Raw genomic sequence first — 57671 nt, 5'->3', positions numbered from 1 at the left:
AAACGCCCGCCGCCAAGAAGAAGGCCAAGGGAGGCAAGAAGCAAAAAGGCAGGCTGGGCGGCAGAATCAAGGCCAAGGCCCTGATGATTTTCACCCGCCAGCTCGCCACCCTGATTGACGCAGGGCTTCCCCTGCTCCAGAGCTTGAACGTGCTGGCCAAGCAGGAGGCGAACCCCAACCTGCGCGTGACCATTGAAGCCCTGGGCGATTCCGTGCAGGGCGGCTCCACCTTCTCCGAAGCCCTGGCCCAGCATCCCAAAATCTTTGACCGCCTGTTCGTGAACATGGTGAAGGCCGGTGAACTCGGCGGTGTGCTGGAAGTCGTGCTGAACCGCCTGGCGGAATACCAGGAAAAGGCGCAGAAACTGAAGAGCAAGGTGATCTCCGCCATGGTGTACCCCTCCATCGTGCTGTTCATTGCGGTGGGCATCGTGATCTTCCTGATGCTGGTCATCGTCCCCAAATTCAAGGCGATGTTCGCGGAACAGAACCAGGAGCTTCCCGCCATTTCCGAATTCGTGTTCGGCATCAGTGACTGGTTCATGGCCGCGCCCTTATTCGTGCCCAACGCCGTCATTCTGGCCGCCGTCGTCGCCATCCTGTACGCTATCTTCACGGCCATGAGCAAGACGCCCAACGGCCGCCGCAAGATTGACTCCGCCCTGCTGACCATGCCGGTCATCGGCAACGTGCAGAGCAAGAGCGCCATCGCCCGCTTCGCCCGTACCTTCGGCACGCTGGTGACCTCCGGCGTTCCCATCCTCCAGGCGCTTACCATCACCAAGGATACCGCCGGCAACATGATCGTGGGAGACGCCATCGGCCTCATCCATGATTCCGTGAAGGAAGGTGAATCCGTGGTAACGCCCATGTCTTCCTCCAAGCTCTTCCCGCCCATGGTGATCTCCATGGTGGACGTGGGTGAAGAAACCGGCCAGCTTCCGGACATGCTCCTCAAGATCGCGGACGTGTACGATGATGAAGTGGACAATGCCGTGGGAGCCATGACCTCCATGCTGGAACCCATCATGATCGTATTCCTGGCCGTGGTCGTGGGCGGCATCGTGTTCGCCATGTTCCTGCCCCTACTGCAGGTCATTGAAAAAATGGGTTAACCTCCCTACGCAGAACCAGATGAAGATTCGATCCGCATACAGCCGCCTCCGGGCGGCAAAGGGCTTCACCCTCATGGAAATCCTGGTGGTGATGGTCATCATCGTGGTGCTGGCCACGCTGACCATCTCCATCTACACCTGGCTTGAAACCAGAAAGAACGAGCAGGCCACGGAATCCATCGTCCGCAAGATTGAAATGGGGCTGGAAAGCTACCACAGCGACCATGACCGCTACCCCTACGGTACGGAAGCCCCCTTCAACAATCACGGCGTGGCCGTGGCAAACGGTGAGGAATACAGCTCCAACGTCGTTTACATGGCCCTGTTCGGGGACCACAAGAATGAAGGCGTGCCCGGCAGGGATACCACCATTTACAATGACGAACTGAACCCCGCCACCCAGCCCAAGAGCAACCCGACCGTCCGGGAAGTCCACGTGAAAAGCAAGGACGGGAGGCCGGTCACCCTCTACATTCTGGCGGACCCGTGGGGCTCCCCCTACCGCTACCGCCTGGGCAGCGAGCAGGCCATCCCCACCAAATCCGCCAATGCCAAGAACCTGAAAATGGGCAACGGCCTGAATCCGGATTATGATTTCTGGTCCTTCGGCAAGGACGGGGACAGCGATCTCAAAGACCCGCATGCCCCTGAAAACGAGGACGACATCGGCAACCTGCCGAAGTTCTGATCCTTCCTTTTTCTCCGCGAACGGCCCTTTTTTCCGGCAGCCTTCCTCCCTCTCCGGCGGAGGAAGGCCGCTCTGCGTACAGGGCACTATTTGCTGGCATCCGGACAGGTTCTGGCGTATGATCCGGGCATTGCCATGAAACGCATTTCCCTGATTGTTCCCTGCCTGAATGAAGAACAGGCCATTCCGGCGTTCAAGCAAGAAGTAGACCGGGTTTTCAAGGAACACCTGGCGGCCTATGCCCTGGAACTCATCTTCGTGGATGACGGTTCCACGGACCATACCTTGGAAATGGTCAAGAAACTGGCAGAGCATTCCCCGGAGGTGAAATTCATCTCCTTTTCCCGCAACTTCGGGAAGGAAGCCGCCATCTATGCGGGGCTGGAAGCCGCTACGGGAGATTACGCGGCCGTCATGGACGTGGACCTTCAGGATCCTCCCTCCCTGCTTCCGGAGATGGTGAAAGCCATCGAGAAGGAAGGATACGACTGCGCAGGCACGCGCCGCGTCACCAGGCAGGGGGAACCGCCGCTGCGGTCCTTCTTCGCGCGCGCCTTTTACAAGACGATTCACCGGATATCGGACACGCACATCGTGGACGGGGCCCGGGACTACAAGCTGATGACGCGCCCCGTACTGGAAGCCCTGCTTTCCCTGAAGGAATACAACCGCTTTTCCAAGGGGCTGTACGAATGGGTGGGCTTCCGCACCAAATGGTTTGAATACGAGAACGTGGAACGGGTAGCCGGAGAAACCAAGTGGTCTTTCTTCAAACTGTTCCTGTATTCCATTGAAGGCATCGTGGCCTTTTCCACCGCGCCCCTGGCGCTGGCTTCCATCATGGGGGTGCTCCTCTCCTTCATTTCCTTCCTTTCCATCATTGTCCTGACGATCCGTGAATTGATCTGGCCCCATTCCGCCTACGGCTGGACTTCCATGGTGTGCGTCTTCTGCCTGATGGGAGGCATCGTTCTGCTGTGCCTGGGCATCCTGGGCCAGTACCTGGCCAAGACCTATACGGAAGTTAAAAAGCGCCCCATTTACATTGCCAGGGAACGCTCCATCGCTCCTTCCAACTAGCCCTCCCCATGGATACCGAACCGGATTTCAGCATCGTCACGCCCAGCTATAACTACGCCAGGTACGTGCGGGAGTGCATTGAAAGCGTCAAGAATCAGGAAGGAGCCACCTTTGAACACATCATCCAGGATGCGGGCTCCACGGACGGAACGCTGGACATCCTGAATTCCTATCCGCACCTGAAACTCCATGTGGAAAAGGATTCCGGCATGTCGGAAGGCATCAACCGCGGATTCCGCAAGGCACGCGGCAAGTGGGTCATGTGGCTGAATACGGACGACCGGCTGCTGCCGGGCGCTCTGGCTGCGGTCAAGGCTTTTGCGGATTCCCGGCCGGATGCGGACATCGTGCACGGCGCCTGGAACTTCATCGGCCCGGACGGAGCCCTCCAGCGGCCCATGAAAGCCCTTCCCTACAGCCTGAACATGCACATCTGGTACGGAACTTACCTGGCCTCCACCGCACTGTTCCTGCGCCGGAGCACCACGATTGAAGAAGGGTTTCTGCTGGACGAACGGTTCCGCTACGATATGGACGGGGAATATTACGCGCGCCTGGGCCGTGCCGGAAAAAAGTTTGTCCATTACAACAGGCTGCTGGCGGATTTCCGCTGGCACGGCGACAACCTGAGCGCCCCCAATGTGGAACGCCGGGACATGGACGCCGAATTAAAACGCCAGAAACAGCACAGCGAAGACGCCGCCATCAAGCGCGTTTACGGCTATTCCTTTTCCAAGCAGAGCTGCAACAACATCCTGGACGGCTTCATGCGGGAGGCCTACCGCATGAAAAAGGCCTTCCTTTACCTGACCACTCCCTGGGAAAAGTAATCCGCTGCTCCCTCTCCTTCCCTCCTCCCCGGAGCCTCCGGCCCGTCCTCCCAATCTCCGGCACTCCCTTCCTTTCCACAAAGGCGCTTCCCGGTACGGCAAAGGCCGCAGCCGTTTTACAGCCGCGGCCCGTCACAAACCGGATGGAAAAAGGATAAAACCTTAGTTAAGGCTGTCAAACAGCTCTTCTTCCCGGAAGAATCTCACCAGTTCCACGGCGGCGGATTCCCGGCTGTCGGAAGCATGGCAGATGTTCATCATGCTGTCCGTTCCGTAATCGCCGCGGATGGTGCCTTTCTGCGCCTTCTGGGAATTGGTGGGCCCCAGCAGTTCGCGCACGCGTACAATGACGCCGGGCCCCTTCAGGGCGATGGCGATGACCGGAGAGCTGGTCATGAAATCAAGCAGTTTCGGGAAAAGCGGTTCCCCATTGACGACAAGGTCCAGAATATGGGCGTAATGTTCCCGGAGCACCGGCTCGTCAAGCTGAATCATCTTTATGCCGCGCAGGCGAAACCCTTCGGACAAAAAACGTTTCAAAATGGTGCCGGAAAGGTTTTTCCGCACGCAATCGGGTTTCAGCAAAATCAGCGTTGTTTCTTCTTGAGTGTTTGGCATAAAATTAGCGAAGTTTCAGGATGAAGTGAGGGAATTACACCCTAATCCCCGGCAGGTCAAGGATAATTGCGCAACTGGTCTTTTCCGCCGGGAAAGGAATTCGTCACAGGCTTCTCTTATAGGAATCACACCGGTTCCGCCATCCGGCAAGCCAGCGCGCCTCTCCGCGGGCCGGCGGGCTGTTGTCCACGCGACGCTGGAGCACCCTTTTGGCCGCCTCCGCAAACTCAACCGCCGCAGGCTGTCCGGGAGAGGCCGGGCGCATCTCCTCCAGCACCTGCCTGAGCCCCCAACCCTGCCCCCGGTATTGTTCCGCGGGGTTGGTTCCCTCCCCCTTGAAATTCACGTAGTCAATCAGGGCATACATGCCGTTGGGCGCCGTCGCCACGGCATTGTAGCGGGCAGCCATTTCCGCCGGACGGCGGGACTGGCTCTTGATGCGCCCCAGGGCAGCCACGGACCTGGCAATAATGAAATCCGCCTGCATTTGCAGAGCCGCCGGGCTGGACAGCCACTGGCGCATCCGTTCAGGAAGGCCGCCCCGTACGTCCGCCGCTTCAAATTCCGCCCTGGTGCGCCACGGGGCCGCGCCGGAAAACCATTCCGGAACGCGTGCTCCCCTCTTACGGCAAAACTGGACAAAGGAGGGAAAGCTTTCCTCAAACCTTTCCGTAATCCCGGCGGGGAACCAGATGAAATGCCCAATGCCCAGGGAGGGGAACGCCTCCCCCCGGTTCCAGGAAACCAGCCCCTTTACTGTTCCGGCGCATTCATTCTGCCAGATTTTCCGCGCGATCTTCGCCTTCACTTCTCCTGCATCCGGAGCCGCCTGAACCCAGCCGGGCGCGCAGCACGCCAGCATCAGGATAAAACCTGCCATTTTTCCATGCATGGGGTTACTTTCCTTCCCCGGCGCGGGCAAGTCAAGCCGCTTCAATTTCTCGTGCCAAAGACGGCGCCCCATGCTACGCTTGCCGCGCACGGCATGATTCTGGCGTTTAACAAACCTTACGGGGTCCTTTCCCAATTCACGCAGGAGGCTCCCCACCACCGGACACTGGCCGAATTCGGCTTTCCTGCCGGCGTGTATCCCGTCGGCAGGCTGGACGCGGATTCGGAAGGGCTGCTGCTTTTATCCGATGAGAAAGCCCTGGTGGACCGCCTCCTGAACCCCTCCAACCGGCATCCCAGAACCTACTGGAGCCAGGTGGAAGGCGTTCCGTCCGCCACGGACCTGCTTCCTCTGGAACGCGGCGGCCTCTCCATCCAGGGGTACCGCACGCTGCCCTGCCGGGTGCGCCCCATGCACGGAGAGCCGGACGTACCGCCCCGCAATCCTCCTGTCCGCTACCGCGCAGCCATTCCCACCTCATGGCTGGAATTGACGCTCGTGGAAGGAAAAAACCGCCAGGTGCGGCGCATGACCGCCGCCATCGGGTTTCCCACGCTCCGGCTCCTGCGCGTCCGGATCGGGAGGTTCACCCTGTCCGGCCTGGAACCCGGCGCGTGGAAGGAGCTGGACTCCCGTGAACGAAGGGAGCTCATGCCGTAATATAGGCTTGATTAGGGGGAGGCGCAGCCTGTATATGTCTTTCCGCATCAGGAGATCCTACCTAGACCTTTTTACATGAAAGCCGAACTCGTCGAACAAGCCGCCAAAATCATTCCCGAGCCCCAGATGCTGATCAACGTGGTTTCCCGCCGCGTTGCCCAGCTCAACAATGGCCGCGCTCCCTTGGTCCCCACCACCCCCCACATGGGCAACGCGAACATTGCCCTGACGGAGATCGTTGAAGGCAAGCTCGTCTATCATGCGGAATCCGACAGCCTCCAGGAAGACAGCCAGTAAAAAGCACGTCCCCCTTATTGCCGTTCCGGCCCGGATTTCCGCACGGAACATCCCCTCTTCAACCAGGCCCCCGGCTCTTCCAGCCCGGGGCCTTTTCATCCCTCCCCTCCAGTCATGAGCTCCGACATCTCCACCAACAAGAAAGCCCGCCGGGATTACGAAATCCTGGACACCTACGAATGCGGCATGGAACTCAAGGGAACGGAGGTCAAATCCATCCGCGCCGGCAAGGTGAACATCGCCGATTCCTTCGCCAGGGTGGAAAACGGCCAGATGCTCCTGTACGGCTGCGACATCCAGCCGTGGGAAACTGCCGGAGAGTTCTTTCAGCACCAGTCGCGCCGCCCGCGCCGCCTGCTGCTCCACAAACGGGAAATTTTCAAACTGGAACAGCAGACCTCCCAAAAAGGCTGTTCCCTGGTCGCCCTCAAGCTGTACTGGAAAAACGGCAAGGTAAAACTGGCGCTGGGCCTTGGCAAAGGCAAGACCCACCGCGACCAGCGCTATGACCTGAAGGCCCGCGTGGAAATGCGGGAAGCCCAGCGGGAAGTGGCCCGCATCAACCGCCGTTAATCAACGCCGTCCGCTTCTTCCTTTCCGGAGGCCGTTCCCGTTTCCCTGCTCTCCGCTCTGTATTCTGCCGGAGTGAGCGGGAACGCCCTATAAAAAAGCCGCCGCGGGAAAGGGACTATAACTTCCAATCCACGGGCAACTCCACCTGGCCGCCCTTCTTGTCGTCATAACGGATGAAACCGTGCTCCGCCCCGTACCAGTGGACATCCCGCGTCACCTTCACGTCAAAACAGCAATAGCGGGCAATATCCATCAGCAGGTCCGTATTTCCCGTCTGCACGTATTCCGCCCACCACTTGAGGGCCTGGGTGCCCACGGCCGTTTTTGAAGAGCCGATGGAAGCGGCGGCCACGGAATCCAGCTTGACGCGCACGCCGCCGCGCTGTTCGATGTCCTTGCACAAATCGAGGTTGTTCGTGATGTCGATCATATTCCACATCGTATAGCGCTGGAGCACGCCGTAGTCGAAATGCTCGTGGTTGTACCCTACCACCAGGTCGGCCTGGCGAAGCTGCAGGATGAGGTCGTCCACCATCTCCTCGGAATAAATCGTGTACTTGCCGGAAGCCGTGGAATAAGTCACGCCCACGGAAACGCGCATGTCGGCCGTATTGTGCCAGCCGCCCACCTCCGCTGCGGAATGACGGGTTTCCAAGTCAAAATACACGATGTCTCTCATCGGAGGAAACGTACATTATTTGCCACTTTTGGACAAGTCCCACTTGAACGGAAGGCGCGTTTGTGGTGAAAATAGGTTCATGCAGCCCCGTTTCCACATCGTCATGTTCCATCCGGAAATTCCGCATAACACGGGGGCTGCGGGGCGGCTGGCGCTGGCAACGGGATCCAGGCTCCACCTGATCCGGCCACTGGGGTTCAGCCTGGATGAAAAGCACGTGCGGCGCACGGGACTGGACTACTGGGCCAAAGTGGACCTGCATGTCTGGGACAGCCTGGAGGAGTTAAAACAGGCGGCAGATCCCTCCGCGCGGTTCTGGTACCTGAGCACCAAGGCGCGCCGCTCCCACTGGGAGGCGGATTTCCGGGAGGGGGATTACCTGGTCTTCGGCCCGGAATCCCGCGGACTGCCGGAAAGCATGCTGAAGGAACACGCGGGCACCGCCCTGACCATTCCGATGCCCGGAGAAGGCTCCCGCAGCCTGAACCTCTCCACCGCCGTGGCGATTGTCCTCTATGAAGGATTGCGCCAGCTCGGCATCTGACACGGAGACCGGAGCAATCCTTCTTGCCGCCCCAGTCACGACAGGCCACGGGCATGAATGGACTTCCCGGCAACGGCGGCGGTCCAATCGGAAATGGAAGGAGCTCCCTAGCCAGGAGAAGAAGCGGTCTCCGCGCCCTTCCGCCGCCAGGGGCGCACCAGATAAAAGAGAATCAGGGAGGCGACAGCGCCGCAGGTATCGCAGAACATGTCTTTCTGGGCGTCCCATATATCGCCCTGGGAGCCGAGAAAATCATTCGCGTCATTCCCGCCCACAATGACCGCATACTGCCATTCAATGATTTCATACGCCGCGGCTACAGCCATCACGAAAAAGAGGCCGAAAATCCCCGCCAGCACTTTCCCCGCATATTGCTTGCGCACCAGATACTCCGCTACGGGAAACGCATAAAACCCCACCGTAAAATGGGCCACCCGGTCAAACGGGTTCCGGTGGGCTCCCACCAGCTCCCGGAACCACTCGAAAGGCACTTCCGCAAACGTGTAATGCGCCCCCACCGTATGGCAGGCCAGCCAGAAAAACATCAGCGTGTAGGACCAGTTGCTGAAACGGAATCTCCGGAACCCGGCCGCCAGGAGGACGACCGCCAGCGCCACGGGAATCACCTCCGCCACCCAGACGGAACGGGAAGAAGGGGAAATGCCAAGGGCAATGAACAGCACGGCGAATACCGCCAGCAGGTAGAAGGGATAATTTTTCATGAGGGAGAGAGGAGAAGCAGAAAAGCGCGGGAGCCGACACAGGAAAGGCGCCGGAGATTACCTCCGGCGCCTTTTCCGTTAAAAAACTTTTACCGCATGTCAATGGTAGGCACCGGAATGCGGTCCTTGGGGCCCGTATAAAGGGTCAGGGGCCTGTACAGCGTATTGTCCTCCATCTGTTCCAGCACCTGGGCCACCCAGCCGCAGCAGCGGGCAATGGAGAAAATGGCGGTGAACAGCCTGGTGGGAATGCCGATGCTGTAATAAACCGTGGCGGAATAAAAATCCACATTGGCATTCAGCCCCTTGCGTTCCCGGACAAGTTTGGCGATGCGTTCCGACATGCGGATCCACTTGGGTTCCCCGATCCGGGAGGAAAGGCGGATGGCCATGCGGCGCAGATGCGGAGCGCGGGGATCCAGCACACGGTACACGCGGTGGCCCATGCCCATGATCTTTTCCTTCCGCGCCAGTTTATCCTCAATGTAGGAATCCACCTTGTCCTCCGTACCTATTTCCTTGAGCATTTCAATCACGCCTTCATTGGCGCCGCCGTGAAGCGGCCCTTTCAACGTGCCGATGGCCGCCGTGATGGCGGAATACATGTCTGAAAGAGTGGCGATGCAGACGCGCGCCGCAAAGGTGGAGGCATTCATGCCGTGGTCGGCATGCAGGATGTAGGCCACGTCCAGAATGTGGGCTTCATCCCGGTTCGGCTCCTCCCCTTTCAGCAGCCACAGGAAATGTTCCGCCTCATTCAGATCCTCCCGCACGGGGGGAAGGTCCAGCCCCTGGCACAGACGGTAATAGTACGCCACCATCACGGGCACCTTGGCGATGAGACTGAGGCCTATTTCTTTCAACTGGCCGGAATCCTTCGTCCGGTCGTCATACATGCCGAGCATGGAAACCGCCGTCCGGAGGGCGGACATGGGCCGGGCGGACTTGGTGGCCGTTTTAAAGAAATCCAGAATGGGCTGGGGAAGGTCGCGGTCGGAACGGAGGCGCTTCTTGATGCCCTCCAGTTCATCCCGGTTGGGCAGCCGCTTGTTGAGAAGCAGGTAAATCACTTCTTCAAAACAGCACATCTCCACCAGGTCATCAATATCGTAGCCCAAATACAGCAGACGCCCTTCCTCACCGCGCACATCACTCAAGGCAGATTCATTAGCTATGATTCCTTTTAAACCTTTGGGATATGTGTGTCGTGCGGAAAAAGTGTCATTGCTCATGTTTTAAAAAATGCTACTAGTGATGAAGATTACCGATTAAAAGTCTAACAATCTTCCAGAAAGTCAAACCTTAATTACGCCTTCACGGCCCACGCGGGGCGTTTGGCGCAGGTGATGTGGGGCGCCCTTACATACAGCGGTTCCGCCGGACCTTCCAGAAGTTCCTCCCTGCTGCCCTCGGCCAGGGACTGCCATGCGACTCCCAGGGCCTCCGCATGCGGGTACACGGGAACGCCCCCCGTCATTTCCCGGGCTGCCAGGGTTTCCGCCGTTTCCGTGGAATAAACGGGCACGCCGTTTTCCAGGCATTCCGCCATGCGGGCGCGGGCCTGCTCTGCGGGCAGCACTTCCGGAGCGGCCGCCAGAATGCCGTTTTCCAGTCTTCCCCAGGTCCAGCCGCCGCGCCGGGCGTCGGACATCACGCAGGCCTTCCCGTCGTGAATGCCCAGTCCGTTCCAGGAGGAAAACGCCGCCACGCGGGAACCGTGCACCAGGGAAAGGCCGTCCGCCACGGCAAGAGCCACGCGGATTCCCCCGTAGGCGCCGGGCCCGGAACCAACCACAATTTCCTTTAAACACCGTCCTTCCAGGGCATCCAGCGCCTGGCGCACCGCCTCAAAGATGGCGGAGGAATGGTTGCGTTCAGCTCTCCATTCCACCCGGCACAGCAGTTCCTTTCCGCCCCATGCCGCGGCGGAAGACTGCGCGCAGGAAGTTTCCAGAACCAGCAGAGCATCTTGCATGCGGTGGATTATACAGGAATTTCCGGCGCGCATAAAACATTTTTTCCCCCGCTTTCCGGAAGCAGCAAATTTGGTTCGCATTTATGCGGAAGTCCCCTTATGCTGGCCTTGCACTTCACCACCGCATGCCCAAGGCACCCAGACACACACCGCCGCGCCAGGACTGGCGCCGGTATGCAGAAACCGCCCGGAAGCCGCGCTCCACGGCAAGCCTTGGCGACATGATGAGGCAATGCAACCGTGACGCCTGGGACAAGACCTACCGCGCCCAGGTCACCTCCGAATGCTGGGAGGACGAATGCCAGGAATTCACCTTCATGGACCTTCCGCGCAAAACCCGGTTCGTCAGGCACGCCGTAGCCACCCTTCTTCTGCTCCCGCTGGCCCTGATTACGGCCATGTCCCTGTGCGACCAGCTCGCCCACGCTTCCGGCAGTCTCAACATCCTCTTCTCCATCCCCGTATGGTACGCCCTGATGGGGGCGGCCGTCTGGGTGGTGCTGGGCAGCAGCAGGCTGTTCACCTCATCCCTGCTGTACCTGTACGTGCTGGGCCATGAACTGACTCACGTGCTGGCGGTCTTTTGCAGCCGCGGCTCCATCCATGCCTTCAAGGCGGATCTGGACGGGGGATACATCCAGACGGATAAAAACAACCTCTTCATCTCCCTTTCCCCCTATTTTCTGCCTCTTTGGGCCATGCTGTGGGGGCTGGTCTGGGGGATGGCGTACCTCTTCTGGCCCACGGTCACCTGCCAAGCCCTTCTTTACTCCGGCCTGGGCTTCTGGTGGTGCTTCCACCTGTTCTGGACGGCATGGATCATCCCCAAGGACCAGCCGGACCTGGCGGACAACGGAACCTTCTTCTCCCTAATCCTTGTTTACTTTGCCAACCTGCTTCTCTTCCTGGTGCTGCTGCGCCTGTTCAACGCCGTAAGCCTGCACCGCTTTTTGACGGACTGCGTCCACAATGCGGAAAGGCTGTGGGACGCCCTCAGGGACCTCCTCATGCTGGCGGCCGGCTTGTTCCTGTGAAAAATATTCTTTTCCTTACCGGCAAGGATGAACGGCAGAAGGTGAAAAGGAATCCAACCTTTCAGCAAAAAGGAGATTCCATGCAAGCCACACACTTCATTACCCTGACCATGGCCGCCGTTTCCCTGATGGGCTGCAACCCCAAGGAAACCGTGAATGCCCTCACCTCCGATCAAAACGTTACCCAGCAGATGGCCGTGAGATTCGCGGAAAACATGGTAGGCCTCCCGCGGGCACTCGTCGTCTCGGATGCCAGAAAAGCGGCGCCAGGCGATAAAGTCACCGTCAAGGGAGCCGTACTGGGGGATGAACCCGTTTTCTCAAAAAATATTGCCTCCTTCACCATCGGGGATCCGGCCCAGCTCCTGGCCAACATGAAGGAGCGCGGAGTGTGGTCCACCGGAACGGTGCCGGTGGAAATACGGAAAAACAACACGATGACCGTTCAATTTGTGGATGACCAGGGCCAGCCCATCAAACACTCCGCCAAAGGTGTGAACGGGCTGAAGGAACGTGACGCCGTCATCATTACCGGAACCATTGATCCTCATTCCACTCCTGAAAATCCGGTGCTGAACATCGAAAGCATCGTGATTGAATAGCAACCCTTCTGTGCCAAACCCTGATTCATGTCAAACGGTTCGGGCGTCTTGCGCCTGAACCGTTTTTCGTATCAGGATGCGCGCATGGGATTTGATCCAGCATCTTTGGGAATGATAACACTGGCCGCCACTTCGGCGGCAGCGGGCGCGGCCTCCGCGTCCGCCCAGAAAAAAAGTGCAGAAGCCACCAGGCAGGCGGCGGATGCAAACGCCGCCACCCTCAGGAACGAGGCGGACCTCCAGAAACAGACGGGCGTGGAAAACGCCAAACGCATGCAGCAGGACGCCACACGGCAAATGGGCGACGCCCGCCTGGACGCCGCCCAGTCCTCCCTGCTCCGGGATGGTTCCGTGCCGGTCAGGGAACAGGCCCTGGCGACGCGCCTGCAAACCCGGATTCAGGATGAAGCGGCGGCAGCCATGAGGAATGCCCAGTCCCTGTACAACCGGGCGAACATGGAACAGTACATGGGCCGCGCCAATGCAAGAGCCCAGAAAACCGCCGCGGCAGGCACCCTGCTCTCCGGATTCGCCCAGGGAGGCAACGCCCTTCTCAAATGGTGAGGCAATCGGCGATAGCTGGAGACCAATCAGCGGGAACCGGAATCTGCCTGAGGAACCTCCGCAGGCGCCGGAAGGACTTCCGGCACCACGCCGCCTATCCCTATTTTGATATTCACGGGAACCGGCCTGATGCGGGAGGCCCCCTGGTACAGGGCGGCCACTTCTACAAACCGGGGCGATTTCCTGAACAGGAAGGACTTCCCCCTGTCTTCATTATAAGAATGGTCGCAGGTAGGGACAGGCTTCAATCTTGCGCCTTTCACATCGTGAAACACAAAATCCTCCGCCCGGAACATCTTCTCCGAATACACCTCGGAATACACCATGAACTTCCATTCCTCCCCCGGTTCGTTCGCCGGCGCATGACGGCTGCGCCCCGTCTGCCTGGTCACTTTCAGCGTCACCGTCTCCAGCTTGGACATGTCGGCTACCTCCACCCGGTTATTCTCCAGGGCTCTCCGCACGGCAATAGGGTCCGGCACCGGAATGGAAACTCCGCTCTCCTTCAATTCCACCATCCCGAAATCCAGAGACTCCAGCCCCTGGCACAAAGGGAGAAAAAGAGTGCCGCTCACCTGAATCCAGCGGGCTCCCGGAGAAGGAACATCCTTTAAATTAAGGCTCACGTTTACCCGCCTCAAGCCCTTGTCCTCAATAACCCCTTCCCATAGACGGACGGAGCGCACCCTCAGACGCACGCCATTGGAATCGACAGCCGTCAATTCCTGTTCCGGCTGTTCCGGAGCCAGCATTTCAGAACCGGGAAACACGCAATACAGCACGATGCCTGTCTTGGTGAAATTAAAAGGCTCCCCCCTCACCAGTCCCATGGAAGACAGCCCGATGACGGGGCCCTTCAAGCTGGTGCCGGAATAAGAAGCGCTCTTGATGGGAACATCCGCCGCCATCAGCGTTCCCGCACACCAGCAGGCGATTGTGACAAACCATTTCATCTGCTTATTCGGACTAACAGCCGGGAATGGCAGCCCCTCCCAGGCCGATCTTCATATCTACGGGCACCTTGCGGAACATGCGCTTATTCCAATAGGAAACCACCACGCGCAAGGAGCGGCAGCGGGCGGAAACACGGTAATCCTTCCCCCACATGCGCATCTTCCTGCCCCGGCTGTTCAAATCGCCGCGGCCTTTCAGGGGAAGCCCGTTTTCCTCCCTGACACTCATGGAATTGAAATAAAAATCACTCCTTCCCTCCACCTTCAGATTCCAGCGGTTAAAGTTTTTTTCCAGCGTAAGGGCCACCTTGTCCTTCCGCGGCTTTTCAAGAGGCAATTCCACCCTGGTTCCTTCCTCCAGCAGAGGCAGGACTACAGCGGGCAGCTCCACCAGGTCATCAGCAAAAGCGCACAAAAGAAATCCCCGGAGGCGCACCCACTCCGCACCGGGATCAGGGCGCTGGATAGCGACGGCAAACCAGACGGGATCACCGTGTCCCACGCCGGACGCCTTGGTTGCATCGGCGGAAACCCTGTAAATCTTCAGGTTTCTTCCCGTTGAATCCGTGCAGACAAGCTCTTCCGGGGCCTCTTCATAAAAAACGGGGCCCCCAAGCTGATCTTCATAAACGCATGACATCCCCAGCAGCAACTGGGGAATAATTTTGGTCACAGGATCTTCCACCAGAATTCTCAGGAAGGACAAATGCAGCGCCGCATCCCGGAGCAACGGAACATTCGTTGAAGCAACAGCGGGATGGATAGCTGAACACACGAGAAAGAGACACGCGGAAAAACACTTCATGGAGGTAGCGACGGGGGCAATCTAACAAACACTAACGTCTGCGCAAGGAAAAAGGAACGCTTTGAAAACAAGCTGGACATAGCGACCACTCAGTATTCCTGCTTTCCCGCCGCTCTCCGTGTTTTTCCTTTCCTCCATCCACTATTCATAAAAAAACATGGTAAAATGGAAATCTGCTCCAATCACAAGGAAATAAAATTACTTTAAAAAATATAGCCAAATCCAGAATTGCTATATATTCACATCATATAAGTGCTGAAAGCCCTCCCCATTTCAAGAGAGTGTAAATCCCGGATAGAGTCCAACCTTGTCAAGTTGACTTCGCGCGTTCCAGCTCTATAAGCCATTTTATCCACTCTAACCTTTAAGATCTTTTAATCCAACGCCATGAGAACAGAGAAATATTTTATGATTGTCTTCGCCTGTGCCCTTATGAACGTCATAGACGTTCATGCAGAAAACAGGATGCTGGAAATCACATCCCAAACAGAAAACCCATCAGCTGATTGTATCATTAAAAAATTGAATAAAAAAAGCATAAGGGGCGAAAAGAAATAGGCATAGGAGAAATTGTAACACTGACACTAACACGCAAAGGAGGCAAGCCATTGAATAAGAATACGAAGGTTACCTGGACTAAGAAGGGAAAAGGAGCAACGTTAAATGGACGCGGAACCACTGCAACCTTGATGGCTGACTTGATCATGGAAAATAATAATGTTACCGTCAAAGCAGAAGCTGAGGATTTTCCTCCGGCAGAAATTACTTTTAACATTAAAAAACCTACTCGTTTAACAGGAAAAAAAGGAGAAGAATACAGCAATCAATCAAATATTGGGTTCGGCATTACTGGGTACATTATCATTACTGTACATCCAACGTCCGTTAGCTTTTCCAACTGTGGCATTATGAGAAAGATGGGGGTACCGTCCTTGACCCAAAAGAACCTCCGCCATTTAAACTTAACGACCATGATCCCGGCAATAAGGGAGATCCTCCTAATTTGCGCAATGAATTAGATGACCACGTAACTTTGGTTATGTTATTTAACACCATTGCCAAATTAAACGGAACGTGCAAATGGACATGGTTATCCAATTATGAAGCAACTCAAATTAAGAAGCGTATTGAACAAATCCAACAGACATTTACCGTCACACGGACAAATGATCCTGAATTCCCGAAACAGAAAAACTGTTCCGGAACCATTACAAAATTCAAAGTCCCTTTTTCGGTAAAGGCTATAGAACAAATATTATAAATTTTTATATAAAATGATAAATCTATTAATATCAATTGGAATTTTCATTTTTTCCATCTATCCTACTATGGCAAAAATACAATTATTTGATGCCAGCCTCGTCAAACCTGATTCTCTTGAGGTTTTAAAAAACGCTCAGACATCAGCATCAACATTAAAAAAACTTCTTGATAAAGGTCAATCAGAAGAATTTTTCAAGGAAGCAGCCATGAAGCTCGAACGCATCAGGAAGTCTACAGCAGAAAATGAATTTCCAAGTGAAGAAATTCGTAACAATATCCCTTGGATTTTTTATTTTATCGCCAATACACCTCTTCTTACCATAGATTCAGCCGATCAGACAAGGCGCACTATAAACAGCCGCGACGCAGATCTTTATCTTAAGGAGGAAGCCCTGGAAATGCTCGCCATTTCCACTTATCGCGACCTTTTTCCCGATGATAAAGCATCAAGAGAATCGATGGCATCCTACGGGGCTGCCATTATGCGTGACTTCCTCAACGGCACTAAATCAAAATCCTACTCGGACGAACCGGTATTCGTTTCTGATAAAGAAGCAAAAGCCATGCTGAAGAAAAACATTGAAATCATGGAAAACGCATTTTCTAAAATTGCTCAAATCCAAAAAAAGGAACAGGACCGGAAACAGAAAAAAAGATAAATGACGTCTCTAAAGACATGAACAAACGGATTCATGACAACGACCAGCAATTCAAGGATTACACCGTTGTAAACAACACGCAAACTTCCCGAAACCTTCTGCTAAAGAACATTATTGAACGCTCGGAGAAGAATTTCATGATTCTTCTTACTAATTTATTTCCCGGCAAAAAAACAGAGATTCGTAAATATATCAAGATGGCAGGATATTCCGACCAAGAGATTCATCAATTTATCGATCGCACCTTGAAAAAAGATTGAAAGGCCAAATTGCTTGATAGAACACTTGGCACTCGAAACTAAAATCAATCCGGAGTTAGTGTCAAATTACTTGCCTTAATCAATTCATTACAAAAGCTTTCGTTTTTTCGGATGGGCCACCATTGAGAATGGCGGGTATTCTCTCCGTTTTTACCTGCTGTTCCCTGCAACGCACAACGCAACAAGCCAAGCATGGTTTCTCTTCTTCCACTCAGCCATCATGATGGAGAAATTGCGGGCATGTCTTGTGAAAAGTACAAAATGTACCCTTGAATGTAGCTCGACCCAGAAGATCAGAGATGCATTAGGGGAATGCAATAAATAAAAATCCTTGCATTTTCAATACTCACGCAAGGTATTGGAAGGATTTAGGTGGCGTCCCCGGCAGGAATCGAACCTGCATCTAGTCTTTAGGAGAGACCCGTTCTATCCATTGAACTACGGGGACCGGACATTGTCCGTGCAGGACAATAAACGGGAAGGTTTCCCCGCTCAAGCAAAAAGCAGGGCAATTACTCCATGAACCTTGATTTTGAAGCATTTTTTTCCTAGAACCGTTTTCGTGAGTTTTTTCCCAACTGCTTGTTTTCTCTCTGTTCTCTGCGTTTCCCTGACCGGATACGGCCATTGTCATGACAGCCTGCCGGACGCAAGGCCGGCCATACGCGCCATGTACCGGCCCGCCCCAACCCCGGATCAAACAGGATTGGGCCCGGAGGAGGTAAAGTATTACCCTCTCCGCCTTTACTGGGAATGGGAACGGTATACTCCCCGGGTCCTGTCTCTGCTTTTGCCGGAAGCGGCCCGGAATTATGAAATGGCCGCTGTGGATTGTCCTTCCTGGGAGCCGGAACGCGCAGTCGCCCTCATAGGAAACGAACTCCACTGGGCGGTAGCGGCAGAAGGCAACAAAACAGATTATTTTATCAACAGCGCTCCCCTGTGGAAGAGCTGGTGGGCCTCCCTTCTTGAAAAATATCTTCCGGATTATTTTCCGGAAGAAACATTCCCTGCATGGCTACACCCCTCTGCCGCTCTGCTGAATGCATGGAAGGATCAAAAAATCCGCCGTCTGCATTGGCAGGAGTACAGCAGGAATTACGTTCGCCGCGGCGTTGCCATCCTGCCGCATGCTCTGGCGCAGGAACTCAAAACCACCTGGAAGAAGTGCATGGAAACCGCCGTGCTGGACATTTCTGCGGAGATGTTCGGGTGCTGTGACCAAGGATATTCCTTTTACTCCGCGGCTCCCGGACTGATTGCCACGGAATTGCATTATTACCGCGGCCGTTTACCCCTGAAACGCCAGATGTTCCACATTTTCCATCTTCTTGTTGACGCGGCGAGCATGGATAATTTTACGCCTGAGACCCAGCTCATGATTCATGAGTTATGCGCCGACACCCGCAGAATTGCCGGGGAAATGAAGAAAGTTCCCCCGCGCGGTTTTTACTGGCGAGAGTTGGACGCAAAATTTTATTCTTCCTGTCCTGACTCGGCAAATAACTTTTGGGAAGGGAAAAAGCCCTCTTTGCGCCAGGGCAAGTCTTCTGAAGCATTCCTTCGGAAAGAGTGTATGACGCTGCCTCTTTCAACAAATCCGGTCTGGAAGGATCTGTTCCCCAATGCTCCGGAACACGCCACGGCCTGGATGAAAATTTATTCGGACGGCCAGTGCGGGGGCGCCTATATCCACCAGGGATTTCTCCACACAGCCACCACGTATCTGGGACGGCATTCCCGCTTTCTGTACGATTTCAGCCGGATGGACCATCCGCCCGCCATGACGCCCTATGATTTGTGGTGGAACGGGGAAGAAATGAGAGTCCGGCGTTCCTTTTTGAAACTGGAACCTGCTGCGGAACAGGAATTGAAGACCTATCTCCATTTGCTTTCCCGCTTCCGGGGCGGCAAGAATCATCACGGAGCCTTCTCTGGCATGCTGTTCAGTACGGACCTGGGCTGCAAAGACCTGATTCTGCAAGCTCTGAAAGAAGAATTCATGGAAGATGAGGATTCCTGCCCCCCTATTCAGTCATCCGTGCTGGACCGCGTTTATTCGTTCTGGACTTCGGGAGACGTCAATTATCTTCAGGAAGGCTCCGGCCAATTGAATCAGCTCCGGAAAAACAGGGAGGAATTGGAACGGTATATGAAAAAACATCCTCCGGAACAATAAATCCGCCCTTCCGGAAGCGGAACGGGGCGCACAAAAGCCTTGAGCCGGGGATGGAAGAGCCGTAGCGTTAAAGGTACCGTCACCGCATCCCCGCCATGCTCAATTTCGTTTACGATAACAAGACCACGCTCATTTTCGGAAAAGGAACCCAGCATGAAGCGGGCGCCCTTCTCAAGCCGTTCGGCAAAAAAGTCCTCCTCCACTACGGAGGCGGCAGCATCAGGCGTTCCGGCCTTTACGACGCCGTCACGGCTTCCCTGAAAGCCGCCGGCGTGGAGTATGAGGAATTGGGCGGCGTCCAGCCGAACCCCACGCTTCCCCTGGTGTATGAGGGCATCCGCCTCTGCCGGGAACACGGCCTGGGCCTCGTGCTGGCTGTGGGAGGCGGCAGCGTGATTGATTCCGCCAAGGCGATTGCGCTGGGCGTTCCCCATGAAGGGGACGTATGGGACCTGTATCTTTCCAAACAACAGCCGCAGGCGGACCCGCTGCCCGTCGCCACCGTGCTGACCATTCCCGCCGCAGGCAGCGAGAGCAGCCCGAACACGGTCATCACCAATGAAGAAACCAGGCGGAAGCTGGGGTACGGTTCTCCCAAATTGCGCCCCGTGTTCAGCATCATTAACCCGGAATTGTTTTTCACGCTCCCGCACCACCAGATGGCCAACGGCGTCAGCGACATGATGAGCCACATTTTTGAGCGCTATTTCACCAGAACCCTGCATACGGACCTTTCCGACGGCCTTTGCGAAACCACCCTGCGCACCATCATGAGAAACGCCCGCATCCTGAACGGGAACCTGCACGATTACGACGCCTGGGCGGAGATTGCGTTTTCCGGCAACCTCGCCCATAACAACCTGCTGGGCGTGGGCCGTGAACAGGACTGGGGCTGCCACGCCATGGAGCACGAACTGAGCGCCCTGTATCACGTGGACCACGGCGCGGGCCTGGCCGTCGTCACCCCGGCATGGATGAAGTATGTTTCCCCCAAACACCAAGGAATGTTCGCGCAGTTCGCCGTGAAGGTGATGGGTGTGGAGGGTTCCTTCCGGGAGCCGGATGCCCTCATCCGGGAAGGCATTTCCCGTCTGGAACGTTTTTACCGGGAATTGGGGCTTCCGACGACCATGGAAGAGTTGAACATCAAGTCCGGGGATTTTCCCCTGATGGCGGAACAGGCCATCAGCGTGCGCGGCCCCATCGGGGGGCTGGAAAAACTGGACGCCCGGGACGTCCAGGCCATTTACCGCCTGGCATGCGAAGGCCCGCTGCCCGATTGACGGCATCCCCGTTCCTTCCTCCCTCCTGCATTCCGGGACGGCCAGCCATGCAGGCCGTCTTTCCCTCCCGCAGAGACATGAACATGCATGCGGTTCGGCTCCCTCATCCGGTAGAGCTGATCCGGGACGAGGGGACGGCAGTGGAATATAAATATACCCAGGCAGTCCCTTTCCCTGGGAAGAAGAGAAGACGGCGGTTGCTTATCCTCCGGAGGGGAACCTGAGGAAGCCGCCCTGAAAGCTCAAAAAGGACGCCGCGGCAGATGATCCGCACCGGAATACAGGCCGGAACGTAAAAGAAGTCCGGTTTGCTCGTTGACAGTCAATCCTTCCAACGCTTCTGGCCATTGAACGGCATTAAGACAATCTCCCGCATGTTGTAACCTACTTGTAACTTGCCAAATATTTTACATGGAAGTAGTCTGGTTGAATGAACAGAATCTTTTCCCTGCTTTTTCTGGCGGGAGGCTTGCTGGCTTCCGGAATGCCGTGCCCGGCAGCCGCTTCCACTCCACCACAGCGTCAGGACGGCCCGTCCGCCCATGCCGATGACAAGGGAGGACTTCCGGAAGATTCCTCTTCTTCATCCCAAAAAGGCGCCAAGGATGCGGACAAGGCAACTTCCATCTCCCAGCAGAGGAAGCAGTCCGTTGAGGCTATTGAAAAGCTTTTGGAAAAGAGGTTGTTCAAGAATGCGGCCAAACAGGCTTTAAAACAGCTTGACGAATACGACGACCAGTACAGCGGAGCGGACCTTCTTCTTTATTACCAGGCTTTGACCCGTCTCAATGCCCTGGACGATTCCACGAATCTGGATACCATCCTGCAAGAGCAGATGAAACGCCACGGCGGCAATCCCTATTTCCTGATGGACGCTGCCCATCTGTACCAGAACGCCAGCCATACGTTCAAACTGGTGGACGGCGCCTACATCCGCAGCGCCGAGCCATGGGACGGGGAATATTCCGGGGAAGCGAGGGACCGGGTGGAAGCCCTGCGGTGCCTTTCCAAGGCCATGCAACTGGCGGAGAAGGAAAAGAACATGAAGCTTCTGGGACAACTGCGCTTCATGACGGCTCAGGCGTTGCTGGTGAAAGGCAGCCGCTACAGTTCCCTTTCCCCCTTCCAGGCTTACGCCGCCCTGGGGAACCTCACCAGCCTGAAGGAACTGCCGGGGTACGTCGCCAGGGAGGAAGCCCCCCCGTTCCGGAACGTCGCCACCGTGCCCGTCACGGTCAATGCCAAAACGGGGAAGCCGGAAGTCGTCTTTTACCATGCCTCTTCCTCCTGGGAGACGGCTAAAAACGACGGGGAACGCATGCGCTGGCTGCTGGACGCCGCCATTCAGGCGAACCCGGAACTAGCCAACCAGGTCAACTATTTCACCGCCTCCTGGTGCCACCAGCTGTTCTCCTATTCCAATACGGCTCCGGACCAGGAGTTCGTGTACGGCCCCGGCAACGCGGGCATGGTGGCGGGCATCAACCCGGAGGAATTGAAAACGAACCAGACCGTCGTTAAAACCGACCGGACGGGCAATGGAAAATTCCTGCTCACCACCCTTCCTCCGGATTACGATTTCATCCGGATCGCCGCTGCGGTCCGAGTAACTCCGGAGCCCGATTATTACGTTAACGCCGGCAATCTGGCAGCCAATGAGTTCCTGGCCCGCAACCAGAGGCCCGCTGCCGCGGAGCTTTTAGGCAAAATCCTTCAGACCTGGAACGCACAATCCTGGAATCAAGCGGACAAGGAGGATTTCCTGCACGTTGCGGACAACCTGAAGAAGCGCCTTGCCTCCATCACGGAACCCAACGGAATGTTTGATGCGGATAAAAGAACGCTGCTGGCGGGGGAACCGGTGACGGTCGCCTTCTCCTACCGCAACGCCGCCCAGGCCAGCGTGACGGCCCGCTCCGTGGATATGAAGCGGTGGCAGGAGGAACGCATGGACAAGGTGCAGACCTCCAGCACGCTGGGCAACGCGTACAGGAAAAAGTATTCCAGCCTGGGGACCCTCCTTTTCAATCTGCTGCATGAGCCGTCCTACGCCCGCTATCTGGGTGAAGAAATCAAAGGGGAAAAGGTAGCTCTGGCTCCCGGGGAACGGCACCTGAACCGCATCGCCCAGATTCCCGTGCCCACCCGCAAGCCCGGCTGGTACCTGCTTACCGTCACGCTGGATAACGGCTACCGGTTCCACCGCTTCCTCACTCTGTCAGACATGGTATTGGTGCGCCGTTCCGTGCCGGAAGGCAACCTCTGGTTCCTGGCGGATGCCGGAACGGGAATGCCCGTGGAAGGGGGCAGCCTGCGCCTCCTTCGCTACCAGGAGGATAAAACGCTCCAAAAACACCAGGTGAAGGGAACCACGGACAAGGACGGAGCCATGATAGAAACAATCCCTCCCCGCGGTTCCCGCACTCCTTCTTACAACATGTTCCTGGGCATCGCTTCCAAAGGGGACAGCTATGTGCTGGCGGGAGTATCGGATTACGGCTGGGAATCCGGCAATTATCTCATGGATACGGCAAACAAGGCCTCCGACCCCTATTCCTGCTTCTTCTTGGAAAGCCAGCCCGTATACCGCCCCGGACAGACGGCCCGGTTCAAGGGCGTCCTCTTCCGTCCGGACATCGCAAATCCCGGAACGAAGGACTGCGCCGGAAAAAAGCTGACGCTGACCATTACTTCCCCAACCGGGGATGAGAGCGTTTTTCCGCCAAAAACCGTCACGACGGATTCCACCGGCTGTTTTGAACTGGAACTGCTCATTCCTGCGGAAGCTCCGCTGGGCCAGTATGGAGCCAAGCTGAAGCTGCATGATTCCGCGGACCCGGATTTCCGGCTGTATGCCCCTCTCTTCCGTATGGAAGAGTACAAGAAGCCGGAATTCTCCGTCAGGATGGACGCCCCCTCCAGACCCATCCGCCTGGGCCGGCCCATTCCCGTCTCCATTCAGGCGGACTATTACGCGGGCGGTCCCGTAAGCGAGGGGAAGGCCACCATTACGATCACCCGGACACTGGGAGCGGATGTCTGGACGCCCTACTGGAAATGGAGCTGGCTGTACGACAGGTCTTTCAGTCCGTATTACATTCCCTTTTCTCCGGATGCCCCCCTGACCGTCCTGGAAAAGACGGTGCCGCTGGATAAGGACGGAAAAGCGTCCGTGGAGCTTTCCACGGCGCAGGACGCCCGGGATTTCGCATCCCAGAACATCACTTACCGCGTCTCCGCCAGCGTGACGGATGCCTCCCTGCGGGAAGTTTCCGCTTCCGGGCAGGTCATCGCCACCTTCCGCCCGTTCAACATCTTCACCGCCCTGAACCGCGGCTACGCCCCCACCGGAACGCCGGTGCAGGCCTCTATCACTGCGGCCACGGCGGACGGCGCCAAGATTGCTCACGCCAAGGGAACCTCCGTTTTGCAGCATATCCGCGCGGACGGCAGCCGGGAGGCTCTGGAAACCTGGAATATCACCACCGGAAAGGAAGGGGAAGCCACCCTGTCCTTCCAGACCAGGGAATCCGGCCTGTATGCCCTTTCCTCTACCCTAGAGGACGAACACGGCAACAGGGTGGAAGAGTCCTTCCAGTTCCTTTCGTACGGCAAGGGCAAACAGAATCCTTTTAAAATCAATCCCCTTTCCATCACTCCGGACAAGAAGGAATACGCTCCGGGAGATACGGCCAAACTGCTCCTCGCCTCTGATTATCCGGACGCCCGCGTCTGGACCTTCCTGCGCAATTCCTGGAAAGACGAGTCCCGCAGCCTGGTCCCTCTGGACCGGCAAACCGCCCTGGTGGAATGCCCCCTGACCCGGGAAGACATGCCCAACATGGGCGTGAACGCCTTCACCGTCAGAAACGGGGAACTTCACACGGCTTCCGCCGAACTGCTGATTCCGCCAGCCAGCCAGATTCTGGCTCCTTCCGTAACACCGGGCAAATCCCAATACCAGCCCGGTGAAGAAGGGCGAGTAACGGTTCAGGTCAAAGGGCCGGACGGCAAACCCGTCAGGAACGGCATCGTTACCCTGGCCGTCTATGACAAGGCTCTGGAATATATCGCACGCCCCAATATTACGGACATCGCCAAGACCGTATGGGGGAGCCTGAACGAAACCGGCTTTCTCAGCCTGAAAAAAATGACGGCCGCCGGAACGCAGCAGGACCGCGGCCCGGACCAGCCCTACTTCCAATCCCTGCTCTACAGTGACTACGGCTATCTGTTGCGGAGGGAAAAAGGAGCCGTCAACGGCTTTGCTACCGCAGGAGTCAGATCCGGTAATTATGCTATCAGCGGAAAAGCCGCAAGCCGCGTATTGGCTGAAGGAGCGGCAGTCCCCGCCGCCGCACCGGTTCCGGTCATGCAGCAGATGGCTGCGGATGAAGAAAGCGCAGAAAGTGATTCCTTTGCAACCGGACAGGGAGACGCAGACGTGCAGGAGAATAGTTCCCCGCACATTCAACTGCGCACCAATTTTGCGGACTGCATCAAGTGGTGCGGCACGCTCAGGACGGATGAGGAAGGGAACGTTACCGTTCCTGTGGAGATGCCGGACAACCTGACCACCTGGAAAGCCGCCGCCTGGGCCATCACCCCCGGATTGCAGGTAGGGCAGGCTTCCGCGGAATTCCTGACCACGAAGGACTTCATGGTCAGCATGCAGGCCCCGCGCTTCTTTGTGGAAAAAGACGTAGTGATGCTCAGCGCCCTGGTCCGCAACCGGACGGACAAGGCCGTCCGCGCCCGCGTTTCCATTTCCCTGAAAGACGGTTGCCTGGAACTTCTCCCGGCTGACGCTCTGGCCGTAAAGGGGCTCGTCGCAGATACGGACAATTCCGCCGTGCGGGAAGTGGACGTTCCCGCCCAGGGGCAGGCAGTCGTCAACTGGTGGACCGCCGCCATCAGGGAGGGAACCGCCGCCGTCGCCATGGAGGCGGCGTCCGGCTCCACCGGAGACGCCATGCAGATGAACTTCCCCGTGCTGGTGCACGGCATGAAGCAGCTCCATGCGGGGAGCGCCGTGGTGCTTCCCGGAGAACAGGAGCAGAAACTCTCCATTTCCCTGCCGCAGCAGCGGCGCAGGGAGGAAAGCGAGCTGGTCGTCAAGGTTTCCCCCAGCATCGCCCTCAGCATGGTGGAAGCCCTGCCCTACCTGGCGGAATACCCCTATGGCTGCGTGGAACAGACGCTCAACCGCTTCCTGCCCGCTCTCGTCGTGACGGACGCGCTCAAGCAGCTCGGCCTGAATCCCGGCGCGGCGCTGGAAAGCCACCGCAATCTGAATCCCCAGGCCATCAAGAACAAGGCCTTCCATGACAGCGTCATGAAGAAGCTGGAACGCAATCCTGTTTATGATGAAGCCGCGCTGAAGAAGATGGCCGCCAAGGGAATCTCCTCCCTCCGGGAGAAGCAACTCTCCAACGGTTCCTGGGGATGGTTCGGAGGAGCCAGCGAGGGAGACCCCGTCATGACGGCCCATGTGGCCCACGGCTTGAAGATTGCTTCAAACACGGTCAATGTCCCGGATGGGATGCTTTCGGGAGCCGTCCGCTGGCTGAAAAACTATCAGGAAAGCCAGGCAGTTCTTCTTGAGAAAGGAGACGAATACCGGAAACTGGAAAAACTGCCGGACGGGCCGAAGAAGAAGGAAGCCATCCGCAAGCTGGGGGATTACCGCCTGACGGCCTCCGCCACGGACACCCTTGTTTATTCCGTTCTGGCGGAATGCGGCGTCAAAAACCTGCCCATGGAACGCTACCTGTTCCGCGACAGGCTGGAACTTCCCGTCATCAGCCAGGTTCAACTGGCGGAAATCCTGCTGGACGCCCACCGCATGGACGACTTCAAGAAGGTAATGCCCATCATTTCCCAGTTCCTCCAGCAGGACGACTCCCTGCAAACCGCATGGCTGCGCCTTCCCAATGAAGGCTACTGGTGGCGGTGGTACGGCAGCGGCGTAGCCACGCAGGCCGCCTACCTGAAACTGATGGCCAAGAGCGACCCCGGCAATCCCGTCACGGCGCGCCTGGCCAAATGGCTGCTCAACAACCGCGCCAACGGTTCCTACTGGGACTCCACCAAGGATACGGCGGATTGTCTGGAAGCCCTGTCCGCCTACCTTCTCCAGACCAGGGAAGGCATGGAGGACATGGAAGCGGAAATCCTTTACGACGGCGTTCCGGTCAAAACGATCGCTAGTACGAAGGAGACCCTGTTCACCTTTGACAACGCCTTCCGCATGAGCGGGAAAGACCTGGCGGACGGCAGCCACGTCATCACCATCCGCAGGAAGAAGGGCAGCGGAAACATTTATGCCAATTCCACCCTCAGCTACTTCTCCCTGGAAGACCCCATTCCCGCCGCGGGGAATGCCGTCACCGTGGAACGCTCCTACTACCGCATCCGGAAGGAAACGGTGAAGGACGACTCCGTGAAGGACACCCAGACGGATGCCGGAGAGCTCGTCTCCCAGGGCAAGGACGTGACCCGCCGCACGCTGTTGAAAGACGGAGACGTCATCGCCAGCGGCGACATTATTGAAGTGGTGATGACCGTGAAAACGAAGAACGACGTGGAATACCTCATGCTCCTGGACCCCAAGCCCGCGGGATGCGAATCACAGGAAACCACCAGCGGCTACGCCTGGATGGGGACCGTATCCGGCTACAAGGAAATAGGGGATGAAGAAATACGCGTCTTTCTTTCCTCCCTGCCCATGGGACAATACCAGATCAGCCACCGCCTGCGCGCGGAACGCCCGGGACGCTTCAGCGCCCTGCCGGCCGTCATTGAAGCCATGTACGCGCCGGAACTCCGCGGCAACAGCAAGGAACACAAAATCGGCATCTCCATGCCTGCCGAATAGGAGCCCGGCCACCCGAAGGTACCCCGATTAAAAACGCCTGCATCAGCGCCCCCGTAAAGGAACAGGACTTCAGCCAGGGTCTTCTTATTCCTGTTCCGCCTCAAATCCTGCCGCATGGAGTTGAGGCGGAAAGCGGGCAATACCGCCACTCCCGCCCCATAGGAGCCGATGCAGTTTTGGACGAACGTCAGGTCAATCATTTTCCCGTTAAAATCAAATGAAGACGGAAACCGGACCTGTCCGGCGTCAGGGGGAAAAAACCGGAGAGCCATACCTTCCCAATTCCCCGGATGAGCATGCCCCTCTCCCCGCCTGGCCGTTCTCTCCGGGGCTGCGGTTCCGCGCTAAAAACTCTTGCAATCCGTCCGCGGAAGCGGAGAATGCGTTGCCCGCTGCGCAGCGGGCCGTACCATGGAATCCGGAACCCTGAAGGGACATATCGCGATGGGAGCGGCGGCCGTTATCTGGGGCCTCATGTCTCCGGTCAGCAAACTGGTCATGCAGCCGGGGGAAGTCAGCTCCGCTTCCCTGGCTACCTTCCGCCTGCTGGGAGCGGCCATCCTGTTCTGGCTGGCCTCCGCCTTCCTGCCCGGGGAAACCATTGCAAGAAAGGACCGGCTGACCCTGTTTTACGCCTCCCTGTTCGGCATCATTTTCAACCAGATGGCCTTCACGGTGGGCGTGGGATTCACCTCTCCGGCGGATGCGGCCATCATCACCACCATTACGCCGGTACTGACCATGATTCTGGCGGCCTTCGTCCTCCGGGAAATGATCACGGGGAAAAAAATCATCGGGGTCTGCGCCAGCGCCATCGGAGCCATTCTGCTGGTTTCCGGCAGCGGAGGGCGTGCGGCGGCCCTGCCGGGAGACAACAACCTGCTGGGGGACATCCTTTGCCTGGCCTCCCAGTGCAGCGTAGCCGTTTACTTCGTCTTCTTTAAAAACCTGATCGGCAGATACTCGCCCGTCACCCTGATGAAATGGATGTTCACCTACGCCGCCATCGCCTGCCTGCCCTTCACCTTCCGGGACGTGGTTTCCATCCGTTATTCCGCACTTCCCATGCAGACGTGGCTGGGCATTGCCTACGTGGTGGCATTCGCTACCTTTGTAAGCTACATCTGCCTGTCCTTCGCACAGCAGCGGCTGAAACCCACCGCGGTCAGCATGTACAACTACTGCCAGCCGGTGATTGCCTCTTCCGTAGCGGTGCTGTGGGGGATGGACCACTTCGGCTGGATGAAAACCCTTTCCGTCCTGCTGGTTTTCACGGGCGTGCTTCTGGTCACCAGAACCGGAAAAAAGACCGCCGTTCAGGAGCCGTAAATAATCGGGAACTTCAGAAAACGGCCTTCTACAGCCACGCAGGAATGAACACACTTGTTTAGGGAGGCGGGGCATTCCCGAAAAAACCACTTGGTGAACTCCCTTCTGGGAAGAAGGTCCTCCCGGTCCCTACGGACGCCGGGCGGAACACAGCAAAAGAAAATTCCCCTCCACGAAGGGGCGGAAAAGCTCCCGTCCAAAAACCGGAAGCCTTCCTTCCCAGGCAAAAATCCGCGGATACAAAAAAAGGCATCCCTCCCTCAAAGCTAAAACGCCACTAAAGCCCCTGACACTCCGTGATCTCCCATCCCCCTCCCGGCAGCCCTGAAAAAATAGATGGGAAAATACGCCCCGGCAAGGTATAATACGCCCGTAGTCTCCGCCTTTTCCCCTTTCCGGGGAGTCCTGCTTCCCTGCCATGAACCGACTCTTTCTATCCTGGGACAAACCGGCCTGCCGGGCTGTAGCGGAGCGGCTGCTTTCCTTGGGAAACGACTTCCACCGGAATCTGGTGCTGGTCCCCACACGGGAATCCGGCAGGCAATTGAGGGAATACCTTGCCTCCATTTCCAGCGCACAGGCCATCTTCGCCCCCCAGGTTATTCCGGCGGACCAGTTCCCCCGGCTGGAGGAAAAGGAGGAAACGGCTTCCGTCCTGGAAGAGCTGGCCGGCTGGCTCCAGGCGCTGGGAACCTCTCCCCACCGTCTTTATCCGCGCCTGTTCCCCCGGCACATGCCGGAGGATTTTTCCAGCATGCTGGAAATGGCGGGCAGCCTGCAAAGCCTTAAACACGCCATGGCGAACCAGGGCATTTCCTGCGGCATGGCCCAGGATTCCTGCGCGGGCCGTGACGAACGCTGGACGGACATGGACAGGTTGTCGGAGTACTGCACGCAACAGTTGAAAGGCTGGCAGCTTGCGGACAGAACCGCCATGGAGGCGGAAGCACCGCCGCATCTGCTCCATTCCCTGCGGGAAACAGGAGGGCACGTCATCCTGGCCTGCGTAGCGGATGTTCCGCGCCCCCTGCGCCAGGCCCTCCAGCATGCGGAACGCAGCGGCGTGCCCGTCCAGATATGGATACACGCGCCGGAAGAGGAAGCCGGTTCCTTTGACTCCTGGGGATGCCCCCTTCCGGAAGTCTGGACCCAGTGCCCCATCCATATCAGCGACGCCCAGATCAGGATCACGGCCAACCCTGCCCGGCTGGCTGGGGAAACGTGCCGCATGATCGCCCGCACAGCGGAGGGAGCAACGCCGGACGTCGCCCTGGGCGTTTGTGATCCGGACATGAACGTAGCCCTGGATGCCGCCCTGCGGGAATACGGCTGGGGCCTCCACAATCCGGAAGGGAAACCCTTTGCCGGAACCGGCGTCATGGACCTGCTCCGCCACCTGCGGCAGGCGCTGGAAGAAAAGGGCGCGGCGCGGCCCGTCTTCTGCCTGGCGCGTTCCTCCCTGCTCTGCGCCTCCCTGGGAATAGGCAACCAGCAGTACTGCTGCGCCGCGCTGGATAAAATCCAGCAGAAGTTCCTTCCGGAATCGGAAGATTACCTGCTTTCCAGACTGAAGGAATTTTATCCGGCCGCCCTCCCTTCCATCCAGGCCATTCTGGCCTGGCGGAACCGGATGGCGGAACCCGGCACGCTGGGGGAAAGGCTGATGGAATGGTTCCCGGCCCTGGCGAACGCCTACGGTCCGGAAACGGAAGCCATGGAAATGCTCCATTCCTGCCTTTCCGGCCTCATACGCCTTCAGCAACGCTCTACCGCCTTCTCCAGACCGGAGACGGCCCTCCAGCTCCTGATGAAATGCCTTCAGCCGCTGCGCGTCAAAAACAGAAGGAAGGCCCACGCGGCACTGGATTCCCTGGGCTGGATGGAAGTCCACTTCCGCCCGGAGAAACACCTTATTCTGACGGGATTGAACGAGGGGACCGTACCGGAAGGCGGCGTTTCCGACCAGTTCATGCCGGAGGAACTGAGGGAAGCCCTGGGCATCGATTCCTTCAACCGGAAAAAAGCCCGGGACAGCTTCCTGCTGACCGCCCTGCTCCATTCACGGGAACGGGAGGGCAGCCTCACCATCATTCTCTCCCGGACCAGCAGCAAAAACGATCCGCTGACGCCTTCCTCCCTGCTCATGCGCTGCCCGGACGCGGAACTGCCGCACCGCGTGGAACAGCTTTTCCGGGAAATCAGCGATCCGCCCGCACCCCTCCCCTACCAGCGCGGAAGCTGGTACCTTCAGCCCGCAGAAGGCTGGAAGGCCGCCACGGACATCGGCGCGATGGCGCCCGGCTACAAAAACCCGTGGAAGGAAAAAGGGCTGGCCTTCTCCCCTTCCGTCCTCAAAAGGTTCCTGGCGTGCCCCATGCGCTTCTGGATGCGGGAGGCCCTGCACATGAATGAGGAGGAGTTCCTGCCGGACAAGGAGGACATGGCCGTCAACGAACTGGGCACCATGCTGCACGATGTGCTGGAATGCTTCTGCCGGGAACACGCCGCCCTGAAAGACGGCATGGAAGCCGCCGCCCTTCAGGACGCCATCACGGAAATACTGGAACAAACCTTCCGGAAACAATACGGCCCCACGCCCCTCATGCCCCTGCTGCTGCAAAAACGCTCCATGGAGCAGAGGCTTTCCGTTTACGCCGTCCAGCATTTGCAGGACCTTCAGGAAGGCTGGTCCTGCATCGCCTTTGAGCACCAGGTGGAAGACTGGTCCCTGGGCGGCTTCCCCATGAAATTCCGCATTGACCGCATCGACCGCCACGCGGACGGCCGCATACGGGTCATTGACTACAAAACGGGAGCAGCCGCATCCTGTGAAAGAAAGCATCTGGAACCGATCGGGCGCCCGGACGCCCTGTCCCTGCTTTCCCCGGCCCTGCGGCCCTACACCAAACGCCAGAAAAACGGAAGGCTGGCGCACGCGCGCTGGAAAGACCTGCAACTGCCCGTTTACGTGCTGTGGGCCGCGGAAGCCTATGGCGGCCACCCTTCGGCGGCGTATTACGCCCTTCCCGCCAATCCGCTGGACATCGGCATCTCTGCCTGGGACACGCTTCACGACCCCATGCCCGGCTATGAGGAATGCGCGCTGGACAGCGCGCGCGCCTGGACGGTGGAGCTGATGAAGCTCCTTCATGAGGGCCGCGGGCTCATCACCGCGGAGGAACTGGGCTGGAACCCTCCCTCCTACGACGTGTTCAAGGACCTGATGGCCTCCCGGCGTGAAAGCCTGCAGGACCTGCTGGGCCTCAACCTCACCCCCCACCTGCCTTTCTGAGATGTTCTCCCTGACCAACATGCTGATCTCCGCATCCGCCGGAACGGGAAAAACCTACCAGCTTTCCCTGCGCTTCCTGGGGCTGCTGGCTCTGAACCACGGCAGCCACCCCGAACGGCTCATCGCCATCACCTTCACCCGGAAGGCGGCAGGGGAATTCAAGGACCGCATCCTGACGGACCTGGCTGCGGGGGCTACGGACGAGGAGGGGGCGCAACGCCTGAAAGAACAGCTCTGGACGGTCATCAAGGGAACGCCGGGGGAACCCGGCATCTGGCCCGGAGCAACGGAGGCATGGAAGGCGGAAAACCTGCACCGGGAGCGTTTCCGGCATCTGCTGCACATCCTGGTGCAGAACCTGGCGCGCCTCAACCTCTGCACCATTGACAGCCTTTTTGCCCAGATTGCCTCCACCAGCACCTTTGAGCTGGGCGTCAGCGGCTTCAGCATGATTGACACCACGGCGGAGAAGCTGGCGCGCCGCGAAGCCCTGCTTTCCCTGTACCGGGAATGCTCCGTGAACAGGGAGCGGAGGCGGAATTTTGAAGACGCCTTCCTCTCCGGAGCGGACTCCGATGCGGAAGCCGCGGATGCGGAGGATTCCATGATGCGGCGTCTCAACACCTACCACGAACTTTTCCTGGACGAACCGGACGCCGGAACATGGGGAAACCCCGTCGCGCTGGGCTTCACGCCGGAAGAACTGGCCCCCCCCGTTCCCCTGGAACAATTTGACGCCGTCCTGCATGCCGTGGCTTTCCAGGCACAGCAGGCGCCCGCTCCGGAAGGGAAAAACGGCTCCAAAAACAAAGAACTGTTCCTGCGCTTCCTGAACGGTTTCTCCCAATACGCCAGGCTGGGCCGCGTGCGCTTCCGCACGGACGGAGGTTCTTCCTGGAACATCACCGTGGAAGAGGCGCGGGAAAAATTCAAGGACTTCTGGTCCCCTCCGCTGGAAGAACTCATCCAGAGCTGGCTGCGCATGGAGGTCCTGCAGGCGCTGCGCCGCACCCGCGCCACGCACGGACTGATGCTCCTTTTTGAAGGCAAATACTCCTCCCTGGTCCGCAACAAGGGAAGGTTCCTGTTTCACGACGTCACGCGCATGCTGGGCGGGGGAGCCGTCACGCCGGAGCTCAAGAGAGACCTGCAATACCGCATGTACTGCCGCTATGACCATTGGATGCTGGATGAATTCCAGGACACGTCCCAGTCCCAGTGGCGCGTCATCAAGCCTTTTCTGGACGACCTGACGGAATCCAAGGCCGGGAGCGAAGGCAGCATCTTCGTGGTGGGGGACATCAAGCAGAGCGTGTACCAGTGGCGCGGCGGGGATCCGGAGCTTTTCCGCTCCGTTTCCACCCAGCTTCAACTGGAAGAACGCGGCATGTCCACCTCCTACCGTTCCGTCCAGCCCGTGCTGGACCTGGTGAACGACATCTGCGACTACGCCCGGACGGCGCCGGACTGCGAACCCGCCGCCCTGGAACAATGGGGGGAATATCCGGAGCACCGGTGCGCCCCCCATCTGGAAGGCCGGTCCGGCGTCTCCCAAATCTGGCAGACGCCCAAGGCGGAATCCTCCACCGCCAACGACCTGGTGTGCCAGGCGGCAGCCGACATCCTGGAACGTACCGGAGCCCTGCGCCGCGGCCTGGAAACCGCCATTCTGGTCAGCACGAAAAACCAGGCGCTAGCCATCAAGACCTGGCTGACGGACCACGGCGTTCCCGCGGAGGTATGCGACGACGTTCCGGTGGGCGTGGATTCCCCCCTGGGAAAAAACCTGCTGTACTTCTTCCGCTGGCTGCTCATGCCGGGAGACCCCTTTGCCGCAAGCCTGCTCACCCATTCCCCCCTCCGGCCCCTCGTCACTCCGGAACGGCCTGAAGGCATGGACTGGAAGGCCTGGCGCCTCCTGCTGGAACGGGACGGCTACGCCGCCGTCATGGAGGAACTGGAGCGGAGGCTGGCCCGGACGGGAACGGAACTGACCGAATTCCACCGGGACCGCCTGGCCGTCTGGAAGAATGAGGCGGAACAGGTGGACGAGAAGGGCGTTTCCCTGGATGAATGGATCAGGCACATGGAAGACGTGACCCGCCGGGAGGATCCTGCCGGGGGCATCGTCCGGATCATGACCATCCACAAATCCAAGGGCCTGGGATTCGACATCGTCATCCTGCCCCAGATCGGCAGGGACGCCCCCTTTGCAGACGGAAGGCACCTGACCCACTTTGTCAAAAAGAACCGGGAGGGCAGCATAGAAGGAATCGTGCTGGTCCCTTCCAGGCACGTTTACACGAACGTTCCACAGCTCCAGGAGCTTTACCGGGAATGGCGCGCCCAGCAGCAGTTTGACGGCTTCTGCAAGCTGTACGTGGCGCTCACCCGCGCCAAGCGGGCCACGTACGTCATTCTCCCCTACCGGGAAGAAAAAGGTGAAATGACCGCGGATTCCATGTGGAAGGTCGTCCGTTCCGCAGCCCGGTCCTGTGAAAAAGGAACGGAAGACACGCTTCCGGAATCCGGGGCGGAATGCCTGTATTCCTGCGGCCATGGCGGGTGGTACGGAGAATTCACGGAATCCGTACGGGAACGGGCGGAGGAAGACACGCCGGAATGGCCCCTCCAACGACCGATGGTCAGGGAGCGGCTTTCCCCCTCCGGCCTGCCGGCGGCAGAAGACGCGGCCCACGAAGGAAGATATGCCGACGATGCGGAATCCGCCGCATTCGGTTCAGCCGTTCACGCCGTCTTTGAACGGATTACCCGCTGGGATGAATCGGACAAGCCGGAATGGGCTCTTCATCCCGCCACGGAGGCGGAACGCACGGTGGCCGCCTGCATGGAGATTCCCTCCATCCGCGAACTCTTCACCCCTCCCGGAACGGCACGCATCATGAAGGAACAGCGCATTGAAGCCATTGACGGGAACAGTTGGATCTCCGGCGTGATTGACAGGCTGCTCCTTCATGACGGAAGCGCCTGCATCGTGGACTTCAAGACGGACCATGCGAACTCTCCGGAGCAATTGCGGGAACGCCACTCCAACCAGTTGAACGCCTACGCCCGCATCGTGTCCAGAATCACGGGAATACCGCCGGAACGAATCGCGTGCATCATTGTTTCCACCCATTTGAAGGAAACCATCCGCATTTAAAGGAATTTTTTTCCTGAAGGACCGGCAGTTGTCTTTCCCCGCATTTTCCTTGCCGTTCCTCCCTGCGTTCCTATGTTAACGACGGATAATCCCCTATGGAAAAAACCGTTGCCGCGGCTGGAAAACATGCCGCCCCGAAGGCGCGGAAAGGGAAAGGCCGTTAAATAAAAAAGCCGTCCCGCGCGGACGCGGAACAGCTTTGAATAAAAACGGTTGGAACCTTCCTGGTCAGGCGCGGCGGCGGCGCAGGCACAGAGCGGCCAGGCCCAGCAGGCTCAAAGTAGCCGTAGCAGGTTCCGGAACCTGGGTCAGGGAAAGGTAATTGAGGGCCGTACGGCCAAAATTGCTGGAACCGTCCCCCTGAATCGTGAGAGTAAGCGTCCCGTCTTCCCCCACCACGATGTGCTCCACCGTGGAATAAAGGCCCTTGTTGGCGGAAGGATTGGAGCCGTCTGCGGCATTCCCGGGAGCCAGAACGCCGGAACTGTCGCCCGTCGTCGTGGAAAGCTCGTTCCAATCACCGCTGGCGTTTGTGCCAAAGTTTGTCCAGGTCGCGTTGGAAGCGTCGGCGCCTCCGATCGTCCACGTCTGTCCGGCAAAGACGTCCTTACCCGTGAAACCGCCGAAAAGGGACAAGGTATATTCCCCGGCGGCAAGACCGCTGAAAGTCACGGTAAAAGAACCGGAACCGGTCGCCGTCTGCGTTAAAAGGCCGTCCCGGAAGCTGTCTCCCAGGGAGAAAGGCATGCTGCCGCCAAAAGCGTTCTTCCACCCGTTTTCTTCGCCGGGCGTCTTGGTCGTGGTATGGCCGTCATCCCCCACAGGGTATCCGGCCGTGCTCCATCCCAAAGTGACGTCGCCCGGCATCGTGCCCAGGGCTGCGGAGGAATGGCCGTAATTCATATTGAGGGCTCCGTCTGTCGCGGCGTCATCGCGCCCGAAGTCAATTTGCACAGTCGCCGCCTGCACTGCCAGCAGGGAACTTGAAATCAGAGCCAGAGAAAACAAGGACTTCTTCATGGTGACACAAAGTAAACCGGATCAATAATCCGATGTCAATGGAAAACACTAAAAATTAAATAATATATCTTTTTTGTTTTCCATGTATTGAGGGATTCATATCAAGATATAAATATATATAATGTATTTAATATAAATAGATTTAATATTAATTAAAGATTTTATGCAATCATCGGATTATTGATCCGCAAGAGCATTCCTGTTCCACCGGCATTCGAGTAAAGAAAAGATGGCCGGAGGGCGGTTTATAAAAACAGCCGGACTTTTACCGCGCCGCCGTTTCCACCGGAATACGGCCGCGCCGGGAAAACAGCTATTCGCCAAAAAAGACGGTCAATGTTCAGGCACAGCCACCCGGATGCTTTCAATTCCCAGATAACGGGCAATGGAACGGTTGATAAATTCATCCGGGTCTCCGCTGCTCATGCGCCACATCACGGAAACATAGGGAGCCAGAGGCACGGGCTCATAAGGAGGGACCGCAATGTTTCTCTCTCCCTTTTCCAGTTCATGGCGGATGAACATTTTCCGTTCCTCGCACTGGCGGTGGATGCGCGGGAAGGCATCCAGATACCCGGAGCATACCCACAGGGCCAGCCCGGCCGCCGCAAGCAGCACGCAGGAAGGAATCCAACGCCTCTGCGCGGCGTCCATCCATACCCCGTACAGTCCCAGGATGCCCGTCATCATCAGCACCGTAGCGGAAAACATGGCATGCCAAGCGGGAATCACGCGCACAAAAAAGCTGATTGCCATGGCATGGGCCACCAGAATGAACAGAAGGGAAACGCACATGCGGCGGAGAGAAGCCCCCTTCCAAGTCTTCCAACCTCTTCTCCACGTCAGCAGGGTCAGGGCCACGGCGACGGCTGCCAGCAGGATTTTAGGAAGCGGCATGAACTCGTAAAAAGCATTCATCAGTTCCGGAATGGCGCCGAAACGCTCCGCCCAGGAGTGAAGGACGGCGGCGCCACCCGCCGTCTCCGAATGAAGACGCACGCCGTTTCCCGGAGCCAGCAGAAGGCAGGCGCCACCCAGGGCATGAAAACCCCAGCCGACGAAGAACCAGCGGGGAAGAGCCAGGCTCTTCCAACGCGCATACAGCCAGTACAGGAACAGCATGCCCAGGGAAGCGGGAATCTGGTTCTCGTTGGTCATCCCGGCGGCAAAAGCCGCCACGCCTATCCAAAGCCAGGAAAAGGGCCTGTCCTTAATCCGGGAGGTCCCGGCCCATAAGCCGCGGTACAGGCACAGGAAGCCCAGCCAGACGGCGGCTGACCACGCATAGTTTGTCCCTCCGGACAGCCAGAACATCGTGATGCCCGGCCTGGATGAAGACGTGAGCAGAAGAAGGGCGCCCACAGAAAACAGCAGAACATCCCGCCAGTGCCCGGAATTCACCCTCCTTCCCCGCGCCAGGTAAAACATCATCAGGGCCAGGGAAAGAATCACGAAGGGATTGACGGCCAGGAAAAGCCACTTCCCCGCCGTGGCCGTAAAGACAGCCAGGAATTCCCCCAGGCGGGGATTCCAGTTCATGTACGACCACCAGCACCGTTCCAGCACGGGCTGGAAGGCAAGACGGTGGGCAGCCCCGAATACGGAATGCATGAAGCTGTCCCCGGTGAAGGGGGTCCACCAGGTGAGCAGCATGGCATACACGAGAAGCGCCAGCACCACCGCCCGGAACAGGAAACGCGCCGCCAGTGACTGCTTCATGGAATCAAGCCGTATCAAGGGTCGCCGCCCGCGTTTAATCCGTCACGGCCTTGAATACCGGGGTGGGCAGCTTGTCCGGCTTCTTGCCAAAGAAATCCCCCACGTCCTTGAATGTCACGAACAGGAAGAAGCCCATCAGCAGGAAGACGAAGCCGAACTGCACGAATTCCAGCACTTTCACGTTCAGGGGGCGGCGGAAAACCAGCTCAATGGTGTTCATCACCACGTGGCCGCCGTCCACCACAGGAAGAGGCAGGATGTTCAGGATAGCCAGGTTCACGTTCAGCACCACGGAGAACCACAGGGCCAGCTTCCAGCCTTCCTCCAGGGAGAACATCTTGTAAAACTGGTTGGCAATTCCCACGGGGCCGGAGAGGTGCTCCACGCCCACGCTGCTGCCGGGGGCCACCACCTTCGCCAGGGTATCTCCCATCCATTTCAAACTCTGCTTGATCTGCGCCCACGGAGTAGGATGCACGGTTACGTCACGGCCCACGGAGCTGAGGTCCCAGGTTACGCCCAGAATGGGCTGGGCGCCCTTGAGCAGGGAGCCGTTCGCGCCGTTGTGCCAGTTCTCCGGCAGCCTGCCCTGAATGTTCACCTGCCTCGCGGCGCCATCCTTGCCCGTCACGTCCAGCAGAAGCGGTTCATTCTTCTTCAACAGCCCATCCAGCGCCGCAGGGCTCCAGATGCGTTCCCCGTTGGCAGCCGTCACCACGTCGCCCGGCTTCAATCCGGCCTGGTCGGCAGGAGAATTGGGAAGCACTTCCCCGATGACGCAGGGCATCGCCTGCATCAGCCCTACCTGGCGCATGCCGGAGCGCTGCCACCAGGACGTTTCCGGAATCCGGAAACCGCAGGAAATTTCCATCTCTCCTTCATGCCCAGGCCTCTGCACCGTAAAAACTACCTGGTCATGCTCACCCAGCATAATCAGTTCCCGGACGCCTTCCATATTGCCCGCCCACTTGTCCACCGGGCGGCCGTCCACCTTCACAATCCTGTCGCCGGGCAGAATGCCGGACTGGGCCGCAGGGCTGTCCGGAGCAACAAAGCCGACCGTAGTCACCCCCATCTCCACATCAGGCTTGCCCACCATCCAGACGGCCACGGCAAAAAACACGGCCAGCAGGAAAGAGGCGATGGGGCCGGCGGCGGCCACGATGATCTTGTCCAAGGGAGTAACGGGCTTCAAATCCTTGGGAAGCTCCGCGCTCCCTTCAATGGCCTCCATCGGAGCCATCTGCGGCAGGGAAACGAAGCCGCCGGCCGGAATCCAGCCCAACCCCCATTGCACGCCGTTGATGGTCTTTTTCCAGATGGGGCGTCCAAACCAGATTTGGAACCTGTCCACGTACAGGCCGCGCCAGCGGGCGGCGAAAAAGTGACCCAGTTCATGAATGAAAATCATGAAGTTAAACAACATCACCACACCGAAGATAATGGCAATGGTGGTAAGAACGGAAAGAATGCTATCCATGGTAGTGCTTTGTGGGTCAGGCTATCATGACGCCTCCCGGCGGACAAGCTTCAAGGATGTCCTAATGACAGAGGGAACATTTAAATTCTGGACATGCGGCAGAAAACACCATAACAACGAAAGATGATTGTCTCCAAGTTTCTCATGACGGGCATTCCGGCAGCCGCATTGATAGCCTGTACGCCCTTTCTTCACGCCGCGCCTCAGGAAGAAGCGGACATCCCCTCCATGACCCGGACCTGGACGAACAAGGAAACGGGCGCCACCTTCCAGGCCAGGCTGGCCGGCTTGAACAGCGTCAACGCGATCATGCAGAACGTCTTCACGAAAAAGAAAATCCCCTTTCCCCTCAAAAAACTTTCCAGGGAGGACCTGGACTGGATTGACTTCCACAAGGAGCTGGTCGGCAAGACGGATGCGGAGCTGGCTAAAATGGTCATCCCGAAAGGAGTCCTGGGCAAACAGCTGAAAGGGCTGACCTACCGGGAAAAGGACGGCAAGTTCGTCAAAATGGACGGCAAATGGAACGCCAGGTATTTTATCCTGTATTATTCCGCGAGCTGGTGCGGCCCGTGCAGGGCCTCCCTTCCGCGCAACCTGGAGGTGTACCGGGATAAAATCGCTCCCCGCAAGGATCTGGAAGTAGTCCTGTGCAGCATGGACCATGCGCTGGAAGGCGCCCAGAAATGGGCCGTTTCCAATAAGATGCCGTGGCCGGTCTTCCTGTTCGGCTACCTGGACAACCTTTCCAAGGAAAGCCCTCTGATCCGCAAGAATTATCCCGGTCCCATCCCCTCCCTGGTGCTGGTGGACGCCAACGGGAACAAAATCGCTTCCGGCAGCATGGATGGACTGGTGCGGAAGGTGGAGGAGCTGGCCAGCGCGGAAAAGGAAAAGGAGGCAACGGCCGAATCCGAATAAACGAATCCTCCCCTGGCGGGATTTCACGTTTTTTTCCGCACCCGGACATGAAGACGCAAAACAGCCCCGGAAGGCTAACCTCCGGGGCTGTTTGTTAATGTTTACTGAACAGATGGACTCTGCTGCGTCTTAGGCGCGGAGAGCGGCACCATCCTTGGCTTCAATGGCTTTCTTCGCTTGGGCGAAGATGGCGTCAAAAGCCTTTTCGTCGGAGACGGCCAGGTCGGCAAGAACCTTGCGGTCCAGATCGACGTTGGCGGCTTTCAGGCCTTCCATAAAGCGGGAATAGGTCAGACCGCGGTCGCGGACGGCAGCGGAAATACGGGCGATCCAGAGACGGCGGAATTGTCCCTTGCGTCTCTTGCGGTCGCGGTATTCATACTGCCAAGCCTTGTAAACAGCATCCTTGGCGTAGCGGAAGAGTTTGCTGCGGAAACCGCGGAAACCCTTGGCACGCAAGAGAATGCGCTTACGGCGCTTGCGAGAGGCCGGTCCATTAGTGGCACGTGGCATAGCTTATTTCTATTTCTATCTTGAACAGACTGTTCTTCCTCACCTCCCTGCAGTCTCGCCTGTTCTTATCTTCTCATTGGAAGAAGGCTGCATGAAGGCCCCCCGTTCAGCGGGGGGAAAGCTCGGCGTTGGTCGAGCGTTTCCGCGGTTTAGGCGAAAGGCAGGTTCTGCTTGACTGCCCAGACTTGCGTTTCGTCCACCAGAGCCACCTTGCCAAGCTGACGCTTGCGCTTGCTGGATTTCTTCTGGAGGATGTGGCGCTTACCCTGTTTACGGCGCAGTACCTTGCCCGTGCCGGTAACCTTGAAACGCTTGGCGACTGCCTTGCGAGTTTTATTGATACCACCTTTGCGGGTCATGGTGGAAGGAGTATAGGCGCCAATCCGCTCTTGGCAAGTGGAAAATGACCCCGAAACATTTTTCCGGTTAAAATGGCACGCTTCCCCACCTGCCCGGTCCCCCTCCCGGACCAGTGCGGCACGCTCAAATTCCGGAGGAAAGGCGGCCTTCCTTTTTCTCTCCCTCCTTCGGGACATCCGCTCTTTTGGCGCAGGAGATGGAATAAAGCAGCAGGACGGGGAACAGCAATTCCAGAGGCAGCATATAGCGGACTTCATACGTAGTCGCCGCCGCGCCAATGGCCAGAACCACTCCGTAAAATGGCACAAAAGGGATCAGATACGCCTTTTTCTTCATCATTCCGTAAACGAGGAAGCTGAGCACGCAGCCGTAAAACAGGGAAAGCTGCGGCATATCCCTGACATTGCCCGCAGGCAGGTTCCAAACCATCTGGCTGTTCAGAAGAAGAATCTTCCCCGCCAGCAGGGGATTGTCCGCAGAAACGGAGAAAAACAGATTCCTGACAAGTTCCCCTTTGCCGGACAAGGTCCACGCAAACCCATACTTCATTCCCGTCTCCCAGGACTCAAACAGGCCCGTGTGGAGATACTTCTGCCCGTACCCGGCTGACACTGCGGGATGCAGGGAATCTTCATAAAGGCGGTACTGCCTCATGATGACGTCCCTAGGCATGATTTCCCGTTCAATCAGCTCCATGTCTCCGTCACTCACCTTCCCGCCCTCTGCAACAATATCACAGACCACATGAGCCATCTTGGCATACTTGGTGCCGGACGCGCCGCTTTCCGCATCCATCAGAAAGGGAAGGACGAGAAAAGCGAATAGCCAGCAGCAAATTCCCCCTATCACGGGAATCGCCAGGCGGCGGAATTCCTCACGGTGATGGAACATATGGACGGACAGGGCCGCGACAGTAAGAAAAAACGGAACGGCTCCGTCATAGCGCAGGCTCCCGGTTCCGGCCAGCCCAAGACCGATCAGCCACAGGGCGGAGGTGCGTTTTTCCAATAACCAGGAGCATAATCCCCCCGTAAGCGCCATCAGGAAAATGGAATAGGGAACGTCCTTGATCACCGTCGTCACCATCTCAAACTGGAACAGGCACAGCAAGACGGCTCCCAGCACGATCAGCGCCCGCATCCGTTCACGCGCCGCCCAGGAAACGATCATGAAGCAAACGGACAACAGCAGCCCCAGTTGAACCAGAACGATGGCCTGAAATTCCGGCCAGACGCTTAAAACACCCTTGCACAGCAGGGTGTGGGCCAGCGTATGCATCAAATTATACTGTCCGTTGACGATCTGGGGATACTGGCGATATTGGAAATCAAAGGAACACTGTGAACCCGCATGCCACCACCACGCCAGCACGGCGATGGAAATAACGGCCATGACGCCCCATTTCCCCCAGGGGCTCCACTCCGTTTCATGGCGCGCGCCATACCATACCACGCCATTCAACGCCTGTACGGACAGGCATAAAGCCATTAAAAAAATTCCATACTGGACAATAGAGGATGCGGCGCCCTCCCAGGTTCCGAAACACAGGCCATCCGCACGGAACACGAGACCCAGGGGGAAAAGAATGACACTGCAAATTCCGCAGGCAGCCACCACCTTCTTCCACGGCAGCATGCAGTCATCCGCACGCCAGCGCCATAAAACAAGCAGAGAAGCTAGAATCACGAAGAAAAAGAATACGCCAAACATCATTCCGTCACAGTCAATGAACCCAGTGCCGCTCCGGCGCCTGGACGGATAAACTAACGGATTGCTAATCCGTTACGGATTAGCACGGAATGGACTCCATGCCACAGGGAGCGCCGCAAGCCTTGCGGCATCCGGACATCAACAGGAACGGCAGAAAACTTTTTTCCCTGAAAGTCAGGGAATCGTAGCGAGACACCTGCTTTTCAACGGCTGCAAAGGCTTGCGCCGCTCCAAAGGCCGGTCATGCAATTCCGGAAGGTTTCACCACAAGGGAACGTTTCTCAATAAGGACATGGCTATTCAGCATAAGTCCCTTGTTATAAAAAACAGGCCTTGACCCCGGATTAGCAATTCGTTTTTTGAAATGCGGCAACCTCCCATGCCTTCTCCGTAAAAGGGTTCCCCGTTTTTGGCAGCGATTGCCGCGGAACATTTCTCCCGGGAAAAACGCTTGAAAATCAATCATCGGCACGATGATCCCGGAAAAATGGCGTCATTGCCTCCGTCCCGGTCTGGAACATCCGGGCTTTCCCGTTCCGGAGGGGAAAAGAGGCATTCTTCAAGGAATGCCCTGCTCTTTTTTACCGCCTTCGCGCATTTGCCTGATTTCATCCCGGATCAGGGCGGCGCGTTCAAATTCCAGATGGGAGGCCGCCTCCTTCATTTCCGCCTCCAACCTGGCAATGCGCTCTTCCAGCCCGTACCCGGCCTCGTCCTCCGTCACGCGGAAGGACTCTTCATCCTCTTCCGCATACAGTTTCAACTGCCCCTGTTCGGACCGGCTCACCGTCTGGGGAACAATGCCGTGCTCCAGGTTGTACTTCTCCTGAATGCCCCGGCGGTAATCCGTCAGCTCAATCAGCCGCTTGATGGAATCCGTCATTACATCCGCAAACAGGACGCACTCCCCGTTCAAATGGCGCGCGGCGCGGCCCGCCGTCTGCACCAGGGACGTTTCATTGCGCAGGAAACCTTCCTTGTCCGCATCCAGAATGCACACCAGGGAGACTTCCGGCAAATCCAGCCCCTCCCTGAGCAGGTTGATGCCCACCAGAACGTCTATCCTCCGGGCACGCAGGGCGCGCAGAATCTCCACGCGCTCAATCGCGTCCACATCCGCATGAATGTAGGAAACCTTCAGCCCCACCCCCTTCAGGTACTCCGTCAGGTCTTCCGCCGTCTTCTTGGTCAGCGTCGTGACCAGCACGCGTTCATTCTTGGCAACGCGCTCGTTGCACAGGGCAATCGTCTCGTCAATCTGCCCTTTCAGGGGACGGATGGTGATCTTCGGCTCCAGCAGGCCGGTGGGACGGATAATCTGCTCCACAATCAGGGGTGTGGAACGCTTCGTGGGATCAAACTTCTCCACCGGTTCCGTAGACGGGCTGGGAGTGACGCGGATATCCTTGGGGGAAGTGAACAGAATCCCCTTGAAGCCTTCCGGCGCCTTTTCCCCGGACCTGGCGGCACGGCGCACGGGAATATAAGTCTTGTTGTCCGCACGGCAGTTCACCAGCTCAAACGGCCCCGGCGTAGCGGAGGCGTACACGATCTGGTTCTGCCTCTCCATGAACTCATGGAATTTCAACGGCCTGTTGTCCAGCGCGCTGGGCAGGCGGAAGCCATGCTCCACCAGAATATTCTTGCGGCTGCGGTCCCCCTCGTACATGCCGCCCAGCTGGGGCACGGCCACATGGCTTTCATCAATCAGGGTCAGGGAATCCTTGGGGAAGAAATCCAGCAGCGTGGAGGGGGAACTGCCCGGCAGGCGGCCGGAAAGATGGCGGGAATAATTCTCAATCCCCTTGCAGAAGCCCAGTTCTTCAATCAGCTCCAGATCGTAATCCGTACGCAGTTTCAGGCGCTGCGCTTCCAAAAGACGCCCATGCTTCTCAAACCATCCCACGCGGTCCTCCAGCTCCGCTCGGATGGCCTTAAGCGCCGCGGCCCGTTTTTCCGGAGCGGCCACGTACTGCTTGGCCGGGAAAAAGGTGTAACTCCCAAGCCGTTCCCGCACGCGGCCGGAGGTGGAATCAATCAGGGAAACCCGTTCCACCTCATCTCCGAAAAACTCCACGCGGATCGCCTCCCCTTCCGAATAAGCGGGAAACACCTCCACCACCTCCCCGCGCACGCGGAACGTGCCGCGGGTAAAATCAAAATCCTGCCGCTCAAACAGGCGTTCCACCAGCTGCCGGAGGAACACGTCCCGGTCCATGATGTCTCCCTCACGAATGCGCAGGGTCAGGTTACGGTAATCTTCCGGGGTGGACAGGCCGTAAATGCAGGAGACGGACGCCACCACAATCACGTCCCGGCGCGTCATCAGGGAATTCATGGCGTTCAGGCTCAGGCGGTCCAGCTCGTCATTGATGGCGGAATCCTTTTCGATATAAGTGTCGGAACTGGCGATGTACGCCTCCGGCTGGTAATAGTCGAAATAGGAAACGTAGTAATCCACCGCGTTATTCGGGAAAAAGCTTTTCAGCTCCGAGTGAAGCTGCGCGGCGAGCGTCTTGTTGTGGGAAATCACCAGCGTGGGCCTGTTCATCCGGGCGATCAGATTCGCCATCGTGAACGTCTTGCCGCTCCCGGTCACCCCCAGCAGGCCCTGGTGCTTGTTGCCCGCTTCCAGAGACTTGAGCAGCTTGCCGATGGCCTGCTCCTGGTCCCCGGAGGGCTTGAAGGAGGAATTTAATTCAAAAGACGACATACGCGAGGAAGCCAGTATAATCCCCCCGCCCCGCCGGGCTAGGACAATGTTTGACAATTCCCCCCTGCTGACCCAGTATATGCGGCATGTACATTCCCACGCAGGAAGAACGGTATGCAAAAAAAGGGTTCGTCTCCCTCATTCTGTGCGTTGTGGTCCCCTCCTGCCTGTACGTCTCCCTTCTATCCAAGCAACTGATGATGGTGCGCGGACATGAATGGGAAGCCATCATGAAAATCTTCCTGGCGTTCACCTATCCGCTGGCGGCGCTCTTTGCCATGACGGGCATTCCGTTCTTCTGGTGGTCCGTGGGCATCTCCCTGGCGGTCCACGCGGGAATCGTCATCTGGCTGAAGACGGCTCCCCGCCTGTCGCCCAAAAAGGCCATCTGCATCGCCCTGTGCGTGGGAATGCTGGATTTCCTGTTTGTGAAAATATTCCCCTTTCCGGCGCAAATCATGGGCTGAACTGCCCTGCGGAACGCCCGGAATGTTCCGTCCTCCGGTTCAGGACTGTTTTTTAGCCAGGGCAATAATCTGCCTCTTGATCTCGCGCGCCGCTTTTTTGGAATCCGCCTGGTAGGCCTCATACGTAAAGCACTGCGCCCCGGAGCCGTCGCTGGCAGTCAGCACCAGCTTGGGATAAAACTTGCCCTTTTCCAGGGCCTCCTTCACGGGAGCGGCCACCGTGGACTTGCCTCCCTTCACCGGGAGATAAACCAGCACGCACCGTTTTCCCACGGCTTCAAGAAACCCCTCCGTCACGCCGGCGGCCAGCGGGCAGGTCGTGGCCGTGTTCGTATAAAGATAGGCCACGGGCTTCTTTTGCTCTTTCGCTGTTTTCAGAGCCTCTTCCATCCGATCCGTGGTGAAAGTGCTTTTGGGCAGCCTGACATCCGCCCGTGAATGGGGGGACGCGGCCAGAAGACAGACACTCAACAGGGTAATTAACATTTTCATAGGCCGCCACCATACGGGCTGCCCTGGGGCATGTCAAAGACAAAGCTCCCCCGTTTAATCTTGAACGCCAGGGCGCGGTATGGCAGAGTGCGCCCACGCATTCGTCGCGCCTGTGGCGAAATTGGTAGACGCGCCAGACTTAGGATCTGGTGTTGAAAAACGTGCAGGTTCGATTCCTGTCGGGCGCACCATCAATAACCCTCTTTAAGTAAACAACTTGAAGAGGGTTTCTTTTTTGTGCTGAAATAGGCGCGAATTCTATAAAACGGCCCCAATCTGTGTACAAAGTGTGTACACTTTTAACCAGTTTTTGGCCTTATTTTACAAGGTATTTCTGTCATACGGATCACACAATGAACGGCTCATTTGGCCGCTTTGTAAAACGGAAATATCGCGAGTTATATATAATTGATACAATACCAATACATTGTGTTAATTTATGTCTATCTACACACTCCACCATCAGGTGAGGCGGCTGGATGAAACCCTCTGCGGCAATGGCAGGAAGTACTCGACCGGAGATGTTCTGTTCTCTGACCGAGGAAAACGAATCGTTCTGGGAAAACCCATCGCGGAAGGCGGTGAAGGTTCCGTCTTTACTGCCCATGCCGCATCGGCATCACCACTTGTAGCCAAGCTCTACCACCCGGCTCAACGGATGCATTGGCGTGAGCAGAAGCTTCGGCTGATGTGTTCCCGTCCCATTCGTTCCCCGTGCGTGGCGTGGCCGCGTGAGATCCTGTACGACGAACTGCGGCGCTTAGTCGGCGTACTGATGCCCCGGGCGGACGGTGTTCTGCTCGGGGTTTTCGCGTTTCATGCGGAGCTGCTGAAGAAACAGTTCCCATCATGGAGCCGTTATAACCTGACTAGGCTATGCCTGAACTTGTCGGAATCAGTCCATACTCTGCACCGATACGGTGTTGTTCTGGGCGATCTGCATCCCGGTAATGTGATGGTTTCTTCTGATGGCTCTGTCCATTGGATTGATACCGACAGTTTCCAGGTCGAAGACTATCCCTGTTCCGTCGGGACGGAACGTTTCCGGGCTCCGGAGCTTCACGGCAATTTCGGAGATTTCCTCCGTACTCGAAGCCACGATGGCTACGCCTTGTCCGTCCTGCTCTTCATGACATTGACTCTCGGCCTGTCTCCCTTTGCCCGGCAAGGTCATGGAGAAGACATGCTGGAAGCAGCTAGGAAGGGAGTACTGCCGTACCCGTTTGCTTCGTACAAATCTCCTGCGGGATTCTACCCACCCGATACCCCCGGACGCTATGTCTGGTCGTATCTCCCCTGCAAACTTCGCGATGCCCTCGGCCACAACCTCACCTGTGTCCAGCATCGCGATTTGCGTCCACGCGTCTCCCCGGGGTATCTGACGCGTTGCTTTCACCAATACCTCAAGGATATGGAGCCGAACGGCAGAAGGAATCATCCCATTTACCGGGATCTCCTGCATGACCGTTCCTGCCCGCCCCGCAATCTGATGGAACAGATGATGCCCAACATCTGTACGGACTGCGGTATTCGCTTCCGGGAAGCTCCTGACGATGCCGCACGGCGTTTACGGCAATCTCATACCCGCCCCCTGTGCAAGCTCTGCATCAGGCGTCGTAGTGCACTGAATCAGGCATCCCGGAATCCAACCACCAACCATTAACTCGAATAACTATGTCTATATCATCGACACGACCAACCAAACAGGAACAGCTCGCTGCCATGCGCGAGTTCAGCAACAACACGAACGCCCGGCTTCCCGTTCTCTTCCTGCTGGATGCCAGCAGCAGTATGAACGGCATCGTCCGGGGCGACCATCAGCAAGTCCTCCGACAGGAACACTCCGACGGAATCAACTGGAATATCGTCACGGGAGACAACCTCGTCACCCGGATGGACGAACTCAATACCGGCCTTCAGCGGTTCATCAGCGACATTCTTGCCGATCCTCTGGCAAAACTGGCAGCTGACGTAGCGGTGATCACATTCGCCCGGACAACGACGACAGTGAAAGAATTCGGCCCGATCCGTGAATCAGATTTAAAGCTGAAAATCACCACATCCCGAGAAAACGAAACGCTTCTTGGCGAAGCCGTCGAACTGGCCCTGGCCGAACTTGACAGTCGCAAGAGGACTTACCGGGAACACGGGGTCGAATACTACCAGCCCTGGCTTGTCGTGATGACAGACGGCGTACCGACCAGCGCCCGGCACCGGGAATTACAGGAACGCCTGAAAGAACTGTCGGCCAACTACAAGCTCAGTGTGTTCGTCTTCGGTATCGGTCATGCCGATCTGTCGGAGCTTTCCAGCATCAGCCCGGGACGGCCTCCCATGCAGCTCAACGATCAGAAGTTCACGGAACTGTTCGCATGGCTGAGCCGCAGCATTCGTATGGTCAGCATGTCCATGCCAAGTGACGGGGTATCTCTGACTCCGCCCCCGGAGGATGTGTGGCGGGTGTAAACACCGCAACTATCGGAAAGCTCCTTGCTATGGGGGCTTTCTTTTAGATAGCCCATAACATGAATGGAGTTATCTCCACTATTTCAAGTTTATGCGTTTTCTTGAAATAGCGAGAATTGTTATTTCAATAGACATTCTCATGGAAACGGTTCCTTTCCTGCAAAAATTTGAACTTCAATAGAATGGAACTGTAAAGAATTTCTTTGCAGTTCGATCGGAGGGGCAACAACAGGTATTAGGTCTCATTACCTCCCTTGGATTTTTCTGTAGGCCACCCGCCAATAGAGAAGAAACGTTTATGGACGAAACGATTTATCGTTTACCCATCCCCTGGAGGGCATTCTTTTCGCCGTACACTGATTATCCTGTGGAAAATTTACAACTTGGGGGATTTATGGCTCAATCGTCTCTTTCTGTTGGGTCATCGGATACAACTGTTTTTTGATGGGGTTGAGATCCAGCTTGATCGTAACTTTTGTGGGGAGATTATCTTGCCACTGGATGTCAAAATCGTAATTGAGGCTAATATCTTCTTGATGAAAGGTTCCTTTGGGGAACCCTTTGCAATAGTTGATTCGGTGGGTAGGATTCCATAGGTATTCCAACAAGGCCGGAGGAAAGTTATTAAGGAAGTCAGAAGGAAGGCCGTTGGGTAGTGTTGTCCATTTGGAGTAAATCCCCTGGCTTAACGGCAACCAAAATCCGGGGAAGGCCTGTTGGTTGTTTTGATCGACGTAGAAACCTTTGAGCATACCCAGTAACATGAGAAATCTCGTGGCTTTCTTGTCGTGGTAAGTATATGCAGAAACATGCTGACAGTACTGTTTCAACATGGATTGCCCATCGTACTGGTAATTGCCTTGTGGCGGAGAGAAATAATCAGGAGATATGCTGGCCCAAAGAAACGACAAGTTCGTATCATTGGTTATTTTCCGAGGATGTTTCCATTGTGAAACAGGTAAAAAATGAGCGCGTTCAGTTAACCAGTCATTGACCTCTTTGTCGTTTACTACCATGTTGCGACTGATATTGACCGTGTAGATGAATTTTAGTCCGCTGACTTGAAGAGTAGCGCTAGGCTTGAACGCGTTAACGGAATTCGAAACAGAACCATTGCTGGAGAAGGAAGGATGGATTTCCTTTTCCGTAGTGGGAGGATTAGTTACAGAGGGTACTGCTTCCTCTTGTTGTCGCAACTCATCGGATCGTTTCTGTGCTTGTTTCAGCAGGGAGAGCTCTTGTTCATGGCGCCTCTTGTGAATGTTTGCGATTGAGTCTCCCAAAAGAATCGTCGTTTCTACGAGAGGGTCATTGCATTCTTTCTGGATTCGGTCTTCCATGGCAGGAAGGAGGGCTTCTTCTTCCATATTTACAGCAGGATAAGTCTCAATGACGTGATCGGTTATTTTGGCCAGGGGGAGCGTGAGCTCGTTGAGGTATTTAGTAGACAGTGTTTCATGTGCTGTGGCCCATTTATTACAGGCGGTCTCAAATTTTTTGCTGATGGTATCTGAATAAGAGGAAGCCTCCTGGCTGGTGGTAATAGCGCGGATTTCTTTCTCCAGTTCCTGTTTTAACTCATCAAATTCCTTGAAACACTCAGATTGAATAGCATGTGCTTTCTGTTTAAATTCAGGAAACTGGGAAAGATAATCATCCAGTTTGTAGTAGGTTCGGATTTTTCTGTACAGGGCGTCCTTGAATTCTTGAGATGGCTTGGCTGCCCATTGTTCGGACGGACGGGATGCAGAAGAAGGAACGTCAGTCCGGGACGACTGTTGCCATAGCCATACGCCGGCAAGTGCAAGAATGATGACGGCAACGGTGACTGCGTAGGAAACGGATTTTCCGGAAGCTCCCGTTTTCCGTAATCCTCTGGGCTTCCCCTGTTGCAGCCATTCCTTCCATTGTCCGGCTGTCTGACAACGCTCTTCAGGCCTGAGCCGCAGGTTCCTGTCAATGGATGCCAGCAATTCCCGGGTCCATAGCAAAAGAAACTTCATACCCGAGAGCGGGACGACATCATCCCGCATCAGCCTCCTGTCGGCCGATTCAACGGAAATTCCCGAGATCAACTCGTACCAGGTAACGGCCAACGCATAAAAGTCCGTCCATGGGCCGATTTCACCCTTCCCGGTTATTTGTTCCGGGGAGGCGTAAGCATAGGAGAACTCTCCCTGAGTGATCGTACAGGTCACTTCCGGCTTGTTGAGCGCCGCCCCGAAGTCGATCAGAACCGGCAACCCCCGTTCGTCAAAGAGGATGTTGCCGGGCTTGATGTCGCGATGGTAGATGCCCTTGCCATGCAGATAGTCCAGGCCATCCAACAGGAGCAAAAGCCACTCGACGGCTTGCTCCGGGGTGATCGTACTCTTCCCGGAAGCAGCTTCATCCATGCGCTCCCTCAGGGAACCGCCTTCCAGCCACGGCATAACATAAAAGATACTGCCATGGGATTCGAAGACATCATACACCCGAACGATACTCTCGTGGTTCAACGAAGCAAGAGTCTGAGCCTCCCTGCGGAGGGAATCCATGGCCGTCCGGTAGACATCCCGGGAGGCATGGGGCAACGGGATGATCTCTCCCGTATCCGAATCTCGACAGCACAATCCCAGGGGAAAGCATTCCTTGAGAACGATATTACGCCTGAGCTGATTATCCCAGGCAATGTAGGTGATCCCAAACCCGCCCTGGCCCAGCACTTTGAGCAACTTGTAATTGCCCAGAAGCGTACCTGGCGGCAATGTAAAGCCGGGAAAGTCCATAAGCTCAGGCAAGCGGAGGATTGCCGAGTCTCGGCACTTCATCGGCCAGGAACTCTTTCAGGGTCTTTCCTTGGGCGAAGGCTTTTTTCTCAAGAATCTTCCGGGTATCCGGATCAAGCTTCAGGGTAATCAACGTCTCTTCTTCCACCTGCACCCGGCTCGGGAGAGTCAGAGAGAGTTGCTTGATCAGTTCCCGGATAATATGCTCCTTGGCGGCGGGAATAGGTTTCTGGGCCATCCAGTTGCGAACGGTCGCTTCCGTAACGAAACATCTTTCGGCGAGCCATGAATAGTCGAAGTTATTGGCCTTGAGCCACAGCTTCACGTTCATTTTCAGCTCATCCTGATTCACTCCTGCCATGCTTCGGAATGTAGCACTATCGCTCTGTAATGGCAATATGGTTATATAGCATTCCTATTTTTGAGATTGAAGTGAGATTTTCATGTTGACTAAAGTCGCAAAAGAGAGATATACAGGCAATGTAAACGAGATGCCAGCAATGAAAAGTATCATCCAGTTCACTTGCCCCCGATGCGGAGGCCACCAACTGATGCTCGTCGAACGGGCCATGCACCGTTATGTCGTCCAGAATCTGGAAGCAGATCGTCAGGGAGGGCTGGCTGTCGGTCACAAGGTTCTGGTGGACGATTTGTGCGGAGAGCCATTGGGATATCGCTGTGCAGATTGCCGTCACCCGGATTGCAACGGAAATGACCCATCGGAAGGATTTCAATGGCATTCCCTGGAGGAAGTGCAAAGCGCCGGAGTCATTGCCTGGCCGGGCGGGATGGAGACCATCGAGCACAGATGCATGATCTGTTTTCCCGATGGACACATGACCCCGGTGATCGTCGAAGTCGCCCATCCCGGTGCACTCAACGAGAAGGAGCGCCGATTTATACTGGAACGGGAGAAGGCAGCCCATGGCATCCTGATCAGCCAGTCTGACTCCGGCATTCGAACATTGGCCTGCCGCAACTGGAAGCGGGTCAAAAGGCATATTCTGCAATCAATAACCAACGACATATAATCACATGAAGAGAAATGAAATATATAAAATCGGGTTAGCGACTGGATTGGCCATTGTAACTACCTCCCTATTGTCCTCCTGCGCCATCCTTGTCAGTAAGAGTGCTCGGGAGCTTAGCAAAACAGAACCCGGCAGGGAGATTCTGTTTACGTTGATTTGCTCCGGATTGTTTGGTTATTCGATCTTCCTGGCGCTCTACTGGTTGTCTGAGCATAAAAAACCGGCGGCAATCAAGGACTTCAAGACGATTGCCATTGTATTCGCCGTGGTTGATCTCATCCTTGCCGTGATAGACTCCGGTTTTCTTGCTTTGCTGGAATTGGCGGCCATTGTCCTGGTTGCTCATAAAGTTCTGAATTTCACACTGGGCAAATCATTCGGGGTATTAGGCATCAGTATGGGGATTTCTCTTGTCGGAGGTTTTCTGGCAGCAGTGATTTTGGGTGTAGAGATATAGAAACATTCTTTCGTTACTCTTTGCGGTATTTTGGCTCTAACTCTTTTCACATCTTATCATGCAGGCAAGATTCTGACCGGATGGACTTAATACAAATAGACATAGTAATGAATACAAGACAACGCATAAAAGGACATTGGATTAAAAAGAGCATGCTTGCTACTCTGCTAATGGGACTTTGTTGCCTTTTTGCAACTATAGATATAGACCAGGTAGGACAAGGAATCGAACGATGGGGCGAAAACCTTGGGCGTTCTATGGATGAAACAGGGGAAAGTATAGGGAATGCCGTAACAGCGGCAGCAGACTCAGACACGGCCCATGCGCTAGGAAGAGGAGCAAGAGGGATTCAAGAGTGGGCGAAAAATGCGAACACTCAAGTGCCCCCACAGCAAGGCCCACCCAGGCCAGCCAATCAGCTTGCCCGGCGCCCCGTCACGAACACCCTGCCTCCTTCCCCAGGATTGGCGCCAGCTGCGGCCAGGGCAGGCGCTCCCCCTACCGGCAACCTCGACATGCAGGCGAAGCAGGCATCTCCCGTCAGCGTCCCACAGCCCGGCGCTCCTCCAAAAAAGTCTGGTTTGGCTGAAGATATGGAGAGAGGTATTGCGCAAGCCGATCAGAGATATGGACAGCAGCTCTATGATCAGTATATGGGAGGAGCCACTACAGCCAAGGAACGTGCTATAGGAGCCCTACGGATGGAGAATGCTATTGCTGAAGCTGAGGGAAAAGGTGATTCGGCCCAGGCTAATGCGCTGCGCCAGCAGCTTGCTATGGCTCAGAGCAACAATGAATGGTCGACAGGTCATTTACAGCAGAAAGCAAATGCCGGGGATACAAGAGCACAGAGAGAACTGGATGAATACTATGAATTCATGAAAACCGTGGAAGGCTCTTCTCCTGCGGATTTGTTTCCATTCCTAGTCAGCATCATCTCCGGCCTGTTGTTATACGGGTACATTGTGCTGCTTTCTCGCAAGGGTGTTACAATAAACCGGAAAACATTGATCCCGTGGTGCGTTGGTCTGGTCATTTTCGATATGCTCGGCAATTGGGTGAATCAGTCATGGCTCTTTCTCTTCGTTGAAATCCTGATCATCCTTGTGGTTGCCCGGAACTTCCAATGCTCATGGAAACGTTCCTTTCTCATCCTGGGTCTCATGCTTGTTTCGATACTTATCCTGGGGGGCCTGTTGCCATTATTTCTCTGATGTTCTTTCTCTCGTTCGATTCATGAATCCACACCTTTGATACCCATGATATCATATTATCTTGCCAAACCCGACAGTACACAGGAGGGCCCTTTTTCCGAAGACGAGCTAAAAGGGCTCTACCATCAACGGCTTTTGCCTCCCGGGTCTTACGTTTGGACAGAAGGATGGGATCAATGGCGTCCCTGTGAAGACTCCTTTGAATGGTTTATTTCCAGTGTCAAGCTGCCACCTCTTCCTTCACGGGCCGGTTTAGGAGGTACGGCATCACATTCAGAAGCATCGTCTGTTCATACGGAAAAACACGAGAAAGCCTCTTCTTCAGATGAAATGAAGGCATCGACGACAAAGGAATACAGCACCTTGTCAGATTGGATTCAGAATCATGAAATTCCGAATCAGCTCCATCGGTGGGGATTGAAGAAACTGAATATAGGCCATAAATCATGGAAATTGAACTATTATACTGCAATAGGAATGGGCTGTTTTGTTTTGATTTTAATAGGAATGCTGAATCATAAGGGAAACAATGATGATATAGTATCTTGGGAAAACGCTAGAACACAAAGGCAAATTTCGAATGGACATCAAGATCAAAGATTACGCCAAATGGCACAACAAGCGATAATGTATAATAACAGAATTCAGGCAGAACGTGAAGCCAATAAAATCGAGACATGTAACAGATGCAGGGGAGCTGGAACATGTACTGCGGGGACAGGTGGATACAATATGAACCGGCCAATTATTGTGTGCCCAACCTGTGGCGGAACAGGACAAGTAAGACATTCAAATAATCCAAGTTCATGGGCACTTTAAAAATTATGGAAAAATATATTACACTTTTTTTGCTTTCCTTATTATTTCTATCTTCTTGTGATAAGTTAACATCCTCAGATAAGCAAGAAATAGATAGGCAAGTTGCCCGACTATCTCCAGAAAAAGAGGCAGATTTTGTTCTAGGTAAAATGTTGTTAACAATCAAAAACGGAGGGGATATTAATGATTGTGAGACGAGGTATACTTATATAGGAGGATCATGCGAATATCCCACGGCCTTGCATATTGCTGTTTATCAGAGAAAACCTCAAATTGCTGAGCTTCTGTTGAAACTTGGAGCAGATCCGAATGCTCATATCTCTAAAAATGAAATATCCGCATTGCATAACGCTGTCTTTACGGATCAGTATGATCTTGTTAAATCATTGCTGGATCGAGGAGCCAATCCCGATGAAGTAGGAAAACATACCTCTTCACTATTGGGAGACGCCTGCTCTCAATATCGTGAAAGTCCCAAAATAGCAATAGAGTTAATTCAAAGACATGCCAATGTCCGAATCACAGGAGTTGGTGGCGTAACACCACTTCACGATTTAGTGAAGCGTTCAGATTCCGATTATACTTCAGAATGGGGAACTGTCTTTGATCTTCTTATTCAAAATGGGGCTGAAGTCAATTGTCGTGATGCGAAAGGGAAAACACCCTTACATGAGGTAGACAACTTACACATGGCTAAATTGCTTATTGCTAATGGGGCTGATATTAACAGCAAGGACAACGTGGGAAGAACCCCATTATTTTACATAAAAAACAAAGATATTATTCAATATCTTATAGATAATGGAGCTATTCTTGATGTAAAGGATAAAAACGAAGCAACTATTCTTCATTATATATTATCACAAGACTTTGGAGAACTTGAATATTTTAGAGGGCTTAAATTTGAGACTGATCGAATTAAATTTATTACAGAAAAAGGCATTGACGTAAACATTCAAGATATTGATGGAAATACACCATTACATTTAATAATGAGAGAACCTTATTGTGAGTATATTTCTGAATGGCGGACTTATGACAAGTTCGGAGCGAATGATTTATTTCCACTGCTTGTTACAAGCAAAACTGATGTAACGATCAAGAACAAGAAAAATAAAACAAGTTTAGACTTGGCATATTCAATTTCTAAAGAAACGGGAGACCGATTAAAGGAAGAATTGAGGGAAAAGAGCAAAAGAGGGAGTGCCGCCTCCCTTGATGTCACCAACAAAGGAGATGCGACACAAGTAACATATGGAGACAAGGAACCACTTAGCAGAGAACAAATCAACGCAAATGCACTTAGAGAAGAGATTGCCCGACGTGATGCTTCTTTCGCAGACTCCCCAGCACGTCGCATGAAATGGATGAGAAGTGCAGAACGACAAAACATGATAAATGAGTATTCACGTCTTGAGGCTATAGAAGCGAACGTTAAAGCACAGACTAAAGATGGGGAAACAGCTCTTATGTTGGCTGTTGATGGGGACAATACGGACTGTGTGAAAGCATTACGGGAAGCCGTGGCAAACGCGAAGAGTAAAGATGAAGGGAAAAGAAAAGATTCCCTTTCCCCCGAGGAGGCTCAAAAACAAGTGGTTTTGCAAGATATATCGTCCGGCAACCTTAATGCAGGAAAAATCTCCATCGCCAACATTAAGCGGACTCTGAAGGACGCAAAAGAGGATGATAAAATACTACTTAACGATCTCGCTTCCGTCGTTACCGACCTTTATAGGTCAAAGCAAGAGATATCCCTGGTTCGTAAACAGAACATCAAAGATGAAAAGCAAATATCCAGCCTTGAATCATGGGCTGTCTCATGCATGACCCCCAACGTTCTTACTGGCCGTACCGATCCGTCAGGAGCGGAAAACGCCAGGCGTAAAGCCCGGATACTTGAGGGAGCAATTCAACAAAGGAATACCGGGATTCGAAACAAGTTGAATGCCCTCGCCGATAGAGCCCGGGAATTAGAGTCAAAGTTGAGAGAAAATGGCAGAGCAGAAGATGCCGACATGCTGAGGAAAAGCGCTCGTTATTTTCTAGAAGATCTTTGAGTTATCTAGTACTGACTTCAAATGATACCTTGCCCTCTCCCATTGGCTTATTCATCTCATAACAATCATGACAACATGAACGTTACGGAAGATAGGAGCAAGAGCGCGTCGTTGAAATAACACCTCCCTCACCATCATATATACCAGACATGGGAATTTACCCGCCTGTCATCCTTCACAACATGAAAATAATGAACTGGAACAATGTTTTCGCCTGCATTTTTGTTGCATTTACCTTACCTGTTTCGGCGTTATCCGACACGGAACCGTTACCCAATTTTAATGTATTAAAGGAGCAGGCTGAACAGGGTGACATGGAATCCCAGTTTCAGCTGGGCAGATGTTATGCCTTCGGTACAGGAACAGAAAAAGACGACAAGCAAGCCTCCGGCTGGTTTTACAAAGCGGCGAAACAAGGCCATGCCAAAGCCCAATACAATCTGGGAGTGGCTTATGCCACATCCCTTGGTGTTGAGCATAATGATACCGAAGCACGCAAATGGTTGCTTAAATCGGCTCAGCAGG

At 55.8% G+C, this 57671-nt stretch carries 48 protein-coding genes and 2 tRNA genes (1 of these 50 running past the window's edge); 31 read left to right on the top strand and 19 right to left on the bottom strand.

Annotated elements, in window-relative coordinates; translation table 11 throughout:
* From QSJ36_RS00250 to QSJ36_RS00235, 4 genes are all read left to right on the top strand, one after another.
* Window positions 1-1115: the 3' portion of a type II secretion system F family protein gene (locus tag QSJ36_RS00250; RefSeq protein WP_022396633.1), read on the top strand. Its footprint begins 154 nt before the window's first position; 1115 of the gene's 1269 nt are visible here — the last part of the coding sequence; its start codon lies off the left edge, out of view; its stop codon occupies window positions 1113-1115.
* A gap of 19 nt (window positions 1116-1134) precedes the next feature.
* Entirely contained in the window at window positions 1135-1803 is a 669-nt protein-coding gene (locus QSJ36_RS00245; protein ID WP_022396632.1) for a prepilin-type N-terminal cleavage/methylation domain-containing protein, read from the top strand.
* A gap of 135 nt (window positions 1804-1938) precedes the next feature.
* The gene (locus tag QSJ36_RS00240) at window positions 1939-2883 is read left to right on the top strand and encodes a glycosyltransferase family 2 protein (protein WP_102728432.1); all 945 of its coding nucleotides are present in this window, start codon (window positions 1939-1941) and stop codon (window positions 2881-2883) included.
* A gap of 8 nt (window positions 2884-2891) precedes the next feature.
* Window positions 2892-3713 (top strand): glycosyltransferase family 2 protein, encoded by an 822-nt coding sequence (locus QSJ36_RS00235; RefSeq protein ID WP_022396630.1) that lies wholly within the window; start codon window positions 2892-2894, stop codon window positions 3711-3713.
* A 162-nt stretch (window positions 3714-3875) separates the two neighbouring features.
* Here the strand turns inward: QSJ36_RS00235 and QSJ36_RS00230 are convergent, their stop codons facing one another.
* Window positions 3876-4331 (bottom strand): nucleoside-diphosphate kinase, encoded by a 456-nt coding sequence (locus tag QSJ36_RS00230; RefSeq protein WP_022396629.1) that lies wholly within the window; start codon window positions 4329-4331, stop codon window positions 3876-3878.
* Window positions 4332-4434: 103 nt separating this feature from the next.
* A complete protein-coding gene (locus tag QSJ36_RS00225; protein WP_146019252.1) occupies window positions 4435-5211 on the bottom strand; it encodes a hypothetical protein in 777 nt (258 codons plus the stop codon).
* 105 nt (window positions 5212-5316) lie between these two features.
* Here QSJ36_RS00225 and QSJ36_RS00220 point away from each other — a divergent pair, with 105 nt between their 5' ends.
* From QSJ36_RS00220 to smpB, 3 genes are all read left to right on the top strand, one after another.
* Entirely contained in the window at window positions 5317-5883 is a 567-nt protein-coding gene (locus QSJ36_RS00220; RefSeq protein ID WP_102728258.1) for a pseudouridine synthase, read from the top strand.
* 75 nt (window positions 5884-5958) lie between these two features.
* On the top strand, window positions 5959-6180 hold the full coding sequence (locus QSJ36_RS00215; RefSeq protein ID WP_022396626.1) for a DNA-directed RNA polymerase subunit omega: 222 nt from the start codon (window positions 5959-5961) through the stop codon (window positions 6178-6180).
* A gap of 114 nt (window positions 6181-6294) precedes the next feature.
* On the top strand, window positions 6295-6753 hold the full coding sequence (gene smpB / locus QSJ36_RS00210; protein ID WP_022396625.1) for an SsrA-binding protein SmpB: 459 nt from the start codon (window positions 6295-6297) through the stop codon (window positions 6751-6753).
* A gap of 115 nt (window positions 6754-6868) precedes the next feature.
* On the opposite strand, the gene QSJ36_RS00205 is transcribed toward smpB, so the two are convergent.
* Window positions 6869-7432, bottom strand: a complete 564-nt coding sequence (locus QSJ36_RS00205; RefSeq protein ID WP_022396624.1) for a ribonuclease H-like domain-containing protein — start codon at window positions 7430-7432, stop codon at window positions 6869-6871.
* Between the two features lie 79 nt (window positions 7433-7511).
* On the opposite strand from QSJ36_RS00205, the gene QSJ36_RS00200 reads away from it, so the two are divergent.
* The gene (locus QSJ36_RS00200) at window positions 7512-7976 is read left to right on the top strand and encodes a tRNA (cytidine(34)-2'-O)-methyltransferase (protein ID WP_022396623.1); all 465 of its coding nucleotides are present in this window, start codon (window positions 7512-7514) and stop codon (window positions 7974-7976) included.
* A 107-nt stretch (window positions 7977-8083) separates the two neighbouring features.
* Here QSJ36_RS00200 and QSJ36_RS00195 read toward each other — a convergent pair whose 3' ends face one another.
* The 3 genes from QSJ36_RS00195 to tsaB form a co-directional block, all read right to left on the bottom strand.
* Window positions 8084-8698 carry a DUF2238 domain-containing protein gene (locus QSJ36_RS00195; RefSeq protein WP_102731166.1) on the bottom strand — a complete coding sequence of 205 codons (615 nt, stop codon included), beginning with the start codon at window positions 8696-8698 and terminating at the stop codon, window positions 8084-8086.
* Window positions 8699-8787: 89 nt separating this feature from the next.
* Entirely contained in the window at window positions 8788-9930 is a 1143-nt protein-coding gene (locus tag QSJ36_RS00190) for a citrate/2-methylcitrate synthase (protein ID WP_022396621.1), read from the bottom strand.
* Window positions 9931-10004: 74 nt separating this feature from the next.
* On the bottom strand, window positions 10005-10673 hold the full coding sequence (gene tsaB / locus QSJ36_RS00185; protein WP_285465950.1) for a tRNA (adenosine(37)-N6)-threonylcarbamoyltransferase complex dimerization subunit type 1 TsaB: 669 nt from the start codon (window positions 10671-10673) through the stop codon (window positions 10005-10007).
* A 125-nt stretch (window positions 10674-10798) separates the two neighbouring features.
* On the opposite strand from tsaB, the gene QSJ36_RS00180 reads away from it, so the two are divergent.
* The 3 genes from QSJ36_RS00180 to QSJ36_RS00170 all read left to right on the top strand — a co-directional run bounded on the left by QSJ36_RS00180 (window position 10799) and on the right by QSJ36_RS00170 (window position 12873).
* Window positions 10799-11707 (top strand): hypothetical protein, encoded by a 909-nt coding sequence (locus tag QSJ36_RS00180; protein WP_102736324.1) that lies wholly within the window; start codon window positions 10799-10801, stop codon window positions 11705-11707.
* Window positions 11708-11787: 80 nt separating this feature from the next.
* Window positions 11788-12309, top strand: coding sequence for a hypothetical protein (locus QSJ36_RS00175; RefSeq protein ID WP_022396618.1), 522 nt, complete (start codon window positions 11788-11790; stop codon window positions 12307-12309).
* 111 nt (window positions 12310-12420) lie between these two features.
* Window positions 12421-12873 (top strand): hypothetical protein, encoded by a 453-nt coding sequence (locus tag QSJ36_RS00170; RefSeq protein ID WP_102726967.1) that lies wholly within the window; start codon window positions 12421-12423, stop codon window positions 12871-12873.
* A 26-nt stretch (window positions 12874-12899) separates the two neighbouring features.
* Here QSJ36_RS00170 and QSJ36_RS00165 read toward each other — a convergent pair whose 3' ends face one another.
* Together QSJ36_RS00165 and QSJ36_RS00160 are read right to left on the bottom strand one after the other, a co-directional pair.
* On the bottom strand, window positions 12900-13826 hold the full coding sequence (locus QSJ36_RS00165) for a hypothetical protein (protein ID WP_102726966.1): 927 nt from the start codon (window positions 13824-13826) through the stop codon (window positions 12900-12902).
* Between the two features lie 13 nt (window positions 13827-13839).
* Complete coding sequence (locus QSJ36_RS00160) at window positions 13840-14499, bottom strand: hypothetical protein (RefSeq protein WP_146019251.1); 660 nt, start codon at window positions 14497-14499, stop codon at window positions 13840-13842.
* 740 nt (window positions 14500-15239) lie between these two features.
* On the opposite strand from QSJ36_RS00160, the gene QSJ36_RS00155 reads away from it, so the two are divergent.
* The 3 genes from QSJ36_RS00155 to QSJ36_RS00145 all read left to right on the top strand — a co-directional run bounded on the left by QSJ36_RS00155 (window position 15240) and on the right by QSJ36_RS00145 (window position 16813).
* Window positions 15240-15650, top strand: a complete 411-nt coding sequence (locus QSJ36_RS00155; RefSeq protein ID WP_253231403.1) for a hypothetical protein — start codon at window positions 15240-15242, stop codon at window positions 15648-15650.
* Between the two features lie 309 nt (window positions 15651-15959).
* On the top strand, window positions 15960-16553 hold the full coding sequence (locus tag QSJ36_RS00150; RefSeq protein WP_285465933.1) for a hypothetical protein: 594 nt from the start codon (window positions 15960-15962) through the stop codon (window positions 16551-16553).
* A 17-nt stretch (window positions 16554-16570) separates the two neighbouring features.
* Window positions 16571-16813, top strand: a complete 243-nt coding sequence (locus tag QSJ36_RS00145; RefSeq protein WP_285465931.1) for a hypothetical protein — start codon at window positions 16571-16573, stop codon at window positions 16811-16813.
* A gap of 373 nt (window positions 16814-17186) precedes the next feature.
* Here QSJ36_RS00145 and QSJ36_RS00140 read toward each other — a convergent pair.
* Window positions 17187-17261, bottom strand: a tRNA-Arg gene (locus QSJ36_RS00140).
* Between the two features lie 222 nt (window positions 17262-17483).
* On the opposite strand from QSJ36_RS00140, the gene QSJ36_RS00135 reads away from it, so the two are divergent.
* The 6 genes from QSJ36_RS00135 to QSJ36_RS00110 all read left to right on the top strand — a co-directional run bounded on the left by QSJ36_RS00135 (window position 17484) and on the right by QSJ36_RS00110 (window position 34936).
* Window positions 17484-18992 (top strand): hypothetical protein, encoded by a 1509-nt coding sequence (locus tag QSJ36_RS00135; RefSeq protein WP_285465929.1) that lies wholly within the window; start codon window positions 17484-17486, stop codon window positions 18990-18992.
* 95 nt (window positions 18993-19087) lie between these two features.
* On the top strand, window positions 19088-20275 hold the full coding sequence (locus QSJ36_RS00130) for an iron-containing alcohol dehydrogenase (protein ID WP_285465927.1): 1188 nt from the start codon (window positions 19088-19090) through the stop codon (window positions 20273-20275).
* A gap of 430 nt (window positions 20276-20705) precedes the next feature.
* Window positions 20706-27152, top strand: a complete 6447-nt coding sequence (locus QSJ36_RS00125) for an alpha-2-macroglobulin family protein (RefSeq protein ID WP_285465925.1) — start codon at window positions 20706-20708, stop codon at window positions 27150-27152.
* Window positions 27153-27563: 411 nt separating this feature from the next.
* Window positions 27564-28481, top strand: coding sequence for a DMT family transporter (locus QSJ36_RS00120; protein WP_285465923.1), 918 nt, complete (start codon window positions 27564-27566; stop codon window positions 28479-28481).
* A 418-nt stretch (window positions 28482-28899) separates the two neighbouring features.
* Window positions 28900-31773 carry a PD-(D/E)XK nuclease family protein gene (locus tag QSJ36_RS00115; protein ID WP_285465921.1) on the top strand — a complete coding sequence of 958 codons (2874 nt, stop codon included), beginning with the start codon at window positions 28900-28902 and terminating at the stop codon, window positions 31771-31773.
* A 19-nt stretch (window positions 31774-31792) separates the two neighbouring features.
* Window positions 31793-34936, top strand: a complete 3144-nt coding sequence (locus tag QSJ36_RS00110) for a UvrD-helicase domain-containing protein (protein ID WP_285465919.1) — start codon at window positions 31793-31795, stop codon at window positions 34934-34936.
* A gap of 228 nt (window positions 34937-35164) precedes the next feature.
* Here the strand turns inward: QSJ36_RS00110 and QSJ36_RS00105 are convergent, their stop codons facing one another.
* The 3 genes from QSJ36_RS00105 to rseP all read right to left on the bottom strand — a co-directional run bounded on the left by QSJ36_RS00105 (window position 35165) and on the right by rseP (window position 39155).
* The gene (locus QSJ36_RS00105) at window positions 35165-35956 is read right to left on the bottom strand and encodes a PEP-CTERM sorting domain-containing protein (protein WP_102728251.1); all 792 of its coding nucleotides are present in this window, start codon (window positions 35954-35956) and stop codon (window positions 35165-35167) included.
* Window positions 35957-36289: 333 nt separating this feature from the next.
* Entirely contained in the window at window positions 36290-37675 is a 1386-nt protein-coding gene (locus tag QSJ36_RS00100; protein ID WP_285465912.1) for a DUF6056 family protein, read from the bottom strand.
* A 34-nt stretch (window positions 37676-37709) separates the two neighbouring features.
* The gene (rseP, locus tag QSJ36_RS00095) at window positions 37710-39155 is read right to left on the bottom strand and encodes an RIP metalloprotease RseP (protein ID WP_285465911.1); all 1446 of its coding nucleotides are present in this window, start codon (window positions 39153-39155) and stop codon (window positions 37710-37712) included.
* Window positions 39156-39278: 123 nt separating this feature from the next.
* On the opposite strand from rseP, the gene QSJ36_RS00090 reads away from it, so the two are divergent.
* Complete coding sequence (locus QSJ36_RS00090; protein ID WP_022396603.1) at window positions 39279-40076, top strand: thioredoxin-like domain-containing protein; 798 nt, start codon at window positions 39279-39281, stop codon at window positions 40074-40076.
* Between the two features lie 129 nt (window positions 40077-40205).
* Here the strand turns inward: QSJ36_RS00090 and rplT are convergent, their stop codons facing one another.
* The 4 genes from rplT to QSJ36_RS00070 all read right to left on the bottom strand — a co-directional run bounded on the left by rplT (window position 40206) and on the right by QSJ36_RS00070 (window position 45372).
* Window positions 40206-40589, bottom strand: coding sequence for a 50S ribosomal protein L20 (gene rplT / locus QSJ36_RS00085; protein ID WP_022396602.1), 384 nt, complete (start codon window positions 40587-40589; stop codon window positions 40206-40208).
* A gap of 149 nt (window positions 40590-40738) precedes the next feature.
* Window positions 40739-40948, bottom strand: coding sequence for a 50S ribosomal protein L35 (gene rpmI, locus QSJ36_RS00080; RefSeq protein ID WP_012420592.1), 210 nt, complete (start codon window positions 40946-40948; stop codon window positions 40739-40741).
* Window positions 40949-41072: 124 nt separating this feature from the next.
* Window positions 41073-42662, bottom strand: a complete 1590-nt coding sequence (locus tag QSJ36_RS00075; RefSeq protein WP_285465745.1) for a hypothetical protein — start codon at window positions 42660-42662, stop codon at window positions 41073-41075.
* Between the two features lie 556 nt (window positions 42663-43218).
* On the bottom strand, window positions 43219-45372 hold the full coding sequence (locus QSJ36_RS00070; RefSeq protein WP_102729191.1) for an excinuclease ABC subunit UvrB: 2154 nt from the start codon (window positions 45370-45372) through the stop codon (window positions 43219-43221).
* Between the two features lie 86 nt (window positions 45373-45458).
* Here QSJ36_RS00070 and QSJ36_RS00065 point away from each other — a divergent pair, with 86 nt between their 5' ends.
* A complete protein-coding gene (locus QSJ36_RS00065) occupies window positions 45459-45839 on the top strand; it encodes a hypothetical protein (protein WP_022396598.1) in 381 nt (126 codons plus the stop codon).
* 39 nt (window positions 45840-45878) lie between these two features.
* On the opposite strand, the gene QSJ36_RS00060 is transcribed toward QSJ36_RS00065, so the two are convergent.
* Complete coding sequence (locus QSJ36_RS00060) at window positions 45879-46331, bottom strand: hypothetical protein (protein WP_102726952.1); 453 nt, start codon at window positions 46329-46331, stop codon at window positions 45879-45881.
* A 106-nt stretch (window positions 46332-46437) separates the two neighbouring features.
* On the opposite strand from QSJ36_RS00060, the gene QSJ36_RS00055 reads away from it, so the two are divergent.
* From QSJ36_RS00055 to QSJ36_RS00045, 3 genes are all read left to right on the top strand, one after another.
* Window positions 46438-46522, top strand: a tRNA-Leu gene (locus QSJ36_RS00055).
* Window positions 46523-46770: 248 nt separating this feature from the next.
* Complete coding sequence (locus QSJ36_RS00050) at window positions 46771-47994, top strand: hypothetical protein (RefSeq protein WP_285465715.1); 1224 nt, start codon at window positions 46771-46773, stop codon at window positions 47992-47994.
* Window positions 47995-48053: 59 nt separating this feature from the next.
* Complete coding sequence (locus tag QSJ36_RS00045; protein ID WP_285465713.1) at window positions 48054-48797, top strand: VWA domain-containing protein; 744 nt, start codon at window positions 48054-48056, stop codon at window positions 48795-48797.
* 392 nt (window positions 48798-49189) lie between these two features.
* On the opposite strand, the gene QSJ36_RS00040 is transcribed toward QSJ36_RS00045, so the two are convergent.
* Together QSJ36_RS00040 and QSJ36_RS00035 are read right to left on the bottom strand one after the other, a co-directional pair.
* A complete protein-coding gene (locus QSJ36_RS00040; RefSeq protein ID WP_285465711.1) occupies window positions 49190-51577 on the bottom strand; it encodes a serine/threonine-protein kinase in 2388 nt (795 codons plus the stop codon).
* Window positions 51570-51926 (bottom strand): hypothetical protein, encoded by a 357-nt coding sequence (locus tag QSJ36_RS00035; RefSeq protein ID WP_285465709.1) that lies wholly within the window; start codon window positions 51924-51926, stop codon window positions 51570-51572. Before QSJ36_RS00035 ends, QSJ36_RS00040 begins: the two co-directional genes overlap by 8 nt.
* A gap of 82 nt (window positions 51927-52008) precedes the next feature.
* On the opposite strand from QSJ36_RS00035, the gene QSJ36_RS00030 reads away from it, so the two are divergent.
* The 6 genes from QSJ36_RS00030 to QSJ36_RS00005 all read left to right on the top strand — a co-directional run.
* Window positions 52009-52596 (top strand): hypothetical protein, encoded by a 588-nt coding sequence (locus QSJ36_RS00030; protein ID WP_285465707.1) that lies wholly within the window; start codon window positions 52009-52011, stop codon window positions 52594-52596.
* A 4-nt stretch (window positions 52597-52600) separates the two neighbouring features.
* Window positions 52601-53053, top strand: coding sequence for a hypothetical protein (locus QSJ36_RS00025; RefSeq protein ID WP_285465706.1), 453 nt, complete (start codon window positions 52601-52603; stop codon window positions 53051-53053).
* 152 nt (window positions 53054-53205) lie between these two features.
* The gene (locus QSJ36_RS00020) at window positions 53206-54267 is read left to right on the top strand and encodes a hypothetical protein (protein ID WP_285465704.1); all 1062 of its coding nucleotides are present in this window, start codon (window positions 53206-53208) and stop codon (window positions 54265-54267) included.
* A gap of 45 nt (window positions 54268-54312) precedes the next feature.
* On the top strand, window positions 54313-55086 hold the full coding sequence (locus QSJ36_RS00015) for a GYF domain-containing protein (protein ID WP_285465702.1): 774 nt from the start codon (window positions 54313-54315) through the stop codon (window positions 55084-55086).
* Window positions 55074-57146, top strand: a complete 2073-nt coding sequence (locus QSJ36_RS00010; protein WP_285465700.1) for an ankyrin repeat domain-containing protein — start codon at window positions 55074-55076, stop codon at window positions 57144-57146. Before QSJ36_RS00015 ends, QSJ36_RS00010 begins: the two co-directional genes overlap by 13 nt.
* Before the next feature lie 182 nt (window positions 57147-57328).
* A partial coding sequence (locus tag QSJ36_RS00005; RefSeq protein WP_285465698.1) for a tetratricopeptide repeat protein occupies window positions 57329-57671 on the top strand: 343 nt, incomplete at its 3' end.

The organism is Akkermansia sp. NBRC 115031 (assembly GCF_030268505.1).
GTDB lineage: Bacteria > Verrucomicrobiota > Verrucomicrobiia > Verrucomicrobiales > Akkermansiaceae > Akkermansia > Akkermansia massiliensis.
This window is presented reverse-complemented; position numbering and strand designations above follow the sequence as displayed.

Excerpts from the sequence above, each read along its gene's own strand:
- QSJ36_RS00030 (WP_285465707.1), top strand. The coding sequence starts at position 52,009 with ATGTTGACTAAAGTCGCAAAAGAGAGATATACAGGCAATGTAAACGAG.
- QSJ36_RS00115 (WP_285465921.1), top strand. The coding sequence starts at position 28,900 with ATGAACCGACTCTTTCTATCCTGGGACAAACCGGCCTGCCGGGCTGTA.
- QSJ36_RS00245 (WP_022396632.1), top strand. The coding sequence starts at position 1,135 with ATGAAGATTCGATCCGCATACAGCCGCCTCCGGGCGGCAAAGGGCTTC.
- QSJ36_RS00215 (WP_022396626.1), top strand. The coding sequence starts at position 5,959 with ATGAAAGCCGAACTCGTCGAACAAGCCGCCAAAATCATTCCCGAGCCC.
- QSJ36_RS00110 (WP_285465919.1), top strand. The coding sequence starts at position 31,793 with ATGCTGATCTCCGCATCCGCCGGAACGGGAAAAACCTACCAGCTTTCC.
- rseP (WP_285465911.1), bottom strand. The coding sequence starts at position 39,155 with ATGGATAGCATTCTTTCCGTTCTTACCACCATTGCCATTATCTTCGGT.
- QSJ36_RS00180 (WP_102736324.1), top strand. The coding sequence starts at position 10,799 with ATGCCCAAGGCACCCAGACACACACCGCCGCGCCAGGACTGGCGCCGG.
- tsaB (WP_285465950.1), bottom strand. The coding sequence starts at position 10,673 with ATGCAAGATGCTCTGCTGGTTCTGGAAACTTCCTGCGCGCAGTCTTCC.
- QSJ36_RS00045 (WP_285465713.1), top strand. The coding sequence starts at position 48,054 with ATGCGCGAGTTCAGCAACAACACGAACGCCCGGCTTCCCGTTCTCTTC.
- QSJ36_RS00240 (WP_102728432.1), top strand. The coding sequence starts at position 1,939 with ATGAAACGCATTTCCCTGATTGTTCCCTGCCTGAATGAAGAACAGGCC.
- QSJ36_RS00225 (WP_146019252.1), bottom strand. The coding sequence starts at position 5,211 with ATGGCAGGTTTTATCCTGATGCTGGCGTGCTGCGCGCCCGGCTGGGTT.
- QSJ36_RS00165 (WP_102726966.1), bottom strand. The coding sequence starts at position 13,826 with ATGAAATGGTTTGTCACAATCGCCTGCTGGTGTGCGGGAACGCTGATG.
- QSJ36_RS00020 (WP_285465704.1), top strand. The coding sequence starts at position 53,206 with ATGCTTGCTACTCTGCTAATGGGACTTTGTTGCCTTTTTGCAACTATA.
- QSJ36_RS00050 (WP_285465715.1), top strand. The coding sequence starts at position 46,771 with ATGTCTATCTACACACTCCACCATCAGGTGAGGCGGCTGGATGAAACC.
- QSJ36_RS00145 (WP_285465931.1), top strand. The coding sequence starts at position 16,571 with ATGAACAAACGGATTCATGACAACGACCAGCAATTCAAGGATTACACC.
- rplT (WP_022396602.1), bottom strand. The coding sequence starts at position 40,589 with ATGCCACGTGCCACTAATGGACCGGCCTCTCGCAAGCGCCGTAAGCGC.
- QSJ36_RS00170 (WP_102726967.1), top strand. The coding sequence starts at position 12,421 with ATGATAACACTGGCCGCCACTTCGGCGGCAGCGGGCGCGGCCTCCGCG.
- QSJ36_RS00220 (WP_102728258.1), top strand. The coding sequence starts at position 5,317 with ATGATTCTGGCGTTTAACAAACCTTACGGGGTCCTTTCCCAATTCACG.
- QSJ36_RS00200 (WP_022396623.1), top strand. The coding sequence starts at position 7,512 with ATGCAGCCCCGTTTCCACATCGTCATGTTCCATCCGGAAATTCCGCAT.
- smpB (WP_022396625.1), top strand. The coding sequence starts at position 6,295 with ATGAGCTCCGACATCTCCACCAACAAGAAAGCCCGCCGGGATTACGAA.
- QSJ36_RS00190 (WP_022396621.1), bottom strand. The coding sequence starts at position 9,930 with ATGAGCAATGACACTTTTTCCGCACGACACACATATCCCAAAGGTTTA.
- QSJ36_RS00150 (WP_285465933.1), top strand. The coding sequence starts at position 15,960 with ATGGCAAAAATACAATTATTTGATGCCAGCCTCGTCAAACCTGATTCT.
- QSJ36_RS00195 (WP_102731166.1), bottom strand. The coding sequence starts at position 8,698 with ATGAAAAATTATCCCTTCTACCTGCTGGCGGTATTCGCCGTGCTGTTC.
- QSJ36_RS00070 (WP_102729191.1), bottom strand. The coding sequence starts at position 45,372 with ATGTCGTCTTTTGAATTAAATTCCTCCTTCAAGCCCTCCGGGGACCAG.
- QSJ36_RS00025 (WP_285465706.1), top strand. The coding sequence starts at position 52,601 with ATGAAGAGAAATGAAATATATAAAATCGGGTTAGCGACTGGATTGGCC.
- QSJ36_RS00100 (WP_285465912.1), bottom strand. The coding sequence starts at position 37,675 with ATGAAGCAGTCACTGGCGGCGCGTTTCCTGTTCCGGGCGGTGGTGCTG.
- QSJ36_RS00135 (WP_285465929.1), top strand. The coding sequence starts at position 17,484 with ATGTACCGGCCCGCCCCAACCCCGGATCAAACAGGATTGGGCCCGGAG.
- QSJ36_RS00120 (WP_285465923.1), top strand. The coding sequence starts at position 27,564 with ATGGAATCCGGAACCCTGAAGGGACATATCGCGATGGGAGCGGCGGCC.
- QSJ36_RS00230 (WP_022396629.1), bottom strand. The coding sequence starts at position 4,331 with ATGCCAAACACTCAAGAAGAAACAACGCTGATTTTGCTGAAACCCGAT.
- QSJ36_RS00175 (WP_022396618.1), top strand. The coding sequence starts at position 11,788 with ATGCAAGCCACACACTTCATTACCCTGACCATGGCCGCCGTTTCCCTG.
- QSJ36_RS00015 (WP_285465702.1), top strand. The coding sequence starts at position 54,313 with ATGATATCATATTATCTTGCCAAACCCGACAGTACACAGGAGGGCCCT.
- QSJ36_RS00075 (WP_285465745.1), bottom strand. The coding sequence starts at position 42,662 with ATGATGTTTGGCGTATTCTTTTTCTTCGTGATTCTAGCTTCTCTGCTT.
- QSJ36_RS00105 (WP_102728251.1), bottom strand. The coding sequence starts at position 35,956 with ATGAAGAAGTCCTTGTTTTCTCTGGCTCTGATTTCAAGTTCCCTGCTG.
- QSJ36_RS00125 (WP_285465925.1), top strand. The coding sequence starts at position 20,706 with ATGAACAGAATCTTTTCCCTGCTTTTTCTGGCGGGAGGCTTGCTGGCT.
- QSJ36_RS00130 (WP_285465927.1), top strand. The coding sequence starts at position 19,088 with ATGCTCAATTTCGTTTACGATAACAAGACCACGCTCATTTTCGGAAAA.
- rpmI (WP_012420592.1), bottom strand. The coding sequence starts at position 40,948 with ATGACCCGCAAAGGTGGTATCAATAAAACTCGCAAGGCAGTCGCCAAG.
- QSJ36_RS00205 (WP_022396624.1), bottom strand. The coding sequence starts at position 7,432 with ATGAGAGACATCGTGTATTTTGACTTGGAAACCCGTCATTCCGCAGCG.
- QSJ36_RS00010 (WP_285465700.1), top strand. The coding sequence starts at position 55,074 with ATGGGCACTTTAAAAATTATGGAAAAATATATTACACTTTTTTTGCTT.
- QSJ36_RS00235 (WP_022396630.1), top strand. The coding sequence starts at position 2,892 with ATGGATACCGAACCGGATTTCAGCATCGTCACGCCCAGCTATAACTAC.
- QSJ36_RS00035 (WP_285465709.1), bottom strand. The coding sequence starts at position 51,926 with ATGGCAGGAGTGAATCAGGATGAGCTGAAAATGAACGTGAAGCTGTGG.
- QSJ36_RS00060 (WP_102726952.1), bottom strand. The coding sequence starts at position 46,331 with ATGAAAATGTTAATTACCCTGTTGAGTGTCTGTCTTCTGGCCGCGTCC.
- QSJ36_RS00090 (WP_022396603.1), top strand. The coding sequence starts at position 39,279 with ATGATTGTCTCCAAGTTTCTCATGACGGGCATTCCGGCAGCCGCATTG.
- QSJ36_RS00065 (WP_022396598.1), top strand. The coding sequence starts at position 45,459 with ATGTACATTCCCACGCAGGAAGAACGGTATGCAAAAAAAGGGTTCGTC.